Origin of the sequence: Cellulomonas massiliensis JC225 (assembly GCF_000312005.1) — a bacterium.
Taxonomy (GTDB): domain Bacteria; phylum Actinomycetota; class Actinomycetes; order Actinomycetales; family Cellulomonadaceae; genus Cellulomonas; species Cellulomonas massiliensis.
On sequence record NZ_HE978588.1, the window covers coordinates 307,483 to 348,551 of the forward strand.

The window sequence follows — 41,069 nt, forward strand, 5'->3', positions numbered from 1 at the left end:
CTCGGGACGGCGTCCGCCGCGGGCGGGGTCGCGGGCTCGTCCGTGGTCGCCGGGTCCGCGCCCCGCGCGGGCCACACCGGCGCGAACGAGCCGGTCGGGGCCTCGACGACCTGGATGAGGCCGGTCGCCGCGACGTCGGACAGCCGGACCGGGTCCGTCGCCAGCTCCACCGCGACGCTCGCGTGGACGTCGGCGGCCGGGGCGCCGCCGTCGGCGGCGGGCGCCGGCGCGGGCAGCGGCTCGGCCTCGTCGTCGTCCACCGCCGCCGGCAGGCCGAGCACGACCGGGCCGGTGCGCGGTGCGGCCGGTGCGGGGACCCGCGCGTGCACGGCTCGACGGATGCGGTCGACCTCCGCCTGGGGGTCGAGGAAGGCCGCGGCGGACCACACGCGCAGGACGGACCAGCCGAGCCGCTCGAGGCGGTCGGCGACGAGCCGGTCGCGCACCCGGACGCTGGGCTCGGCGACGTAGCGGTCGTCGTCGGTGAGCACCGCGACGAGCGTCTGGTCGGGCGCGTCGGGGTGCCCGACGACCATCGGGATCCGGATGCCGCCGGGCAGCCCGTGCTGCACCTCGACGACGAACCCGATGCGCCACAGGCGCTCCGCGAGGTCGAGCAGCAGCCGGTCCGGCTCGTCGTCGTCCTGGTCGTGGCCGCCGTCGGGCTCCGGCGCAGCGGCACCCTCCGGCGCGTCGTCGGCGGCCGCCGGCTCCGAGCCCTCGGCCTGCGGCGGGACGACGAGCCGGACGAGCTCCGCCTCCGCCGCGTCGTCGCCGCGCGCGGCGGCGAAGGCGAGCAGGTCGCGCAGGAGGCGCGGGCCGTCGCCGCGCACGCGCTCCGGGTCGAGGTCGTCGGCGCCGAAGCAGGACACGACGGTGAGCCGGTGCCGCGTGGACCCGAGCGCGTCGAGCAGCAGCGCGTCTCCGCCCGGCGCGCTGACGGCGCCGAACGTGTGCAGCACCCGCCGGTGCGGCGTGCGGCCGAGGCCCAGCGAGAGGATCACGGCCTCGCGGCGCAGCCCGGACGCGTTGGCCAGCTCGGTGACGACGAACGGCTCGGCACGGCCGACGTCGAAGAACGCGGCCAGCGCGGGGTTGGTGCGCACCTCGGAGAGGACGGCCTCGCGGATGGCGTCGGCGTGCGTCGCGGTGACCGTGACGACGGCGAGCGACTCGTGCGGGCGGGACAGGACGTGCTCCAGCACGAGCTCGAGGACGTGCGCCACCTCGGCGGCGGTCGACTCGACGGTCCCGCTGGTGCGGTCGGGCATGCCGGTGCCGTCGACGACGTCGAGGCGCACGAGCGGCCGGTGCTCGGGCAGCGGCGTGGGGCGCAGGACGCCCTGGTACCCGTGCCCGGCGAGGAACGCCGTCAGCCAGGGGTCGCGGCGCGAGGACTCGGCGGGCACCGCCACCGAGGGCAGCACCTCGGCGAGGGACCCGACGGCCGTGCCGGAGGCGCACCGCGCGTCCCCGACGACGACGACCTGCCGCCCGCGCGCGACGGCGGCGAGGGCCACCTCGAGCGGCAGGTGGGCGGCGGAGTCCAGCACCACGAGGTCGACGGTGCGCGTCGCGGGGAGCACCTGCGGCACGAGCATGGGGCTGGCCATGACGACCGGCCGCAGGCGGCGCGCCACCTCGGAGTACCGGCCGAACGTGTCGCGCAGCGACGTCACCCGCTCCTCGACGAGCACGGCGAACAGCTCCTCCGCCTGCTCGCGGTACTGCCGCACGGCGGTGGCGGTGTGGGCGGCGACGGCCGCGAGCACCGGGCCGGCGAGGCCGGCGACGTGCGCGCGGTCGAGGTCGGCGTACGCGCCGGACATGCGGCCGAGCGTCTCGCCGTCGAACGCGGCGATCGCCGGCTCGGCGACGAGGATCTGCTCGAAGACGGTGCTCCACCACGCGAGGTCGAGCTCCGCGCCGGCGAGGGCGGGGTCGACCCGGCGCGAGGCGAGGTCGTCGACGAGGGGGCCGAGGCCCGCACCGCGCAGGCGGTGCAGCAGACCGGTGCGCTCGGGCAGCCGCTCGAGGGCGTCGGTGTCGGAGCGGAGGCGCTCGAGCCGCTCGGCGAGCTCGTCCAGCGGCAGGCGCGACAGGCCCGCGCCGCCCGGCGTCGTCGCCAGCACCTCGTCGAGCGCGTCGACGTCGACCCGCAGGGCGCGGTACGCGTCCTCGATCTCCTCCAGGCCGTCCGGCAGCCGCGGCCACCCGCCGGACGGGCAGTGCGCCTGCCACACCTCGCGCTGGGCCTGGACCTCGAGCAGCGCCGCGTGCAGGTCGGCCACGGGACGGCCCGGGCGCAGCATGTCCTTGGCCTGCTTGCGCAGGCGACGACGCACCCAGTAGCCCATCTCGACGCCGCGCGCGGAGCGCCACTCGGCGGTGGCCGTCGCGGCGACGAGGTCGGCGGCAGTCCGCTCGAAGACGATCGGCAGGAACACGTCGAGCGCGCCCCGGACACCGTCCAGCATCGCCAGCTGCTCGCCCCACGCCTCGACGGAGGCGGGGGCGACGAGCCCGGTGTCCGCGACGACCTGCTCCATGCGCGCGCGCAGGGCGGGCAGCGACTGCTCGAGCCGCTCGAGCCGGCGCAGCGCGACGTCCGCGTCGGCGCGCGTCCGCAGGTCGGCCCCGTACCAGGGCGTGTCGGACGGGCGCAGCTCGAACCCGCCGAGCTCGCCGTAGCGCTGCAGGTCCTGCGCGAGCTCGGCGCGGCGCCCGGCGTCGAGCGCACGTGCCTCGTCGGCGCCGAGCCGCACGGTCGTGCGCGGCGTCGGGCGCGCGGAGGTGAGCCGGGCGAGCTGCTGCAGCGCGTCGTACGCCGACGCCCTCCAGGGCTCGCGCACCTGGTGCAGCACGTCGACGTACGAGCGCAGCCGCTCGCGGTGGCGCACGAGGTCGGTGCGCAGGGCGTGCAGGTGGTCGGTGTCCACGCCCGGCGCCTCGAGCGTCATGGCGCCGAGCAGGCGGCGGGCCGCGGCGCTGCGCCACCCGGCCTCGGGCGCGACGTCGAGCACCAGGTCGCCCAGGCCGAGGGCGGTGAGACGCTCGGCGAGGGACGCCGCGGCCCGCCGGTGGCCGGGCACGTACAGCACGGTGCGCCCGGACGCGGCCGCGTCCGCGACGAGCGCCGCCAGCGTGCCCGTCACGTCGGCACCCGCGGGCGCGTCGACGAACACGTGCGCGCCCGTCGCGACGACGTCGAGCACGTGCTGCTGCTCGGGCGACAGGTCGCCGACGCCGCGCTCCTGGTCGGGGTCGCGGTCGCCCGCCACCGGGGCGGGCAGCGGCACCGCGAGCCGCGCGCGCGCCTGCTCGACGCCCGCGAGCGCGGCGACGACCTCGTGCCGCTCGAGCGAGCCCGCGAGGTTGTCGAGGTCGTCGACGAGCACCTGGCCCGGGTGGACGAACGAGCCGACGATGACCCGGTCGGTGAGCTCGAAGTCGTCGAGGACGGCCTCGCCCAGCGACGCGAGCCGGCGCAGCGCCGCACGCGGGTCGAAGCCCTCGGGCGTGAACGCGCCGCGCGCGACGGCGGCGGGGTCGAGCAGCGCGCCGCGCGAGCGCAGCGCCCGCGCCAGCACGGGGTTCACCTCGAGCGAGGGCTCCAGGGCGAGCTCGTAGTCGCTCTCGCCCGTGCCGCGGGCGCGCAGCGTCACGGGGCGCAGCAGCACCGGCGCGCGCACGGTGCGCGGGGCGACGGGCTCGTCCTCGGAGGGACGCGCCGCGGCCGACGCGCGCGTGACGCTGGCGAGCGCCGCGACGTCGTCCTGGCCCGACGCGGGCCCGGTGCTCTCGGTCCAGGTGGCGACCCCGATGGCGAGGGACGTCGGCGCGATGCCGTAGCGCTGGGCGTACACCTGCGCCCGGGCGCCGACGGCGCGGGCCCGGCGGCGGGCGGACGAGAGGGCCGCGCCCTCGCGCACGAGGTTCGACAGGCGCGTCTCGCGGCCGGCGAACAGCTGCGCCATCCCCGAGGGGTGCGCGGCGGACAGGTCGAGCGCCGCGTCGCCGAGCAGGTCGACGTCGACGAGGGTCGAGCCGCCGGCGGCCTCGACGAGAGCGGCGCGCCACGTGGCGACGGCGCCCTCGACGAGCTCGGCCGCCGAGGGCGGCTCGACGAGCACGACGCCCGCGCCGCCGGCCGGGGCCGCGGCCTCGTCGCCGGCGTCGGGGGTCGTCGGCTCTGCCTCGGTGCCGGGCGCCTCCACGGGCCCCGTGCCGGTCGCGCGCGCGGGGAAGATCACGACGCGACGGTAACCGCGGCGCCTGCCGGGCTCGTCGTGCCACGCCGGGCGGCGCGAGATCGCGCGGATCTCGCCCGTGCTCGTCGTCGTGACCACGGCGGCCAGGCCCGGGAACGACGAACGGGACGGGTGGGCACCCGTCCCGTCGGGACCGCGCCGGCCGCTCCTCGACCGCTCAGGAGCCCGGGCATGAAGAACGGTGCGCACCGCGCAGGGGGCAGGCGATGCGCACCGTCAGAAGTGAGTGTGGGGCACGAGCAGGCTGCTGGTCAAACGTCCAGAGGCGCCGATCTGGTCCGTTGTCCGGGTGATTCTTCCGGGCCTCCGGGGGCAACCCGGACGGGTGGTCACGAACCGGTCAGGACGCGGGTGCGACGGTCCACGTCAGCGTGGTCACGGTCGTGGAGACGAACGCGGCCCGGCTGGGCGCCGGCACGGTCCCGACGGCGAGCAGACCGACGAGGACGGCGGCCCCGACACCGGCCCGGCGGGCGCGTCCGGACCGCGTCGACCACCAGGAGGGACCGCGCGCGGGGCGCTCGTCGCCGCGCGGGTCGGCGAGCGCGCGCAGCGCACGGCCCGCGGGGGTGGGGGGCTGCGTGGGCCGCACCGCGCCGACGGCCAGCAGCGCCACGGCGGCCACCGTGAGCCCGAGGGGCAGGACCGCTCCGCTGCGCGCCCACAGCAGGGGGTAGCCGACGAGGGGCACCCGCAGGCGTGCGAGGTGGACGGGGCCGTCGACGACCCGAGTCGAGTCGACGACCCGGTTCGCGTCGCCCTTCGTCACCAGGCCCTCGGGCGTCACCTCGTGCACGCGGTGCGTGAGCTGGACTCCCTCGTGCCCGGGCATCGGGACCGTGACGACCTGCCCCGCGCGCACGTCCTCGAAGGGGATGGGCGAGCCGACGACGACGTCCCCGACGGCGATCCGCGGCGCCATCGAGCCGGATGCGATCGCCGCGTCGTTCCAGCCGAGGGCGGCGCCGACGAGCGGCCAGAGGAGCAGCGTCGCGAGGAAGGCGAGCACCGCACGGCAGGCCAGCTGCCGGGCGTAGCTCCAGCCGCCGACCGGGTCGTCCCGCTCGGCCTCGTCGGGCTGCGCCTGCGCGCGCGCCGGAGCGATCGCGCTCACGGGAGCCGGGACTGCGCCTCCCACACGAGCGCCAGCTCGGCGGTCTCGCCCTGCAGGGCGTTGTCGGCGTCGGCCGGGAGCTCCCACGTGACGCGGTAGGTCAGCTCGTCGCCCTGCGCGACGTCGTCCCACGCGCCGAGGCCGCCGTCGCCGGCGCCGGACGAGGTCTCCGCGAACCCGACGTGGTCGCCGAGCTCGGCGAGCGTGCCGTCGAAGACCGTGGTCGTGGTCGGGTCGGCGGCGGTCCCGGACGTGATCGTCACCTGCAGCGCGTCCGCGAGCGCGGCGGACCCGCTCTCGTCCGAGGTGTAGAGGCGGACGTCGGCGGACGCGGTGCCGTCGTACGTCACCGTCACGTCGCCGTGGCCCGGCACTCCGGGCTGGATCGCGCCGGGCGAGAACGCGACCTGGTCCTCCTGGTCGTTGGTGATCTCGACCGTCGCGGCCGTGAACGTGTTCGGCGCGGTGGAGGTCTGGGCGGTGAACGCGGCGCTCGACGCGTGCGCGACGAGCAGCGCGGCCCCGAGCATGCCCGCGGTGATCGCGGCTGCCGGGCCGTACCGGCGGACGGCGGTGTTCATGGCGTGGTCCTCCTCCTGGCCGCACGGGCCTGCAGCCGTGCCTGCCTCCGCATCGGCACGTCCGGTGCTCGACCTGAGGGACTTTGCCCGAGTTCGTGCACCCGGCCGACCCCACCGACCGTACCCGGCGCCGCCGCCCGGACGGCGCACCCCGCGGCGAGCGCGACAATGGACGCGATGAGCACCCCCTCCCCCACCCGCAGCACGCGCACCGCGTGGGTGGTGTGGACCGCGACGGTCGTCGTCTACTTCGTCGGCGTCACGCACCGCACGGCGCTCGGCGTCGCGGGCGTCGAGGCGCTGGACCGGTTCGGGATGCAGGCCACCGGGCTGGCGCTGTTCTCGGTCGTCCAGCTGACCGCGTACGCGGCGATGCAGATCCCCGCCGGCCAGCTCATCGACCGCCTCGGCCCCCGCGCGATGCTGACCGCCGGCGCGGCCGTCATGGCCACCGGCCAGCTCACGCTCGCGCTGGCGCACGACGTGCCGGTCGCGCTGCTCGCGCGCGTCCTCATCGGTGCCGGGGACGCCCCGATCTTCATCGGCGCGTGCCGGCTCGTCGCCGAGTGGTTCCCCGCCCGGCGGGTCCCGGTGATGGTGCAGGTGACCGGGCTCATCGGCCAGAGCGGGCAGCTCGCCTCGGCGATCCCCGTCGCGTGGCTCCTGCACAGCCGCGGCTGGACGGCGACGTTCGGGACCCTCGCCGCGGTCGGCGCGGTGACCGCCGTGGTCGCGTTCGTCTTCGTCTCGGCGCCGCGCCGGCCGGCCCCCACGGCGCGCGAGCCGTTCTGGGAGGACGTGCGCCGCGCCACCGCGCCGCACGGCACGCGGCTGGGGTTCTGGAGCCACTTCGTGACGCCGTTCTCGGCCAACCTCATCGCGATGCTGTGGGGCGTGCCGTTCTTCGTCACGGCGCAGGGGCTCACGCCGGCGCAGGCGAGCCTGCTGCTGACCGCGCTGACGCTGACCGCGATGAGCGCCGGGCCGGTGATCGGGCACCTGACGGCCCGGCACCCGCTGCGGCGGTCGTCCATCGTGCTCGGGTCGGCGTGCGCGACGCTGCTGGCCTGGGCGAGCGTGCTGGCGTTCGACACGCCCCGGCCGATGTGGCAGCTCGTGCTGTTCGTCGTCGTGCTCGGCGCCGGCGGCCCGGTGTCGCTCGTCGGCATGGACTTCGCGCGGACGTTCTCGCCGCCCGACCGGCTCGGGACGGCCAGCGGGTTCGTCAACATCGGCGGGTTCGTCTCGACGATCGCGAGCGTGCTCGCCGTCGGGCTCGTGCTGCAGCTCGTCTCCCCGCCCGGCACCACCCGCTACTCCCTGGACGCGTACCGGCTGGCGTTCAGCGTCGTGCTCGTCCCGTGGGTGGTCGGGGTGACCGGCGTGCTCGTCCAGCGCCGCCGCGCGCGGGCCGAGCTCGCGGCGGCCGGCGTCGTCGTGACCCCGCTCCGCACGGCCCTCGTCGCACGGGCGCGCGACCGACGCCCCCGTGCGGAGGGCTAGCGTGACGGCGGTGGACCCCCAGCAGCTGCCCGTGCTCCCCGACGACCTGCGGCTCGTCGCCGTCGACATGGACGGCACGCTGCTCGACCCCGACCACCGCGTCCCGGAGCAGACGTGGGCGCTGCTCGACGGCCTCGCCGCGCGGGGCGTCGTCGTCGCCCCGGCCAGCGGGCGGCAGTACGCGACCCTCGCGCGCCTGTTCGGCGAGCACGGCGAGCCGATGGTGTTCGTCGCGGAGAACGGCGCGTACGTCGTGCGCGCCGGCGCCGAGGTCGCCTCCACGACGATCCCCCGCGACGCCGTCGTCGCGACGACGCGGCTCGTGCGCGACCTCGTCGCCGGCGGGCGGGACGTCGGGCTCGTGGCCTGCGGGAAGGCGTCGGCGTACGTCGAGCGGTCCGACGACCCGTTCCTCGACGAGTGCCGGCGGTACTACGCGCGGCTGAAGGTCCTCGACGACCTCCTGGCGGCCGACGACGAGTGGCTCAAGCTCGCCGTCTTCGACTTCGGGCCCGTCGCGGAGCGCACGGCCCCCGCGCTGGAGGAGGTGCTGCCGGACCTCGCGGTCGTGGTCTCCGGCGAGCACTGGGTGGACGCCATGCACCCGACGACGAACAAGGGCGCCGCCCTGCGCCGGGTGCAGGAGGTGCTCGGCGTGACGCGCGCGCAGACCGCTGCGTTCGGCGACTACCACAACGACCTGGAGCTCCTCGCGGACGCAGACTGGTCGTTCGCCGTGGCGAACGCGCACCCCGACGTGCGGGCCGCGGCGCGCTTCGTCGTCCCCTCCAACGCCGACCACGGCGTCCAGCAGGTCCTCGCCGCCTGGCTCGCCACGCACTGACACGCTCCGCTCGGCCGCGGTATCTTGATATCGAGAGATCGGAGCGGCATGGCGCACACCTGGGACCCCGACCGCTACCTCGCGTTCGCCGACGAGCGCGCGCGGCCGTTCATGGACCTGCTGGCGCGGGTCGGTGCCGAGGAGCCGCGGCGCGTCGTCGACCTCGGCTGCGGGCCGGGGAACCTCACCGCGCTGCTGGCCGAGCGGTGGCCGTCGGCCGACGTCCTCGGGCTCGACTCCAGCCCGGAGATGGTCGGGCGGGCGGGCGAGCGCTCCGGCCCTCGGCTCCGGTTCGACGTCGCGGACCTGCGGGCGTGGGCGCCCGACGAGCCGGTCGACGTCCTCGTCTCGAACGCGACCCTCCAGTGGGTGCCCGACCACCTCGCGCTGCTGCCGTCGCTCGTGGCGCACGTCGCGCCGGGCGGGTGGTGCGCGTTCCAGGTGCCGGGCAACTTCGGCGAGCCGAGCCACGTGCTGCTGCACGGGCTGGCCGCCCGTCCGCCGTACGCGGCGCACCTCGAGGGCGTCGCACGGCCGTCGAGCCACGACCCGGCCGTGTACCTCGACGCGCTCGCCCGCCTCGGCTGCACCGTCGACGCGTGGGAGACGACGTACCTGCACGTGCTCGACCCGGCCGACCCGGACCCCGTCTTCACGTGGATCTCCGGCACGGGCGCGCGTCCGGTGCTGCAGGCGCTCCCCGACGACCTGCGGGCCCGGTTCGGGGACGAGTACCGCGCGGCGCTGCGCGCCGCCTACCCGGTCGGGCCCGCCGGCGTGGTGCTCGGGTACCGGCGCGTGTTCGTCGTCGCGCGCGTGCCGTGACGTCGGAGGCGCTCGCTACCGTGCCCCGGTGAGCACCTGGGAGCTGGACCTGCCCGTGGAAACCGAGCGGCTGCTGCTGCGCGCGCACCGGGAGGACGACCTCGACGACCTCGTCGTCTTCCACGGCGACCCGGCGATCACGCGGTACATCCCGTGGCCGGTGCGCGACCGTGAGCAGACCCGCGAGGCGCTGGCCAGGAAGCTCGACGGCACGCGCGCCGCAGCCCCCGGCGAGTGGATCACGCTGGCCGTCGAGGAGCGCGCGACCGGGACCGCCATCGGCGAGGTGCTCGTCAAGCGCGAGGAGGAGGGGCACGCCGAGGTCGGGTACGTGATCCGCACCGACCGCCAGGGCCAGGGGCTCGCCACCGAGGCCGTCACCGCGCTGCTCGACGCCGTCACGGCCCGGTTCGGCGTCCGGGTCGTCGACGCGATCGTCGTCGACGGCAACGACGCGTCCGCCCGGCTGCTCGAGCGGCTGGGGTTCGTCCCCGTCGCGCACGACCTGGTCACCCCCGAGGGCGAGCCGATGACGAGGTTCCGGCGGACTCAGTGACCGATCGTCGTCCGGACCGCCGTGACCGACGGCCGGCCCGGGACCGACGAGAAGCCGACGTGGAGCGGTAGCACCTCGTCGAGGAGGTCGCCGCACGGGCGGTCCTCCCAGGTGACGTGGGCGTCGACGACCCGGTGCTGGCCGCGAGCGCCGTACCACTCGCGCCGGCCGCCGCCGGCCGAGCCGCGCGTGCGGACGCCGGGCAGCACGACGCGGGCCACCGGGTCGGCGAGCGTCGCGAACGTCCTGGACGAGCTGATCGGGCGCGGCAGCGCGGCGAGCAGGCGCCCGAGCGGCGTGGGCCCGCCGATCGTGACGCCGAGCTGCAGGGGACCTGCGTCGACGTGCCAGGTGCGCGTCGCCGCGTCGCACGTGACCCGGACCGGGTGGATCAGCACCTCGTCGAACACGTACGTCGCCGCGACCTCGTCGGCGACCGCCCGTGCCGGCGCGATCAGCGTGCGCCAGCCCTCGGCGTCCTCCGTCATGACGTCCGCGAACGGCGGGAACGGCGAGCGCAGCCAGCGCCCGACGACCACCCGCCGGCCGTCCGAGGTGGCGAGCCCGAGGATGTGGCCGTCGTAGCGGTCGAGCACCGGGCCAGTCTCGCCGCGTGGCGGCGGTCCCGCCTGGTGGGCCCCGTGGGGATCGAACCCACAACCCGCGGATTAAAAGTCCGCTGCTCTGCCAGTTGAGCTAGAGGCCCGGTGGATGGGGACCACCCCGGGGGAAGAACGCCGGGGCACCGGCTCCCGTGTCGTTCGTTCCCTGCCCGGCGACCCGATCGCGGTGTCGAGGCTACGGCAACGACGCGCGCCTCGGCTCGGAGCGCCGGGCGCGACTCGGCCGTGCCACACCCCGCCACCGCGGGCACCACCGGTGCACGCCTGCGGCCCACCACCCGTAGCCGGCGGGCCGTCAAGGGCCTCACCGACGTCGACGAGCGTCAGCCGATCCGCACGAGCGGCGCGAGCTGGATGTGCGAGTGCCCCCCGTTGCCGGGGACGCCCGGGTCGGGCGCGAAGACCAGCGACCCGTCGTCCTGGAGCTCCCACGTCGTCTCGGTGACGAAGCCGCCCAGCTCCGGGCCCCACGCCCAGCGCACCCGGTCGCCGTCGACGGCGTATGTCGCGCCCCCGTGCGTCGGCCCGGGGACCTCGCCGTCGGCGTGCTGCGCCCACGTGTACCTGCCGCCGTCGAGGACGAACGTGTACGTCCCGACGTTGTGGGCGATGTCGTGCTCCGGCCAGCCGCCGGCCCGCAGGACGTCGGCGTCGACCGTCACCCGGTACGTGCCGTCCGGGATTCCGCCCGGTCGTGCCGGGACGTCCTCCCAGGCGGCCTGCTGCGCGTCGCCGCAGGTGGCGGGTGTCGCCTCGGACCGGCCCGCCGCCGCGCGGACGGCCGCGACGAGCTCCGCGGTGGCACCGTCGAGCTCGGCGGCGGCGACGAGGCTCGCGAACGTGTCCCGCACGGCGGCGCCGTCGGCGCCGGCCGCCAGCACGTGCACGCCCGCGTCGCAGGCGTCGTCGACGAACTCCGCCGCGTGGGGCCGCTCGGCGAGCGTGGCCTCGAGCGCCGTCGCGGCCGCCGCGGTGAGCGCGTCTCGGACGGGAGCATCCAGCCGGGACCAGGCGTCCGACGACGCGGCGAGCACCTGGAACTTGTAGTACAGCGGCAGGTCGGCGGTGAATCCCCACGGCGCTCCGGGCAGGCCGGGGACGAGCGAGAGCTGGCTCTCGACAGCCTGGACCTGGTCGGCCCCGGGTCCGGGATCGAAGGTCGTCAGGTCGACGGGCGTCCCCCCGAGCGCCTCGAGAGTCGCCCACACGGTCGGCGCCATCGGGGCGCGGACGCGGAGGCCGTCGAGCGTCGAGTCGGTCAGCGGCTCGTCGGCGTCGAGGACCGCGACGCCCCGCAGGCTCTCCGGGTAGAGCCCGAGCCCGGTCGCGCCCGCGGCGGAGAGGCCGTCGAGGAGCTGCGCGACGAGCGCGTCGTCCTGAGCGACGGCGTCGGCCTGCTCGTCCGACTCGACGAGCGTCGGCAGCTGGAGCGCGTCGAGGCTCGCGACGTCGCGGCTGCGCCAGGCGCGGGCCGGCACGAGAGCGAGCTCGTAGCCGTCGGAGAGAGCGTCGATGGCGCTCTGGTCCCAGGCCGGCTCGTCACCACCGATGCTCGGGGTCACCTCGATCCTCACGGGTGCGCCCGACGCCTCGACGGCGGCGACGAACCGGTCGACGATCGCGGTGCCCGGTCGGTCCGGCTCCTCCGCCGTCGCGAGGTGGAGCACGACCTCGTGATCACCACCGGACCGGTCCGAGGCGCCGACGTCCTGCGTGCACCCCGCAGCGACGGCGAGCACGCCGAGCACGGCGACGGCGGCGGCTCCCAGATGGCGTGACATGGCGACTCCGATCCTCGTCCTTCGCTGCTGATGGATCGAGAGTCCCGGCGGGCACGGGGCCGTGCCCAGGTGGGTGTCGCGGAGTCGTCCACGGGGCAGGCCCGGGCCCGGCGTCCGGGCTGGCACGGACCCGCGGCGAAAGGACACGGTGCCACGATGGGTCCGTGGTCGGCTCGCAGGCGGCTGACATCGTCACCGGCGCGGTCCTCCTGGCGGCAGGCGCCGGGACGCTGCGCGCGCGCCCGCGCGACCCGGTGGGCTGGTTGCTCGTGGGCGCCGCCGGGAGCTGGTTCCTCGGGTTCGCCGTGACGTCGGAGCCGGTGCTCGTGAGCGAGGTCGCGGCCGGCCTGCTGTTCCTGCACCGCGGCCTCCTGCTGCACGCCGTCGTCGCGACGGCGGTCAGGGCCGGGCCCGGCGTCGCAGGTGGTGTGGGTGGCGGCGCGTGGTCGAGCGTGCGCCGGCTCGGGACCGCCGGGCTCGTCGTCGCCGGCTACGTGTCGGCGGTGCGGCCGTGGGCGACGACGTGGCTCGTGCTGGTGGTCGGTGCGGCGGCGGCCGCCGTCGCGGGGCGCGCGCTCGTCCGGGCGCGAGCGCGGCGGGCACGCGTGGCGTGGACGCTCGTGGTCGCCGGGACGGCGGTGTGGGTGCTCGCGGCCACGGCGCTGCGCGACCTCCCGACCGAGCAGCTCGCATGGCGGCTCGCGCCCTACGACGTGGGGATCGCAGCATCCGCCGTCGGCGTGGCGCTCGCGCGGCTGGGGGCGCGACGGGTCGCCGACCGGGCACTCCGGACGGTGGAGATCGAGGGCCCGGCCTCGCTCGAGCGGGCGCTCGCCGCGGTGCTCGGGGACGACGACCTCCGGCTCCGACTCCCCGGGGTCGAGCCCCGCGAGGCCGTGGGCCCGACCGCCGGTGCAGCGGCGAGCCGACTCGACCTCGGCCCGCGCGGGGAGGCGGTGCTGCTCCACCGGCGAGGGCTGCTGGACGACCGCCCGCTGCGACGCGACGTCGAGGCGGTGGTGCGCGTCGTGGTCGACGAGGAGGACCTCACCGAGCGCGTCGCGGCGGCGACGCGCGAGGTCCAGGCATCGCACGATCGGCTCGTCGCCGCCGAGGAGCGCGCCGCGCACGAGCTCGCCTGCGCGGTCGAGCAGCGCGTGGGGCCGCGCCTGGAGGAGATCCGCGCTGCCCTCGCGGCCCTCGACGAGCCGGTACCCCGGGCCGAGGCGCTGCTCGAAGAGATCGAGACCGAGCTGGCCGAGGTGGCGCAGGGTCGGCGTCGCGACGCCGACCTCGATGCAGCGCTCGCGTCGGTGGCCGCGACGTCGACCGTCCCCGCGCGCCTGACACTCGCCGGCGGCACCGGCACGCTCCGCGCCGACCGAGCCCGAGCGCTCGTGTTCGTCGCCGCGGAGGCGGTCGCGAACGCCACGAAGCACTCCCGGGCCGAGCGGGTCGAGGTACGGCTCGACGGCGATCCCGCCGCCGTGGAGCTGCGGGTGCACGACGACGGCCGGGGCGGGGCCGTCGAGCTGCCCTCGGGCGGGCTGACCGGGCTGCGCACCCGTGTCGAGGCCGTGGACGGCACGCTGACCGTCTCCTCGGATGCGCACGGGACGACCGTCGTCGCGCGGGTCCCGCGATGAGCACGCCTCATGGGGAGGCGCGGGCCGCGCGTCGCGGTGCGGTCGCAGGGCTGCTGGCCGCCGGAGTGACCGCGCTGGTGGTGGTCCTCTGGTCCCGGTCCGCGCCCGCGCCCTCGGCCGCGCTCGTCGTGTTCGCCGGCGCAGCGCTCGCGTGTGCGGCCCTCGTCGGCCTGACGGCCGCCGTCTCGGCGCGGGGCGAGGCGCGCCCTCAGCCGCTGAACGGGTGGGCGCTCGCGGTGCTCACGGCCGCGATGGTCGTGACGATGCCCGCGCCGGGATGGGTGCGCGTGGCCGGACCCGCCGCGAGCGCGCTCGTCGTACCGCTCGTCGTGCTGCAGGCGGTGCGCGACCGCAGGCCTCGGCGGGACGGTGCGGCGCCCTGGGACGCCGTGGCGTGCGCGGCGGGGCTGCTCGTGGCCGTGTCGACGGTGCTCCTGGTCGACCCGTTCCGGGAGCTCGCCTGCGCCGTGACGTGCGCCGCCAACGACCTGGCCGTGGGGCACGCGCCCGTCGCGGTCGCCTCCGCGCAGCTGGTGCTCGCGATCGCGGCTCTGGCGTGGGGCGCGCTGCGGTTCCGGCGGGTCGCCGAACGGCCGGCGGCGATCGCGGTCGCCACGGTCGGCGCCGTGTGGGCCGTCATGGGCCTGCGGGTACCCGTGCTGAGCCCGGACGGGACGGTGCTGGGCGTCGCGCTCGGCGTCCAGCTCGCGGCCCTCACGCTCGTGCTGCTCCCCGAGGTCGTGGCCTGGTGGGGTCTGGTACGACAGCGGCGCGTCCTGTCGCGCGTCGCGGGTGAGCTCGCCGGCTCGGGACCCGTCGACGTCGCCGGGCGACTGCGCAAGGCGACTCGCGACCCGTCGCTGGAGGTGCTCGGCCCGGCCGCCGTCGTCCCTCCCGAGCGCGCGTCCACCGCCGTGACGCGTGCGGGCCTCCCCGTGGCTCTCGTCGTCCACGACCCCGCGGCCGCCGCACGGGTCGCCCGCGCGCTCAACCCGCTCGTCGTCGCGATCGTCGCGAACGCCGCACGCCGCCGGGACGAAGCCGAGCGGTACGAGCGGCTCGTGCTCGCGCGGCAGGAGATCGTGCGTCGGTCCGACACGGCCCGTACGTCGCTCGAGCGCGACCTGCACGACGGCGCTCAGCAACGCCTCCTCCTGCTGGGCATGGTGCTGGCGCCGCCGCCGCACGAGGGGGTGAGCGCTCACGACGCCGCGCTCCGGGCCGGCGCGGTCCGGTCCAGCGCGGAGGCGCTGCACGAGGTGCGTCGGCTCAGCCACGGTGCGGTGCCGCCGATGCTCGCGCAGATGGGGCTCGTCGAGGCCCTGCGATCGTGTGCCGAGGCCGCGGAGCTGCCGTGCGCCGTGCACGTCGACGGCCCGCTCCCCTCAGTGCCGTCGGACGTGCAGCGCGCGGTCCACCGGGTCGTCGCGACGCAGCTCGGCGATGCCGCGCGGTGCGGCGCCCGGAGCGCCGCGGTGCGGGTCGGGCCGGGGGGCGCGGGAGTCCTGCGCGTCGTCGTCGAGCAGGACGCCTGGTCGACCGACGAGGACGAGGACCTGGCTGACCGGGTCGGCGCGGTGCGCGGTCGCTGGGAGCGGTCGGTCCGCGGGCCGCGATCGGCCGGTGTCCTGGAGGTCCCGTGCGCGTGATCGTGGTCGACGACATGCTGCTGCTGCGCGAAGGACTGGTCGCCGCGCTGCGACGGCACGACGTCGACGTCGTGGGCGAGGCCGCGTCGGCCGACGGGCTGCTCGCGGCGGTGGACCGGTTGGAGCCGGACGTCGTCGTGCTCGACATCCGCATGCCCCCGACGTTCACCGACGAGGGGCTCGTCGCGGCGGCGGCGCTCCGTCGTGCCAGGCCCGGCGTCGGGGTCCTCGTCCTGTCGCAGTACCTCGAGACGGTGTACGCGCACCGGCTGCTCGAGACGGCGCCGGGGCGGGTCGGGTACCTGCTCAAGGACCGGGTGGTCGACATCGCGGTCGTCGTCGACGCGTTGCGCCGGATCGTCGAGGGCGAGACCGTCGTGGACCCGACGATCGTCTCGCGGCTGCTCGGTCGCGGTCGGCAGGGCGGCTCGCTCGGACAGCTCACGACCCGGGAGCTCGAGGTGCTCGCGGCGGTCGCCGAAGGGCTCTCGAACCAGGCGGTCGCGCAGCGGCTGCACATCGGCGACCGGACGGTCGAGGCGCACACGGCCGCGATCTTCGCGAAGCTCGGGCTCGGGGAGTCCGTCGGGACCCATCGGCGGGTGCTCGCCGTGCTGACCTACCTGCGGGCGACGGGCTGACCGGAGCGCGAGCCGCACCCCGTCGTGCCGCCACGCGTCAGCTGCCGAGCAGGACGACCGCTCCGGCGACGAGCCCGGCGACGGCTGCGGGGACGACCACCCACCGCCAGCGGCGGTAGAACGCGCGTGACGTCGGGTCGGTGGGGTGCGACGCGTGCCCGCTCAGCAGCGACCAGGCGGAGAACACGGTGACCACGGCGACCGCAGCGAGGAGGACCATCCCGGCCGGCGACTGCACGACCCCACGGTCGCAGGTCGGTGGGACGGCGCCAAGGGGACGCCGATGGGCCGCCCGCCGAGGACGATGCCGTGCGCCCTCGCCGGCCGGCTCAGCCCCGCGCGCGGAACGGCGCCAGCGTCTCGTGGACGACCTGCGCAGCACCCCAGTCGTCGTCGAACTGGGCGATCACGGCCAGGTGCTGGCGCAGCTGCAGGATCGGCATGCGGTCGCGCCAGCCCTCGTCGAGTCCGGTCAGGTCCGCGTACAGGCCGAAGAACGCCTCCGCCTCGGGCGGTGGCACGGTGGTCCACAGGTGCGCGAGGTCGACCTCCGCCCACGTGTACGAGACCGCGGGGTCGATCAGGGCCGGGCGGCCGTCCGGGGTGGCCATGACGTTCGCCATCCAGAGGTCGCCGTGCGTGAGGCACGCCGGCCGCTGCGGCAGCAGCTCGGGGAGGCGGTCGCACAGGCGCTCGAGCGCGGCGCGGTCCTCCGGGGACAGCGCGGCGTCGACGCGCGGCTCGCCGAGCCAGCGCAGCAGGCGGTGCCGGGCGAAGAACGTGAAGCCGTCGTCCTCCCAGTCGTTGACCTGACGGCGGCGGCCGAGCCAGTTGTCCCGGTGCCAGCCGAACCGGTCGTGCGACGTCCCGAGGTGCAGCCCCGCGACGGCGTGCGCGAGCTCCGCCCAGAACGCCGCCTCGGCGGGCCGCGGCTCCAGCACCGACAGCACCAGCAGGTCGCGGTCCGCGTACAGCACGTCGGGGGTCGCGACGCCGCCGAGCTCGCGCAGCGCCCGCAGCCCTGCGGCCTCCGCCTCGAACGCGTCCCCGACCTCCTCGTCGACGAACGCCTTGACGAACAGCAGCGAGCCGTCGGCCCGCCGCGCGAGCGCCGCGTCCGCCGCGAGACCGCCCGTCGCGGGCTCGATCGACCGGACGTCACCGAGGCCGACCGCGCGCAGGCGGTCCAGCATCGTGGACATCGGGCCCGCGGCCTCGTCCGCGCCGCTCACCGTGCCCGTGGCGCCTGAGCTCGATCCCATGCGGGCAGCCTGCCACCACCTCGTCGACGACCGCTGACGGGACACTCTCGGGCGCGAGCACAGCCGCGCCCGGCGCGGTCGGGACCTTGGTCCCGGATTCGGTAGGTTGCAGGCCGGACGTGGTGAGGAGGGTCCCGTGGGCGTCGATGCGCAGATGGGTGGGCGGCCGGGCGGCGCGACGTCCCAGCTCCTGGCCGCGATCCTGGAGATGGCCGGCGACCTCGACCTGCCGAGCCTGCTGGAGCGCTTCGTGCACGCCAGCACCAGCCTGACGGGAGCCCGGTACGGGGCCATCAACATCGTCGACGAGGACGGGGCGTCGCTCACGTTCGTGCAGAGCGGTGTCGACGAGGGCACGGTGGCGGCGCTCGGGCACCCGCCGCACGCGTGGGGCGTGCTCGGGCAGATCCCGGACCACGGCGTGCTGCGCCTCGAGGACCTGACCCAGCACCCGGCCTTCCGCGGCCTGCCGCCCGGGCACCCGCCGATGGGGTCCTTCCTCGGCGCCGCGGTGCGGGTTCACGGCGAGCGCTACGGCACCCTCTACCTGTCGGAGAAGCCCGGCGGCTTCGACGACGCCGACGAGGAGGTCACCCTCTCGCTCGCGGCGGCCGTCGCCGTCGCGGTCGAGAACGCGCAGCTGTACGCGCAGGAGCTGCGCCGCCAGCGCTGGCTCTCGGCGGCGCAGCGGATCTCGACGATGCTCCTGGAGGGCGCCGACGCCGAGGACGTGCTGGAGGCGGTCGCCCAGGCGGCCGCCGACAGCGGCGAGGCGGACGTCGCGGCCCTCGTCCTGCCGGGCAACGCCGCGAGCGAGCTCATCGTCGAGATCGTCACCGACGGCGGGCGGGAGCTGCTCGGCCTCGACGTGTCGGACGAGCCGCGCGTGCGCCGCGCGTTCGACGACCCCGACGCGGGGCTGCTCGTCGTGGACGTCTCCGCGAACGCGCAGCCCGCGCTGGCGGGGTTCGGGCCGGCGCTGCTCGCGCCGCTGCACGCGCACGGCGAGGGTCTCGGGGTGCTCGTGCTGCTGCGCCGGGCCGGTGCGGAGGCGTTCACGGAGCAGGACCTCACGCTCGCGGAGTCGTTCGCCCGGCAGGCCGCGCTCGCGTTCGTCCTCGCCGAGGCCCAGCGGCTGCGAGGGCACGAGGCGCTGCGCGGCGAGCGCACCCGGATCGCCCGGGACCTGCACGACCTCGCGATCCAGCAGCTGTTCGCCGCCGGCCTGCAGGTCGAGTCGTTGCGGTCCGACCCGTCCGAGGAGGTCTCGGAGCGGGTCGCGCGCGTGCTGGACCAGGTCGTGACGCACGTCGACTCCGGCATCCGCCAGATCCGGGTCATCGTCCGCACGCTCGACGACCCGGGCGCGACGGTCCCCCTCGTGCAGCGCGTCGTCTCCGAGGTCGAGCTCGCGCAGGCGTCGCTCGGCTTCGCGCCGACGCTGGATGTCGACCTCGACGGCGCACCGGTGGACCTGGGCGACGGCGGCCGCGACCGGCAGGAGGCGCTCGACGCGCTCGTGGCGCCGGGCCGGGCGAACACCGTGGTGGCCGTCGTCCGGGAAGGGCTCTCGAACGTCGCCCGGCACGCCCGCTCGCGCCAGGTGTCCGTGCGCGTGCTGGTCACCTCCGGTCCGGACGGTCGGGTCGTCGTCGAGGTGGAGGACGACGGCGTGGGCGTCCCCGCCGCTCCTACGCGCTCGTCGGGCACGCGGAACCTCGCGCAGCGCGCCGAGGAGGTCGGCGGGTCGTTCGCGCTCCTGCTGCCGCCGTCGGGTCGGGGCGCGCTGCTGCGCTGGGCGGCCCCGCTGGACTGACGGGCCGCACCGCCCACGCCGCACCCTTGCCCGCGCCCTCGCTCGTGCACCAGCATGCGGAGCAGCGCCGTCACGAGTCTGGGGAGCTCGGATGCAGGCACTGGACACGAGCACGCTGCCGGTCCGCGACCGGGCCGACGCCATCGTCACGCACCTGCGCGAGATCGCGCTGGCCTCGAAGGTTGTTCTGCACGACCCGCCGCGCGCGTTCATGTCGACGCAGGTGTACGGGCTCGGGCCCGTCCAGCTCGTCCACCTGCACCGGTCGCCCCTGTTCATCGAGGTCAGCCGCGAGCGCGACGACTGCGCGCCGGTGGTCGCGATGATGCTGGGCTCGCGGGCGCAGGCGTCGCGCGAGCAGTTCGGGCACCGGATCGACCAGCGCGCGGGCGCCGTCGACATGATCGAGCTCAACCACCCGCACAAGACGTGGAACCACAGCAGCCGGGACGGCTGGTGCCTCAAGGTCGACGTCGACGCGCTGAGGCTCCCGCCGGCGACGATCCGCCTGGCCCGCCCCGCCCTCGGCTCCACCCCGCTGCAGCCGGTGTACGCGAGCCACCTGGGGATGCTGGCCGCGTCGGCCGCGGCGCTCGCCGCCGACGACGCCGCGGCGGAGCTCGGCGCGGCGACCGTGGCCCTGACGCGCGCCGTCCTCAGCTCGGCGGCGGGGGACGCCGGCCGCGCCCGCGACGCGCTGCACGACGCGCTGCTGCCGCGGATCCAGGCGTTCGTCCGCGCGCACCTGCGTGACCCGGAGCTCAGCCCGCAGACGATCGCCGCGGCGCACCACATCTCCGTGCGGCTGCTCTACCGGGTCACGGCGGGCGCCGGCGTGCACCTGGAGCAGTGGATCATCGACGAGCGCCTCGAGGGCGCCCGGCGGGAGCTGGCGTCGGCGGCGGGGCGCGAGCGCAGCATCACGGCGGTCGCGCACCGGTGGGCGTTCGCGACGCCCGCCCACTTCAGCCGGCGCTTCCGCGACCGGTACGGCGTGACGCCCCGGGAGTGGCAGCGCGCGCAGCGCTGAGCCGGGCACGCACAGGCAAGCACCCGTGCACGGAGGGAGAAGTCGCACGACGAGCGCCTGCGACGGTGGGCGCACGGCACGGACCACCACGAGCAGGAGGACCGCACATGCCCTACGTCACCGCCGCCGACGGCGCGCAGATCTTCTACCAGGACCTCGGGACCGACGGCTCGCCCGTCGTCCTCAGCCACGGGTGGCCGCTCAACTCCGACGCCTGGGAGGCGGCGGCCCTCTTCCTGGCCGAGCACGGCCACCGCGCCATCGCCCACGACCGGCGCGGGCACGGCCGCTCCAGCCGGACGTGGCACGGCAACGAGATGGACACCTACGCCGACGACCTGGCCACCCTCCTCGAGGAGCTCGACCTGCACGACGTCACCCTCGTCGGTCACTCGACCGGCGGCGGTGAGATCGTCCACTACGTCGGGCGGCACGGCACCGCGCGCGTCGCCCGGCTCGTGCTCGTCAGCGCCGTGCCCCCGCTCATGCTCCGCACGGACGACAACCCCGACGGGCTGCCGGTCGAGGTGTTCGACGGCATCCGCGCGGGCGAGCGGGCGAACCGGTCACAGCTCTACCGCGACCTCGCCGACGGGCCGTTCTTCGGCCACAACCGCCGCGGCGACGTCGCGCAGGGCTTCCGCGACGCGTTCTGGCTGCAGAGCATGGCGTGCGGCCACCGCGCGGCCTACGAGTGCATCGCCGCGTTCTCGGCCACCGACTTCCGGCCCGACCTGGAGAAGGTCGACGTCCCCACGCTCGTCATCCACGGCGACGACGACCAGATCGTGCCCTTCGACGTCGGGGGGAAGCGCTCCGCCGAGCTGGTCGAGGACGCCGTCCTGCACGTCTACGAGGGCGGCGCGCACGCGCTGCCCGACACCGAGCGTGACCGGCTGCACGCCGACCTGCTCGCCTTCATCGACGCCTGACCGCACAGGAGAGGACCACCATGTCCGAGCGACCCGACACGATCGTCCTGGTCCACGGCCTGTGGATGACGCCCCGCAGCTGGGAGGGCTGGGTGGCGCACTACGAGGCGCAGGGCTACACCGTGCTCGCCCCGGCCTACCCCGGCTTCGAGATCGAGGTCGAGGCGCTGCGGGAGAACCCCGACGTGATCGCGCGGCTCACCGTGCAGGAGACGGTCGACCACCTCGCGTCGGTCGTCGAGTCCGTCGCGGCGCCGCCGATCATCATCGGCCACTCCTTCGGCGGCACCCTCACGCAGCTCCTGCTCGCCCGCGGGCTCGGCTCCGCCGGCGTCGTCGTCGACTCCGCCCCCACCGAGGGCGTCCACGTCACGCCGCTGTCGCAGGCGCGCTCGCTGTTCGCCGCGCTGCACAACCCGGCCAACCGGCACCGCGCGGTCGGCTTCACGCCGGAGGAGTTCCACTACGCCTTCACCAACACCCTCACCGAGGAGGAGTCGCTGCAGGTGTGGGAGCGGTACGCGATCCCCGCGCCCGGCTACTGGGTCTTCGAGTACGGGCTGTTCGCGAACCTCAAGCCCGGCCACCAGGACACGTGGGTCGACTACCGGGCGGACCGCGCGCCGCTGCTGTTCGTCGCGGGCGAGAAGGACCACATCATGCCGCCGTCGGTGAACCGCTCGAACGCCAAGCACTACGAGCACTCCCCGGCGCTCACCGAGTACCGGGAGCTCGAGGGCCGCGACCACTGGACCTGCGGCGCCCCGGGGTGGGAGGCGGTCGCGGACCTGGCGCTCGACTGGGCCCTCGAGCACGCGCGCACCGACCGGCCGTGGGCTGTCGTCTGACCCACGTCGGCGGGCCGACCGTCCTCGTCGAGCTCGACGGGTGGCGGGTCCTCACCGACCCGACCTTCGACCCGCCGGGCCGGCGCTACGGGTTCGGGCTGGGAACCTCGTCGACCAAGACGAGGGGCCCGGCGCTGGCCGCCGAGGACGTCGGGCCGCTCGACGTGGTGCTGCTGAGCCACGACCACCACGCCGACAACCTCGACGACCGGGGGCGCGAGCTGCTGGCGGCCGCCGGCACGGTCGTGACGACGGCCGCGGGGGCGCGACGGCTCGCCGCCGCGAACGCCGTCGGGCTGCGGACGGGCGACCTCCTGGCCCTCGACGCGCCCGGACGGCCGCCGCTCACCGTCCGGGCGACGCCGTGCCGTCACGGGCCGCCGGGGAGCCGGCCGCTCGTGGGCCCGGTCGTGGGCTTCGCGCTCAGCCTCGGCCACTCGTCGGGGGTGTCGGTCTGGATGACGGGCGACACGGTGCTGCACCGGCGGCTGCGCCGCGCCGCCCGCCGCATGCAGGTCGACGTGCTGCTGCTGCACCTGGGCGGCGTGCGGTTCCCCCGGACCGGGCCGCTGCGGTACTCGATGACGAGCACCGACGCGGTGCGGCTGCTCGACGACGCCCGTCCGCGGGTGGCCGTCCCCGTGCACGACGAGGGGTGGTCGCACTTCGCGGAGCCCGAGGACGAGGCGCGCGCCGTGCTGCGGGACCTCACGTGGCTCGTCCCCGGGCAGCCCACGGAGGTCGGACCGCCGGGCGCGTGAGTACCCGTGCGGCGCGGACGTGCGTCAGGATGGCTCGGCCGACCCACCCGAGGAGCTCCCGTGCCCGACCGCCCCCGCGTCCTGTTCGTCTGCGTGCACAACGCCGGCCGCTCGCAGATGGCCGCCGGCTTCCTCACCGCTCTCTCGGGCGGCGCCGTGGACGTCCGCTCGGCGGGGTCGATGCCCGCCGAGCAGGTCAACCCCGTCGCCGTCGCGGCCATGGCCGAGGTCGGCGTCGACATCGCCGCCGAGCAGCCGAAGGTCCTCACCGCCGAGGCGGTCCAGGCCTCCGACGTCGTCGTCACCATGGGCTGCGGCGACGCCTGCCCCTTCTACCCCGGCAAGCGGTACGAGGACTGGGTGCTCGACGACCCGGCGGGGCAGGGCATCGAGGCCGTCCGGCCGATCCGCGACGAGATCCGCGCGCGCGTCGTGGCCCTGCTCGACGAGCTCGGCGTCCCGGTGGCCGAGGCCTGACCGGGACGCCGCTCGACGCGGCCCGCCGGGTGCTCAGGCCTCGGGCTTGCGCGCGCGGACGACCGCGGCGTGCATGCCGTCCGCGACCGGGTGGGTGAAGACGACGTCGGTGTCGACGAACCCGGCGGAGGCGAGGCCGTCGAGGTACTCCTGCCGCGACAGCGCGCCGGCGATGCAGCCGACGTAGGAGCCGCGCTCGGCGCGCTCGTCGGGCGTCAGGTGGTCCTCCGCGACGACGTCGGAGATGCCGACGCGGCCGCCCGGCACGAGCACGCGGAAGACCTCGGCCAGGACGGCCGGCTTGTCGGTGGAGAGGTTCACGACGCAGTTCGAGATGACGACGTCGACGCTCGCGTCGCCGAGGGGCAGGTCCTCGATCGTCCCGCGGTGGAACGCGACGTTCGTCGCCCCCGCCTTCGCCGCGTTGGCGCGCGCCAGGTCGAGCATCTCGTCGGTCATGTCGACGCCGTGCGCGAAGCCCGTCGGGCCCACCCGCTTGGCCGACAGCAGCACGTCGATGCCGCCGCCCGACCCGAGGTCGAGCACGCGCTCGCCCTCGCGGAGGTCCGCCACGGCGAGCGGGTTGCCGCACCCGAGCGAGACGAGCTGCGCCTCGAGCGGCACGTCCACCAGGTCGCTCGCGTCGTACAGCGCTGCGCCGAACGTGTCGGCGGCGCTGGTCGCCCCGCAGCTGCCGCCACAGCAGCCGGCGTCACCGCTCACCTGGATCGCCGCCAGGGCGTACCGCTGTCGGACCTGCTCACGGATCTCGGACATCGGCTCCTCGATTCATCGATTCTGATCAATGTCAGCATCGTGGACCGCTCCATCGATGTTCGTCAATATCGACAACGATGAATCTCTGACGCATCATGGGCGCATGGCCCTCGACCTGCTCCCCGTCGTGGACGCGACCCCCGCCGCCGCGTGCTGCACGCCCCGGACCGCACCGGCGATCAGCGAGGACGACGCGCAGCAGCTCGCCCGCACGCTCAAGGCCCTCGCCGACCCCACGCGCCTGCGGCTCCTGTCGCTCATCGCGGCGCACGAGGGCGGCGAGGCGTGCGTCTGCGACCTCACCGAACCCGTCGGGCTGAGCCAGCCGACGGTGTCGCACCACCTCAAGCAGCTCACGGAGGCGGGTCTCGTCACGCGGGAGAAGCGCGGGGTCTGGGCGTACTTCACGATCGTGCCCGGCGCGCTCGACGCCGTGACGGGGCACCTGCAGGCGCACCTGCGGGTCGCGGACCCGGCGGCCTGACCGTCAGGGGTCGATCGGCAGCGACCCGACCCACGAGCTCCACGCGAACGTCGGCACCGGCGCCGTGTAGGCCCGGCCGCCCTCGACCGGCACCCGGACCGTCGCGAGCGCGCCCGCGAACAGCGCGGCGACCCAGCGGGCGACGCGACGCCCGTTCGTCGTGAGGCGCGCCCGGCCGCCGAGGAGCGCCTCGACGAGCGCCACGGTGTCCGCCCGTGGGACCTCGAAGTCGACGACGTCCTCGACGAGCACCACGTCCGGGCCCGCGACCGCGAGCCGCACGGTGATGGACGGCGCGCCGGCGAAGACCACGACGGCGGCGGTCGCGGACGGCTCGGGGTACGGGTCGCCCTCGTCCCACGGGTCGACCTCCGGCGTGGGCTCGGGCGGCCGGCCGTGACGGTCGCCGGCCTCCCACAGCCGGCGCACGGTCGCGGCGACGGCCTCGCGGGGCATCACGCGCCCCGGGACGAACGGTCGGCGCGCGCGGGGCCCATGCGGGCAGTGTCCCGCGGCGACGCGGCCGACGACAGCCCGTCGGCCCCCGGGCGGGCGGCCCTCCTCCCGGAGGAGGAGGGCGAGCGGCGCCGCGGTTCCGCCGCGGGCAGGTGCCGGCGGGCCGGGCCGCCTTCGTAGCGTCGACGACGGTCGCCCCACCGGGCGTCCACGACGACAGGAGACGTGATGATCGAGGTGGAGGCGCTGACGAAGCGCTACGGCCGGACGACGGCGGTGGACGGGCTGACGTTCGCCGCGCGGCCCGGCACCGTCACCGGGTTCCTCGGGCCCAACGGCGCGGGGAAGTCGACGACGATGCGGGTCGTCGTCGGGCTGGAGCGGCCGACCTCCGGACGCGCGACCGTCGACGGGCTTCCCTACGCCGAGCTCGCGGCGCCCCTGCACGCCGTCGGCGTCATGCTCGACGCCCGCTCCGTGCACCCCGGTCGCTCGGCGTACCGGCACCTGCGGGCACTCGCCCAGACGCACGGGATCGGCAGGGCCCGCGTGCGGGAGGTCCTCGAGCTGACCGGGCTGGAGTCGGCGGCCGGCCGCCGCGCGGGCACGTTCTCGCTCGGCATGGGCCAGCGCCTCGGCATCGCCGGCGCGCTGCTCGGCGACCCCGGCACGCTGATCCTCGACGAGCCCGTGAACGGCCTCGACCCCGACGGCGTGCTGTGGATCCGCCGGCTCGTGCGCGAGCTCGCCGCCGAGGGCCGGACCGTGCTGCTGTCCTCGCACCTCATGCACGAGCTCGCGCTGTGCGCGGACCGCGTCGTGATCATCGGTCGCGGTCGGCTGCTCGCCGACGCGTCGGTGGCGGAGATCGTGGCGCGCTCCGAGCGGGCGGGCACCGTGCGCGTCCGGACGAGCGAGCCCGAGCCGCTGCTGCGCGCGCTGCTCGAGCGGGGGGCGCACGTGACACCGCAGGAGCCCGGGGTCCTGCAGGTGCGCGGCGCCACGGTCGGCGACGTCGGGGCCGCCGCGCGCCGGTGCGGGGTGACCGTGCTCGAGCTCTCCACGGAGGCCGGCTCGCTGGAGGACGCCTACCTGCGGCTCACCGCCGACGCGGTCGAGTACCGCACGTCCGACGCCGCCGGTGCGCCCGCGGGCGGTGCCCGATGAGCGCCGCCGTCGTCACCGGGGTCCGGCCCGTCGGCACGCCCCGCCGCGGCGTCACGGCCGGCGGCGTGGTCGCGGCGGAGTGGACCAAGCTGACGAGCCTGCGCTCCCCCTGGTGGACGGCCGTCGTCACCGTGCTGGTCGCCGGCGTGATCACGTGGCTCAGCGCGAACGCCTCGTCGGTCGACCCGGGCTTCGTGCCGGCGGACTCCATCAGCACCGGGCTGCTGCTGGCCCAGCTCGGGCCGCTCGTGCTGGGCGTGCTCGTCGGGGCGGGCGAGTTCCGGACGGGCGGGTTCCGCTCGACCTTCACCGTCGTCCCGCGGCGCTGGCCCGTGCTCGCCGCCCAGGCGGTCGTGACGGCCGCCTTCGGCCTGGGCCTCGCGGTGGTCACCGTGGCCGCGTGCGTCGCCGGCGTCCTGCCCGCCGCCGCCTCGCGCGGCATGACGCTCGACCTCGCCGCCGACGGCACGCCCGGGGTGCTCGTCGGGATGGTCCTGCTCCTCGTCGGCCTGGCCCTGCTCGGGCTGGCGGTCGGCGCGCTGCTGCGCCGGACCGTGCCGGCGCTCGTCACCGCGATCGTGCTCGTCTTCCTGCTGCCGGTGGTGCTCATGCTCGCGTCGGACCCCCTGATCGGCGGCGCCGCCTCCGAGGGCTCGGGCCTGACGGTGACGGGCACGGTGGGCGTGCTGCTGCCGGGCACGGCCGGGCAGCTCATGACGCTCCCCGCGGGCAGCACCGGGATGGACGGCGCGCCCGCCCTCGGTCCGGTGGGCGGCGGGCTCGTCCTGGCGGCCTGGGTGCTCGTCCTGCTCGGCCTCGCCGCCGTCCGCCTGCGGACGAGGGACGTCACGTGAGCGCGGTGACGGCCGCGGCGCCGCGGGCGGTGCGCGGCGCCCCCGCGCGCCGGGGCGTCACGCTCGCCCGGGTCCTCGCGGCCGAGTGGACGAAGCTCACGAGCCTGCGCTCGACCGCGTGGCTCGCGTTCGGCACCGTCGCGGCCACGGCCGCGACGGCCTACGGGCTGGGTCTGTTCGTCCGCGCCGAGGACGGCCGCTCCGGCACCGGGGTGGTGACGTCCGGCTCGGTGCTGGCGCAGGTCGGGTTCCTCGTGCTCGGCGTGCTCGTCGGGACGGCGGAGCACTCGACGGGCACCGCCCGCACCACGTTCACGGCGGTCCCCCGCCGGCTGCCGGTGCTCGCCGGCCAGGCCCTCGTGACGGCCGCGGCGGCGCTGGGCACGGCGGGCGCGGCGCTGGGAGCGTCCGTCCTGGCCACGTCGGGCGTCCGGTCGTCGGTGCCGCTCGCCCTCGACCTCCACGACCCCGGCACCGTCCGGGCGCTCGCCGGGTTCCTGCTGCTGCACACGGGGGTGGCCCTGCTCGGCGTCGGGCTCGGGTCGCTGCTGCGGCGGCCCGCGGACGCCCTCGTCACGGGGATGCTCCTCGTCGTCGTCCTCGACCCGCTGCTCGCCACGAACCCGGGCCGCGTCACCGACACCCTGCGCGCGCTGCTGCCCGGGGCGGGCGGCCGGCTCGTCCAGGACGACGCGGCCCTCGCCGCGCTCGACGCCGCGACCCACGGGCCGCAGCTCGGCACCTGGGGCGGCGGGGTGGTGCTCGCCGGGTGGGTGGTCGTGGCGCTCGCCGCCGCGGCGTACCGGCTCCGGCGCCATGACCTCTGACCCGGACGGCGCGGCGCCCCGCCCGGGTGCGGGATGGGACAGTGGGGCCGTGGTGATCCGGAGCGGGCCAGGCGACGCCGTCGTCCCGGGGCCCCGTCCGGACGATGCCGCCCTCCTGACCGAGGCCCAGGTGCGCGGCGGCGGCCCGGTCGCCCGGCTCGTCGCGGCACGGCCCTGGATCATGGACCTGGTCGTGGCGGGGTCGATGGCCGTCCTCGGCGTCGTCGGGGCGGCCTTCGCGTTCGAGACCGCCGCCGGCGCGCGGGCGCTGGGGCTGTACGCGCAGGACGACGTGACGGACGTCGTCACCGGCACGTGGCTCGTCGGCGCGGCGGTCGCGCCGGCGCTGCTGCTGGCCCGCCGGGCGCGGCCGCTGCTCGTCACGGCGCTCCTGCTGGTCACCGCCGTCGCGTCGCTGCTCGTCGCGGGGGTGGTCGGCGTCGCCGTGGCGTGCCTGGCCTGCGCCCTCTACAGCGTCGCCGCGTCGCACAGCCCCCGGACCACGTGGATGACGTTCGGCGCGGTGCTCGTGGTCCTCACCGTGGCGCTCTGGCGCTGGCAGGACCTCGGGCTCCTCGAGACGCTCTCGTGGTCGGGCGCGGGGACCGGCCAGCAGTGGGACCCGACGACGTACTTCGACGAGCCGCCCTTCTCCCCCGGCCGCCGCTCCGGCGACGTCCTGCTGCTGCTCGCGCTGCTGCTGCTCGGCGTGACCACCGGCTCGGCGACGCGCGCACGCCGGCTGCACACCGTCGAGCTGGTGGAGCGCTACCGGGCGATGGCGCGCGAGCGCGACCAGAGCGCCGAGCTGGCCCGCGCGTCCGAGCGGGCGCACATCGCACGCGAGATGCACGACGTCGTCGCGCACAGCCTCTCGGTGATGGTGGCGCTCTCCGACGGCGCCGACGCGGCCTTCGAGCGGGCGCCGGAGCGGTCCCGCGAGGCGCTGCGCGAGGCCGGGCGCACCGGGCGCGCCGCGCTCGCGGACATGCAGCGGGTGCTCGGCGCGCTCGGTCCGGTGGCCCACGACCGGCGCGCCGAGCCCACCGAGGTGGACCTCGCGACGCTCGTCGCCCGGTTCGGCGCCGTGGGGCTGCCGGTGACGGCCAGCGGGACGGACGTCGCGCTGCCGGCCGACACCTCGGTGCGGCTGGCGGTCCTGCGCGTCGTCGGCGAGGCCCTCACGAACGTGCTGCGGCACGCGCCGGGCACGGCGTCGGTGCACGTCGCGCTGCGGCGCACCCCCTCGGCGGTCGAGGTGGACGTCGTCGACAGCGGCGGCACGCGACCCGCCGAGGCGCACGGCACGGGGCGCGGCGTCGTGGGCATGCAGGAGCGCGCGGCGCTGCTCGGCGGGCACGTCGAGGCCGGCCCGCGGCCGGGCGGCGGCTGGCGCGTGCACGCGGTGATCCCGTGCGCCGACGAGGACGGAGGACGCGCGTGACGACGGTGCTGCTCGTGGACGACCAGGCGCTGCTGCGCGTCGGGTTCCGGCTCGTCATCGAGTCCGAGCCGGACCTCGAGGTCGTCGGCGAGGCGGCCGACGGACGGGTCGCGCTCGAGCAGGTCGCCGCGCTCGCGCCCGACGTCGTCGTCATGGACATCCGCATGCCCGGGATGGACGGCATCGAGGCGACCCGGCGCGTCGTCGCCGACCACCCGACGTCCCGCGTGCTCGTCCTCACCACGTTCGACGTCGACGACCTCGCGTTCGCCGCGCTACGGGCCGGGGCGAGCGGGTTCCTGCTGAAGTCGGCGCGCCCGGACGAGCTCGTCGACGCGATCCGGACCGTCGCGGCGGGCACCGCCGTCGTCGCGCCGCGCGTGCTGCAGCGCATGCTCGACCTGTTCGCCCCGCACCTGCCGGCCGGCGGCGACCCGGCGCGCGACCGCCCCGGCCTCGACCCACGGCTCGACGCGCTCACGCCGCGCGAGCTCGACGTGCTGCGCCTCGTCGCGCAGGGCATGTCGAACGGGGAGGTCGCGGCGACGCTCGTGCTCTCGACGACCACGGTCAAGACCCACGTCGGCAACGTGCTCGCCAAGCTCGGTGCCCGCGACCGCGTGCAGGCGGTGATCCTCGCCTACGAGTGCGGGCTCGTCGCCCGCGGCACGGGACCCTCCTGAGGTCCCTCGGGCGGACCCCGACGACGTGCCGCCCCACCGTGCGGACCCGCGCGGACGTGCTGATACTCGGGCGGTGACCGACACCACCGACACGAGCACCGAGCGCGAGGCGGGCACCCGCCTGCGCCGCGCGGTGACCGCACCCCTGCTGTTCCTGTTCATCCTCGGCGACGTCCTCGGCGCCGGCGTCTACGCGCTGGTCGGCGTGCTCGCCGACGAGGCCGGCGGCATGATCTGGCTGCCGCTGCTGGTCGCGCTCGTCATGGCGCTGCTCACCGCCGCGTCGTACGCCGAGCTCGTCACCAAGTACCCGCAGGCGGGCGGCTCGGCGGTCTATGCCCAGCGCGCGTTCGGCCGGCCGTGGCTGTCGTTCCTCGTCGGGTTCAGCATGCTCGCCGCGGGGGTGACCTCCGCCGCGGGCCTGTCGCTCGCGTTCGCCGGCGACTACCTGGGCGTCTTCCTCGACGTGCCGCCCGTGCCGACCGCCATCGTCTTCCTCGCTCTCGTCGCAGCCCTCAACGCGCGGGGCATCCGCGAGTCGCTGCGGGCGAACCTCGGCATGACCGTCATCGAGCTGGGCGGGCTGCTCACCGTCGTCGTCCTCGGCGTGATCGTGCTGGCGCGCGGCGACGGCGACGTCGGGCGCATCGGCGAGCTCCCCGACGGCACCGGCGTCGCCGCCGCGACGCTCGGCGGGGCGCTCATCGCGTTCTACTCGTTCGTCGGCTTCGAGACCTCCGCCAACCTGGCGGAGGAGGTCCGCGACGTGCGCCGGGTGTACCCGAAGGCGCTGTTCGGGGCGCTGCTCACGGCCGGCGTCGTCTACCTGCTCGTCGGCATCGTCGCGCCCGCCGTCGTGGCGCCCGCCGACCTGGCCGGGTCCAGCGGCCCGCTGCTGGAGGTCGTCGAGGCCGCGGGCGGGGTGCCCCGCGAGGTGTTCTCCGTGATCGCGCTCGTCGCCGTGGCCAACGGCGCCCTGCTGACGATGATCATGGCGAGCCGGCTCGCCTACGGGATGGCGGAGGAGCGCCTGCTGCCGAGCGTCTTCGGCCGCGTGCTGCCCGGCCGCCGCACGCCGATCGTCGCGATCCTCGTGACGACGGCGGTGGCGATGGTGCTCACCACGACCGGCTCGCTCGAGGACCTCGCGTCGACGGTCGTGCTGCTCCTGCTGCTCGTGTTCCTCAGCACCAACGTGGCGGTGCTCGTGCTGCGCAAGGACCGGGTCGGGCACGACCACTTCCGCGCCTGGACCCCGCTGCCCGTGCTCGCCGTCGGCACCTGCCTCGGCCTGCTGACGCAGCAGGAGCTGCGGCACTGGGTGCTGGCCGCGGTCCTGCTCGCCGTCGGCGTCGTCCTGCACCTCGTCGCGCGGCGCCGCACGTCGCACGCGTAGGCGGTGCGCCGGCCCGCCGCGCGTGCGGCGGGCCGGACGCCACCGTCAGTCCCGGCGGCGGAACGCCGAGAGCGCGAGCGCCGCGAGTGCGAGCACGGCGACGACGAGCAGCGCGAGCCGGGACCACACCAGGCCGGGGTCGGTGAAGCCCGCGAGCGCGTCGCGTGCCACCACCACCGCCCAGTCGAACGGGTTGAACCGGGCCGCGGTCGCGATCCACGACGGCGCCAGCGCGGTATCCATCACGGCGGACGAGAGGAACATCAGCGGCAGGATCAGCAGCTGCGAGACGCCGATGAGCGCCTCCTGCTGCCGCGTCACCAGCGCGACCGCGCCGGAGAACGCGGCGACCAGGCACGAGAGCAGCGCGGTCGCGACGAGCGTGACGAGCACGCCGCCCCACCCGCCCGGGAACCGCGCGCCGCACAGCCACGCGACCCCGACCACGACGAGCGCCTGCACGCTGCCGAGCACCGCGTACCAGGCCATGGTCGACGAGAGCAGCGCGCCGCGGCTCGTCGGCGCGGCCAGGAACCGGTCCATCACCCCGCGGTCGGAGTCCTGGATGAAGGTCGTCCCCGCCCACGCGGCCCCGCCCATCGCCGTCATCATCACGACGCCCGGGGTGAGGAACTCCAGGTAGGAGACGTCGCTGCCGCCGGCGAAGCCGGGGATCTCGACGACCGTGCGGAACAGCTGGCCGAACAGCAGCAGCCAGATCATCGGCTGCACGAGGTTCATCACCATGAAGACGGGGATGCGCATCCCCTGCCGGGCCTGCCGCGCCGTGAGGAGCGCGGTCTGGGTCAGCGCGCTCATGCCGCCACCCCCGCCGCCCGGGCCGCATCGGACTCCGCCGCGTCGAGGCTGCGCCCCGTGTGCCGCAGGTACACGTCGTCCAGGCTCGGACGCGACAGGCCCGCGGTCCGGACCTCGACGGCCGCCGCGTCCAGCGCCGCGAGCAGCGCCGGCAGCGTGCCCGCCCCGGACGCCGCGCGCGCCCGCAGGACCCGCCCGTCGGGCCGCACCTCGACGACGCCCGGTACCCGCCGCGCGGCCTCGACCGCGCGGGCCAGGGCCGCCTCGTCGGCGACCTCGACCGTCAGCCCGTCGCCGTGCAGCGCGTCCTTGAGCTCGTCGGGCGTGCCCGTGACGACGGAGCGGCCGCGGTCGACGATGACGACCCGGTCGGCGAGCCGGTCGGCCTCGTCGAGGTAGTGGGTCGTCAGCAGGACGGTCATGCGCTCGACGGACGCGAGGCGCGCGATCTCGGCCCACAGCGCCGCGCGGGAGTCCGGGTCGAGGCCCGTCGTGGGCTCGTCGAGGAACAGCACCTGCGGTCGGTGCACGAGGCCCATGGCCACGTCGAGCTTGCGTGCCATGCCCCCGGACCACGTCCGGACGAGCCGGTGGGCGGCGTCGGCGACGCCGAACCGCTCGAGCAGCTCGTCCGCGCGCGCTGCAGCCGCGCGGGCCCCGAGGCCCTGGAGCCGGGCGGCCAGGACGAGGTTCTCCCGCCCGGTCCCCATCGGGTCGGTGACGGGGCGCTGGGCGACGTACCCGATCGCGCGCCGGACGGCGGCGGGCTCCCGGCTGACGTCGTGCCCCGCGACGACGGCGGTGCCGCTGTCGGGGCGGGTCAGCGTGGCGAGCACCCGCACGGTCGTGGACTTGCCGGCGCCGTTGGGCCCGAGGAGGCCGAGGACGGTGCCGGCGCCGACCCGCAGGTCGAGCCCGTCGAGCGCGCGGACGGCCGGGGCCCCTCGGCTCCCGCGGTAGGTCTTGGTCAGGCCGGCGACGTCGATCGCGACGCCCCCGCCCGACCGGTCGGTCGTGACGGACATGTCTCCTCCTGGGTCGGAGGGTCCGGCGCACGCCCCTACTCTGGGTGTGCGTCTCGCGGTTCGTGCACCGGACCCGAGCCACCGGTCCCGGGCGATGGCAGTCGCCCGGGACCGTCCTGTCAGCGGTCGGACGGACCGCTGCTGCCCTGCCCGAACAGCATCCGGGCGAGGACGAGCATCATGACGGCGAAGCCGCCGACGAGCGCGAGCCAGGACCACGCCCAGCTCACGGCGAACCCCAGCACGACGAACGCGACGAACGCGACGAGCCACGTCACGGCCGTGTAGATCCCGAACCGCGCCGCCGCCGCCGGGTCCTGCTCGAACCGGTTCTCGGCGGTGAGCTCGCGCTCGGCCTGGCGCGCCCAGGCCTTGGTCCGGTTGGTCTGCGTGGCGCCGAGCGCGGCGAGCGCGGCGGTCCCGACGACCACCAGCAGGCCGGCGAGCACGTACCACGCGGCGGGCAGCGACAGGGGCGCGACGACGCCCGCGAGCCCGCCGCCCAGGACGACGAGGGCAGCCCCGGCCCCGTAGCCGGCCGCGCGGCCGGCCGGCAGCGGGTGGTGCGTCGTGGTCTCCTGCGCGAGCGACGAGCCGGTCACCCACCCGACGGCGAGAGCCGTCACGGCGACGGCGGCGAGCACGGCGGGCGTCGACGGGTCGAGCACCCCCGCGGCACCGAGCACTCCCGCAGCGAGCGCCGCGAGGCCCACGAGCGACACGACGACGGCGCCGGCGACGAAGCCGGGCCGCGGGCGGACCCGGTGCACGAGCGCGCCGGAGGCGTAGCGGCGCGCCGACCCGGGAGCGGCTGCGGCGGCGTCGCCCGCGGCGTCGGCGACGAGGGCGCGCACGTCGCCGAGCTCGTCGAACGCCTGCCGGGCCGCGGCGTCGTCGCTGGCGCCGCCCGCGACGAGCTCGAGGGCCCGCGCCTCGAGGTTCGCGCGGATCTCCTCCTTGAGGTCCTGGACCTCGGGCGTGAGGTCGACGCCGTCGAACGCGTCGTCGAGCAGGCGGTGCACGCTGGTCATCGGTCGGAGCCCTTCGTGGCGGGGGTCGTGAGGGGGCCGGCCTGCTCGAGGAGCGCGTCGATGACGTCGCGCGTGGCGACCCAGGCGGCGACGTTGCGGCGGAAGACCGCCCGGCCGGCGTCGGTGATCCGGTAGTACTTGCGACGACCGCCCTGCGACTCGTCGCCCCAGTACGCCTCGACCAGGCCGTCCTGCGTGAGGCGCCGGTACGTCGCGTAGAGGGTCGCCTCCTTGATCTCGTGGGCGCCGCCGGTCGCGTCGCGGATCGCCTTGTAGATCTCGAAGCCGTACCGGTCCCCGCGCCGCAGCGTGGCGAGCACGATCGTGTCGGTGTGGCCGCGCAGGAGGTCCGCCGAGAACGCGTCGTCGGCCGGCGGCGGGACGGAGTGCTGCATCACGCCGATTACTGTATCTGATCAACTACTGGATGACAACGAAGCCCACGAGTCCGACCCCGTCAGAGCGGACGGACCGGCTGACGGAGCAGGGTGCGGAGCCGCTCCGGCGCCGTCCGTCGCGCGTCGCTGAGGTACACCTCGTGGTGCCGCCCGGTCATCCTCAGGCCGTGCTCGGGGACGAACCGCTCGTGCAGCTCCGCGAGCACGGGCCCCTCGTCGTCGTACGGGCCGACGTGCAGGGTCTGCGCGCACAGGCCCTCGTCCAGCGCCTCGAGGCGGACCGCGTCGAGCAGCGGCGCCCCGCCCTTGCGGGCCACCGTGGACCGCGCGGCCTCGACGTGCTCCGCGGCCAGCCAGTCGGGCACGAGCACGAGGAGGGTCCACGCCCACCGGCCCTTGTCGCGCGCACCGGTGAACACCGCCATGTCGTCGGCCCACCACAGGCCCTCCAGCGGCGGCACCGTGTAGTCCCGCCCGAGCTCGCGCCTGCTGAGGAACTTCAGGGCGTAGGCGAGCGGGTACAGCGACGCGAGCGCGTCCTGGTACCCGGGTGCGGTGTTGGGGTCCCCGTGACCGTCGACCGCGAGGTACTGCAGCGGCGGCACGGTGACGAGCTCGAGCACGCCCCGGCGCGCGGAGTACGAGGCGATCTCCTTCCTGAGGTCCGCCTTCACGAGCCGGTCGACGCGCGCCCGGGGCGGGGGTACAGCGCCGGCAGCTCGGGGGCGTCCTCGCCGACGAGGCCGTCGATCGCCTCCCGGTAGAGGTCCGCGTGCCCGACGTGCCGGGCGTACTCCTCGACGAGGTCGACGAGGATCCGCCGCAGCGTCGGCAGCTCGCCCGTGTACCCGGGCGGCGCCCACACCGAGCGACGGTCGAGCCCGCCGTCGGCGAGCGCGACCGCGACGTCCTGCCGGGCACGCACCACCGACCGGCGCCACAGCGCGTAGATCTCGTCGGGCTCGTCCTGCGCCGCCGAGGTCCACGGCCACCGGGGCTCGGCGTCCCAGTCGACCTCGTCCCACGGCGCGCCCGGCGGGCGGCCCAGCAGCCGGGTGCCGAACCACAGCTCCTCGGCGAACGCGAGGTGCTTGACGATCCCGCCCAGCGTCATGCTCGACGCGGCGACCGTGCGGCGCAGCGCGGCGGCGTCCAGGCCGCCGACCTTCCACGCGAAGGTCGCCCGCTGCCGCTCCAGCGAGCCGAGCAGCGTCGCGACCTCGTCGCCCGCGACGGGCGGCTCCACCAGCTCGTCCTCGGCCATCGGCTCCCCCTCGACTCCCGCTCGACGCGCGCCCGACCTCTCGCGCCGCACGCTAGGCCCGGCCACCGACACGGGGCGGACGCCTCAGCCGGGGCGCGACGCGTGACCCGGACGGCCGTGCGTGCGGGTGCGCTCCTTGAGCTGCGACTCGTACACGTGCCGGCGCCCGCCGACGAGCCGGTCGCGCAGGCGGGCCTCCGCGTCCGCGAACGTCCGGTAGTAGCCGTCGTCGAACTCCTCGACGACCTGGAACGTCCAGCGCCCGTCGAGCACGTTGCGGCCGACGACCTCGGAGCGCAGCTCGTCGGCCAGCTGCGCCTCCCCCGCCTCCTCCAGCCGGTCCAGCGCCTCGGCGAGCTCGAGGTCGGCCCGGCCCACGAGGCGGTGGAAGGCGTAGAGCATGCCGCGGGCCTGCTCGACCACCTCGAACGCGGCGGTCACCCCGCCGACGGCCTCGACGACGGCGTCGCTCACGCCGTCCGGGGGGAGGTGCTCCGCGTCGGGCCGGTCGTCCGTCATGAGCCCATGGTGGGCGGACCGGGGTCCCCGCGCGCGCCGAGCGGGGCGTCGAGGACGACACCGCGCCGCGCGGCCGGTCGGTCCGCGCGGAGGACACCCGTCCAGGTGGAAGGCCTGCCGGGCCCCGGTTACGGTCGGCCGCATGGCGGTGGACACGGAGGACGCGCGGCTGGTCGCGCTGCAGCGGCTGGGCATGCTCGACACCCCGCCGGAGGAGCGCTTCGACCGCGTCGTCCGGCTGGCGCAGCAGCTGTTCGACGTCCCGACCGCGTTCGTCTCGCTCGTCGACCGTGACCGGCTCTTCTACAAGGCCAAGGTCGGCCTGGAGCAGGACGAGGCGCCGCGCGACACGTCCTTCTGCCGCCTGACGATCGAGCAGCCGGAGACGTTCGTCGTCGAGGACGCCACCGCCGACCCCCGGTTCGAGGACAACCCGTGGGTCGTCGACGACCCGCACCTGCGGTTCTACGCGGGGCACCCGCTCGTCGCCCCCGGCGGCCACCGGGTGGGCACCCTCTGCCTCATGGACGTGCGGCCCCGCGCGTTCGGCGCGCAGGACGCGGTGCTGCTGCGCGACCTCGCGTCCTGGGTGGAGCAGGAGCTCGTCGTCGACGACGAGCTGCAACGGGCGGCGCAGGTGCAGGCCCGGCTGCTGCCCCGGTCCGTGCCGGACGTCCCGGGCTACGGCGTCGCCGGCGCGTGCCTGCCCGCGCGCGGGGTGGGCGGCGACTTCTTCGACTGGGCGCTCGCCCCCGACGGGCTGACGTTCACGCTCGCCGACGTCATGGGCAAGGGCGGCGCCGCGGCCATCATCGCCGCGACGGTCCGCGCGGTCCTGCGGGCGGCGTCGCGGCGCGGCTCGGTGGCCGACGCCGTCGCGACGGCGGAGGAGAGCCTCGCGCTCGACCTGTCCGGCACCTCGATGTTCGCGACGGCCTTCCACGCCCACCTCGACCCCGCCTCGGGTGCGGTCGACTACGTCGACGCGGGGCACGGCCTGGCGCTCGTCGTCCACCCCGACGGGCGCACCACCCGGCTGGAGGCCGGGGGGCCGCCGCTGGGCTTCGCCGCCGCGCTCGACCCCGAGGCCCCGCCGCCGCCGCGCGACGCCGCGCGCGTCGTGCTCGGGCCCGGGGACCTGCTCGTCACGTTCAGCGACGGCGTCCTCGACGTGCTCGACGGCACGGTCGCCTCGGTGGACGAGGTCGCCCGCGGCCTCGCCGGCGCGCGCAGCGCCGCCGACGCCGTCGACCGCGTGCTCGCCGTGGCCCGCGGCGCCGCGGACCGCCCCGACGACCTCACCGTCGTCGCCGTCCACCGCGAGGCCCCGTGAGCCGCCTGCTGCTCCTGCGCGTCGTCGCCACGCTGACGATCGTGCTCGGGGTGAACTACGTCGTCTGGCGCTGGCTGGAGTCGGTGAACTGGTCCGCCTGGTGGATCGCGGTGCCCCTCGTGCTCGCGGAGACGTACAGCGTCGTCGACGTCACGCTCTTCGGGCTCACGATGTGGCGCGCGCGCACCCGGCCGGCGCCGCCCGCCCCCGGGCCGGGGCTCACGGTCGACGTCTTCGTCACGACGTACGACGAGCCGGTCGACCTCGTCCTGCGCACCGCCGAGGCGGCACGCGACCTCCGGTACCCGCACCGCACCTGGGTGCTGGACGACGGCGCGCGCCCGGAGCTGGCGGCCGCCGCCGCGGACGCCGGCGTGGGCTACCTCGTCCGGACGGCCGACTGGGAGGGCCGCAACCGGCACGCCAAGGCCGGCAACCTCAACAACGCCCTGTTCCAGACGGACGGGGAGTTCCTGGTGGTGCTCGACGCGGACCAGATCCCGGACCCCGAGCTCCTCCACCGCACCCTCGGCTACTTCTCCGACCCGCAGGTCGCGCTGGTCCAGACTCCCCAGTACTTCACCAACGTGCCCGAGGCCGACCCCCTCGGCAGCCAGGCGCCGCTCTTCTACGGTCCGATCCAGCAGGGCAAGGACGGCTGGAACGCGGCCTTCTTCTGCGGCTCCAACGCCGTGCTGCGGCGCGAGGCGCTCATGCAGCTCGGCCTCGTCGGGTACGTCCGGGCCACCGACCAGGCGGTGCGCGAGGCGCTGCGTGCGTCCCGCACGGTGCTCGCCCGCGCCCGGCGCCGGGCCGACGACCCGCGGGTCGCGGCGGCCGTCGACGAGGTGAGCTCGGCGGCGCGCTCGTCGCTCGCGCTGCTCGACGCGGGCGAGCCGCTGGCCGACGTGACCTACGCCTTCCAGCGCCGGGTCGACGAGGTGTCCGCGGCGGTCGTCGGGACCGACGTGGCGGCCATGCGCGCGGACCTCGAGGCGATCGGCGCGTGGCCCGTCGAGACCGACAGCGAGCTCGGCGCACCGGTCGTGGACGAGGAGGCGCTCGCCCGGCTCACCGACCGCGAGTGGTCCCCGCTCGGCGCGCTCGCGTCCGTGCAGGCGCTCGTGCGGGCCGTCGACGTCGACCGTGCCGACGAGGCGCAGCCCGTCATGCCCGTCGCGACGCTGTCCGTCACCGAGGACATGGCGACCGCGATGCGGCTGCACGCGCTGGGGTGGCGGACCGTGTACCACCACGAGCGCCTCGCGCACGGGCTCGCGCCGGAGGACCTCGGGACGATGATCACCCAGCGCCTGCGCTGGGCGCAGGGGACCATGCAGGTGTTCCTGCAGGAGAACCCGCTGCGCGTGCCCGGCCTGCGGTTCGGGCAGCGCCTCATGTACCTCGCCACGATGTGGAGCTACCTGTCGGGCTTCGCGGCCGTGGTCTACCTGGCGGCGCCGATCATCTTCCTGTGCTTCGGCGTGCTGCCGGTGACGGCGTGGACGTGGGACTTCTTCGCGCGGTTCCTGCCGTTCCAGCTCGCGAGCCAGGTGCTCTTCCTGGTCGCGGCGCGCGGGATCCGGACGTGGCGCGGGCAGCAGTACAGCCTCGCGCTGTTCCCGGTCTGGATCCGGGCGACGTGGACCGCGGCGGCGAACGTCTGGTTCGGGCGACCGCTCGGCTTCGCCGTGACGCCCAAGGTCCGTCAGGACGGGCGCGGGTCGTGGCGGCTCGTCCTCCCCCAGCTGGTCGCCATGGGCGCCCTCGTCGTCGCCGCCGTGGTCGGGATCGCGCGCTGGGGGCTCGGCTACGCGCCGTGGGTGGGCACGTGGGTGAACCTGCTGTGGGTCGCCTACGACCTGGTCGTGCTCAGCGTGATCGTGCAGGCGCTCCGGTACCGCGGGTACACGGGCGCGGAGAGGATGGGCTGATGGAGATCGAGACCGACCTGCGAGCGGACGCCGCCGTCCTGCGCCCGGCGGGCCGCCTGACGATGGTGACGGCCGGCGAGCTGCGCGCGCGCATCGACGAGACGGTCGCCGGCGGGCACCGCGTCGTGGTGCTCGACCTGGCCGACACCACGTTCATGGACTCCTCGGGCCTCGGAGCGCTCGTCGGCGGGCTCCGGGCGACCCGCGTGGCCGGCGGCGACCTGCGCCTCGCGTGCGCGGGGGCGCAGGTCCGCACGGTCCTGCAGCTCACGACGATGGACCGGGTGCTGCGCCCCTACGACACGGTCGAGGACGCGCTGCGTGCCTCCTGAGGGGCACGTCGAGGTCGACCTCGACGGCGACGACGAGGCGGTGCTGGACCGCGTGCACGACGCGCTCGCCCGGCTCTGGCGGTCGGCCTCCGACGTCGACGAGACGGACCGGATCGCGCTGGAGACGGCGGTCGTCGAGGTGGCCGGGAACGTCGTCCGGCACGGTGCGGCCGGCCCCGGCCGCCACCTCGCGCTGACGGCCGACGCCCGCAGGCTCGTCGCGGAGGTGACCCAACCGGGACCGCCGCCCCCGCTGGACCTCGCCGCCGCGATGCCCGGCTCCGACCAGGAGTCGGGCCGCGGCCTCGCGCTCACGCGCCTGCTCGTCGACCTCACCTGCGCCGAGCGGGCGGGCGCGACGGTCTGGACGCTGGCGCGCCCACGCTCCTGACGGGACCTGCGGCGCACGGCGCGCCCCACCCCGGCTGCGAGACTCGAGGTCCCACGACGAAGGAGGAGCCGGTGGAGCTCGACCTCGAGGCCGCGCTGGCCGACGGCCGCACCGAGTACGAGAAGATGGTCGCCGGCGACTGGTACCGCTACCGGCACGGGCCGGAGCTGGCGGACCTCACGACGAGCACGCAGCGCACCTGCCGTCGGATCACCGCGCTGTACGACGAGGACCGGGACGCCGCCGCCGCGCTGTTCCGCGAGCTGCTCGGCAGCGTGGGCGAGGGGGTCGACTTCCGGCCGCCGTTCTACCTGGACTACGGGCACCGCCTGCACCTGGGCGACCGGACCTTCGTCAACGCGGACTTCCTCACGCTCGGCGGCGGGGAGATCCGGATCGGCGCGGACGTGCTCATCGGCCCCAGCGTGCGCCTGTACACCCCCACGCACGTGCTCGACCCGGACCTGCGCCCCCAGGGCTGGGAGCGGGTCTCGTCGATCACGATCGAGGACGGCGTGTGGCTCGGCGGCAGCGTCGTGGTGTGCCCGGGCGTGACGATCGGCGCGCGGTCGGTGGTCGGCGCGGGGTCCGTCGTCACGAAGGACGTGCCCCCGGACGTCGTGGTCGCCGGCAACCCCGCGCGCGTCGTGCGCCCGCTGCGTCCCGACGCCTGAGGCGCGGGCTCGGAGGCGACGGACCCCTCGCGCGACGGGTCGTCCCGGGTCCAGACTCGGAGCACGACGTCGCCGAGGAGGTCGATGATGGACCGCGCCAG

The 41,069-nt window shown here is 76.1% G+C and carries 41 protein-coding genes and 1 tRNA gene; 25 read left to right on the forward strand and 17 right to left on the reverse strand.

Going from position 1 to position 41,069, the window contains the following annotated elements:
• From HGCM_RS19565 to HGCM_RS19570, 3 genes are all read right to left on the reverse strand, one after another.
• Nucleotides 1-4,253: PDDEXK-like endonuclease domain-containing protein (locus HGCM_RS19565; RefSeq protein ID WP_081596424.1), on the reverse strand; the 4,253-nt coding region annotated here is incomplete at its 3' end.
• 358 nt (nucleotides 4,254-4,611) lie between these two features.
• Complete coding sequence (locus HGCM_RS01410; RefSeq protein ID WP_019135109.1) at nucleotides 4,612-5,385, reverse strand: signal peptidase I; 774 nt, start codon at nucleotides 5,383-5,385, stop codon at nucleotides 4,612-4,614.
• On the reverse strand, nucleotides 5,382-5,966 hold the full coding sequence (locus tag HGCM_RS19570; RefSeq protein ID WP_019135110.1) for a hypothetical protein: 585 nt from the start codon (nucleotides 5,964-5,966) through the stop codon (nucleotides 5,382-5,384). Before HGCM_RS19570 ends, HGCM_RS01410 begins: the two co-directional genes overlap by 4 nt.
• Before the next feature lie 177 nt (nucleotides 5,967-6,143).
• On the opposite strand from HGCM_RS19570, the gene HGCM_RS01420 reads away from it, so the two are divergent.
• From HGCM_RS01420 to HGCM_RS16375, 4 genes are read left to right on the forward strand one after another with little or no spacing between them, the layout of a single operon-like run.
• Nucleotides 6,144-7,469 carry an MFS transporter gene (locus HGCM_RS01420; RefSeq protein ID WP_019135111.1) on the forward strand — a complete coding sequence of 442 codons (1,326 nt, stop codon included), beginning with the start codon at nucleotides 6,144-6,146 and terminating at the stop codon, nucleotides 7,467-7,469.
• 10 nt (nucleotides 7,470-7,479) lie between these two features.
• Nucleotides 7,480-8,313: an HAD family hydrolase gene (locus HGCM_RS01425; protein ID WP_019135112.1), complete on the forward strand. Its 834-nt coding sequence runs from the start codon at nucleotides 7,480-7,482 to the stop codon at nucleotides 8,311-8,313.
• Between the two features lie 48 nt (nucleotides 8,314-8,361).
• The gene (locus HGCM_RS01430; RefSeq protein WP_019135113.1) at nucleotides 8,362-9,138 is read left to right on the forward strand and encodes a trans-aconitate 2-methyltransferase; all 777 of its coding nucleotides are present in this window, start codon (nucleotides 8,362-8,364) and stop codon (nucleotides 9,136-9,138) included.
• Between the two features lie 28 nt (nucleotides 9,139-9,166).
• Complete coding sequence (locus HGCM_RS16375; protein ID WP_019135114.1) at nucleotides 9,167-9,694, forward strand: GNAT family N-acetyltransferase; 528 nt, start codon at nucleotides 9,167-9,169, stop codon at nucleotides 9,692-9,694.
• Here HGCM_RS16375 and HGCM_RS01440 read toward each other — a convergent pair.
• From HGCM_RS01440 to HGCM_RS01450, 3 genes are all read right to left on the reverse strand, one after another.
• Entirely contained in the window at nucleotides 9,688-10,290 is a 603-nt protein-coding gene (locus HGCM_RS01440; RefSeq protein ID WP_019135115.1) for a hypothetical protein, read from the reverse strand. The genes HGCM_RS16375 and HGCM_RS01440 overlap by 7 nt on opposite strands.
• Before the next feature lie 34 nt (nucleotides 10,291-10,324).
• Nucleotides 10,325-10,400, reverse strand: a tRNA-Lys gene (locus HGCM_RS01445).
• Nucleotides 10,401-10,640: 240 nt separating this feature from the next.
• Nucleotides 10,641-12,098: a type 2 periplasmic-binding domain-containing protein gene (locus HGCM_RS01450; RefSeq protein WP_019135116.1), complete on the reverse strand. Its 1,458-nt coding sequence runs from the start codon at nucleotides 12,096-12,098 to the stop codon at nucleotides 10,641-10,643.
• Nucleotides 12,099-12,262: 164 nt separating this feature from the next.
• Between HGCM_RS01450 and HGCM_RS18650 the strand changes: the two genes are divergently transcribed.
• From HGCM_RS18650 to HGCM_RS01465, 3 genes are read left to right on the forward strand one after another with little or no spacing between them, the layout of a single operon-like run.
• Complete coding sequence (locus tag HGCM_RS18650) at nucleotides 12,263-13,744, forward strand: sensor histidine kinase (protein ID WP_019135117.1); 1,482 nt, start codon at nucleotides 12,263-12,265, stop codon at nucleotides 13,742-13,744.
• Nucleotides 13,741-15,393: a sensor histidine kinase gene (locus HGCM_RS19200; protein ID WP_147572561.1), complete on the forward strand. Its 1,653-nt coding sequence runs from the start codon at nucleotides 13,741-13,743 to the stop codon at nucleotides 15,391-15,393. Before HGCM_RS18650 ends, HGCM_RS19200 begins: the two co-directional genes overlap by 4 nt.
• Nucleotides 15,384-16,034, forward strand: coding sequence for a response regulator transcription factor (locus HGCM_RS01465; protein ID WP_019135119.1), 651 nt, complete (start codon nucleotides 15,384-15,386; stop codon nucleotides 16,032-16,034). The genes HGCM_RS19200 and HGCM_RS01465 overlap by 10 nt, the downstream gene beginning before the upstream one ends.
• 37 nt (nucleotides 16,035-16,071) lie before the next feature.
• On the opposite strand, the gene HGCM_RS01470 is transcribed toward HGCM_RS01465, so the two are convergent.
• Both HGCM_RS01470 and HGCM_RS01475 read right to left on the reverse strand, forming a co-directional pair.
• Nucleotides 16,072-16,272 (reverse strand): hypothetical protein, encoded by a 201-nt coding sequence (locus HGCM_RS01470; RefSeq protein ID WP_019135120.1) that lies wholly within the window; start codon nucleotides 16,270-16,272, stop codon nucleotides 16,072-16,074.
• A gap of 91 nt (nucleotides 16,273-16,363) precedes the next feature.
• A complete protein-coding gene (locus tag HGCM_RS01475) occupies nucleotides 16,364-17,296 on the reverse strand; it encodes a fructosamine kinase family protein (protein ID WP_019135121.1) in 933 nt (310 codons plus the stop codon).
• Nucleotides 17,297-17,432: 136 nt separating this feature from the next.
• Between HGCM_RS01475 and HGCM_RS01480 the strand changes: the two genes are divergently transcribed.
• The 6 genes from HGCM_RS01480 to HGCM_RS01505 all read left to right on the forward strand — a co-directional run bounded on the left by HGCM_RS01480 (nucleotide 17,433) and on the right by HGCM_RS01505 (nucleotide 23,160).
• Nucleotides 17,433-19,112: a sensor histidine kinase gene (locus HGCM_RS01480; RefSeq protein ID WP_019135122.1), complete on the forward strand. Its 1,680-nt coding sequence runs from the start codon at nucleotides 17,433-17,435 to the stop codon at nucleotides 19,110-19,112.
• A 91-nt stretch (nucleotides 19,113-19,203) separates the two neighbouring features.
• Nucleotides 19,204-20,142: a helix-turn-helix domain-containing protein gene (locus tag HGCM_RS01485; RefSeq protein WP_019135123.1), complete on the forward strand. Its 939-nt coding sequence runs from the start codon at nucleotides 19,204-19,206 to the stop codon at nucleotides 20,140-20,142.
• Nucleotides 20,143-20,249: 107 nt separating this feature from the next.
• A complete protein-coding gene (locus HGCM_RS01490) occupies nucleotides 20,250-21,074 on the forward strand; it encodes an alpha/beta fold hydrolase (protein ID WP_019135124.1) in 825 nt (274 codons plus the stop codon).
• A 20-nt stretch (nucleotides 21,075-21,094) separates the two neighbouring features.
• Nucleotides 21,095-21,922: an alpha/beta hydrolase gene (locus HGCM_RS01495; RefSeq protein ID WP_019135125.1), complete on the forward strand. Its 828-nt coding sequence runs from the start codon at nucleotides 21,095-21,097 to the stop codon at nucleotides 21,920-21,922.
• Entirely contained in the window at nucleotides 21,907-22,683 is a 777-nt protein-coding gene (locus tag HGCM_RS01500; RefSeq protein WP_019135126.1) for an MBL fold metallo-hydrolase, read from the forward strand. The genes HGCM_RS01495 and HGCM_RS01500 overlap by 16 nt, the downstream gene beginning before the upstream one ends.
• 60 nt (nucleotides 22,684-22,743) lie before the next feature.
• The gene (locus HGCM_RS01505; RefSeq protein WP_019135127.1) at nucleotides 22,744-23,160 is read left to right on the forward strand and encodes an arsenate reductase ArsC; all 417 of its coding nucleotides are present in this window, start codon (nucleotides 22,744-22,746) and stop codon (nucleotides 23,158-23,160) included.
• 33 nt (nucleotides 23,161-23,193) lie between these two features.
• On the opposite strand, the gene arsM is transcribed toward HGCM_RS01505, so the two are convergent.
• Nucleotides 23,194-23,937: an arsenite methyltransferase gene (gene arsM / locus HGCM_RS01510; protein ID WP_019135128.1), complete on the reverse strand. Its 744-nt coding sequence runs from the start codon at nucleotides 23,935-23,937 to the stop codon at nucleotides 23,194-23,196.
• Between the two features lie 103 nt (nucleotides 23,938-24,040).
• On the opposite strand from arsM, the gene HGCM_RS01515 reads away from it, so the two are divergent.
• The gene (locus HGCM_RS01515; RefSeq protein ID WP_019135129.1) at nucleotides 24,041-24,421 is read left to right on the forward strand and encodes an ArsR/SmtB family transcription factor; all 381 of its coding nucleotides are present in this window, start codon (nucleotides 24,041-24,043) and stop codon (nucleotides 24,419-24,421) included.
• A 3-nt stretch (nucleotides 24,422-24,424) separates the two neighbouring features.
• Here the strand turns inward: HGCM_RS01515 and HGCM_RS01520 are convergent, their stop codons facing one another.
• A complete protein-coding gene (locus HGCM_RS01520; protein ID WP_147572563.1) occupies nucleotides 24,425-24,877 on the reverse strand; it encodes a hypothetical protein in 453 nt (150 codons plus the stop codon).
• A gap of 228 nt (nucleotides 24,878-25,105) precedes the next feature.
• On the opposite strand from HGCM_RS01520, the gene HGCM_RS01525 reads away from it, so the two are divergent.
• The 6 genes from HGCM_RS01525 (at nucleotide 25,106) to HGCM_RS01550 (ending at nucleotide 31,248) form a co-directional block, all read left to right on the forward strand.
• On the forward strand, nucleotides 25,106-26,044 hold the full coding sequence (locus HGCM_RS01525) for an ABC transporter ATP-binding protein (RefSeq protein ID WP_040399259.1): 939 nt from the start codon (nucleotides 25,106-25,108) through the stop codon (nucleotides 26,042-26,044).
• On the forward strand, nucleotides 26,041-26,898 hold the full coding sequence (locus tag HGCM_RS01530) for an ABC transporter permease (protein ID WP_019135132.1): 858 nt from the start codon (nucleotides 26,041-26,043) through the stop codon (nucleotides 26,896-26,898). Before HGCM_RS01525 ends, HGCM_RS01530 begins: the two co-directional genes overlap by 4 nt.
• Entirely contained in the window at nucleotides 26,895-27,725 is an 831-nt protein-coding gene (locus tag HGCM_RS01535) for an ABC transporter permease (RefSeq protein ID WP_019135133.1), read from the forward strand. The genes HGCM_RS01530 and HGCM_RS01535 overlap by 4 nt, the downstream gene beginning before the upstream one ends.
• A gap of 49 nt (nucleotides 27,726-27,774) precedes the next feature.
• Complete coding sequence (locus HGCM_RS01540; protein ID WP_019135134.1) at nucleotides 27,775-29,169, forward strand: sensor histidine kinase; 1,395 nt, start codon at nucleotides 27,775-27,777, stop codon at nucleotides 29,167-29,169.
• On the forward strand, nucleotides 29,166-29,852 hold the full coding sequence (locus HGCM_RS01545; RefSeq protein WP_019135135.1) for a response regulator: 687 nt from the start codon (nucleotides 29,166-29,168) through the stop codon (nucleotides 29,850-29,852). Before HGCM_RS01540 ends, HGCM_RS01545 begins: the two co-directional genes overlap by 4 nt.
• Nucleotides 29,853-29,925: 73 nt before the next feature.
• Nucleotides 29,926-31,248 (forward strand): APC family permease, encoded by a 1,323-nt coding sequence (locus HGCM_RS01550; RefSeq protein WP_019135136.1) that lies wholly within the window; start codon nucleotides 29,926-29,928, stop codon nucleotides 31,246-31,248.
• Nucleotides 31,249-31,293: 45 nt separating this feature from the next.
• Here the strand turns inward: HGCM_RS01550 and HGCM_RS01555 are convergent, their stop codons facing one another.
• The 7 genes from HGCM_RS01555 to HGCM_RS01585 form a co-directional block, all read right to left on the reverse strand.
• The gene (locus HGCM_RS01555; RefSeq protein WP_019135137.1) at nucleotides 31,294-32,067 is read right to left on the reverse strand and encodes an ABC transporter permease; all 774 of its coding nucleotides are present in this window, start codon (nucleotides 32,065-32,067) and stop codon (nucleotides 31,294-31,296) included.
• A complete protein-coding gene (locus HGCM_RS01560; protein ID WP_019135138.1) occupies nucleotides 32,064-33,092 on the reverse strand; it encodes an ABC transporter ATP-binding protein in 1,029 nt (342 codons plus the stop codon). The genes HGCM_RS01555 and HGCM_RS01560 overlap by 4 nt, the downstream gene beginning before the upstream one ends.
• Nucleotides 33,093-33,211: 119 nt before the next feature.
• Nucleotides 33,212-34,123, reverse strand: a complete 912-nt coding sequence (locus tag HGCM_RS01565; RefSeq protein ID WP_019135139.1) for a permease prefix domain 1-containing protein — start codon at nucleotides 34,121-34,123, stop codon at nucleotides 33,212-33,214.
• Nucleotides 34,120-34,518, reverse strand: coding sequence for a PadR family transcriptional regulator (locus tag HGCM_RS01570; protein WP_040399263.1), 399 nt, complete (start codon nucleotides 34,516-34,518; stop codon nucleotides 34,120-34,122). Before HGCM_RS01570 ends, HGCM_RS01565 begins: the two co-directional genes overlap by 4 nt.
• Before the next feature lie 62 nt (nucleotides 34,519-34,580).
• On the reverse strand, nucleotides 34,581-35,195 hold the full coding sequence (locus HGCM_RS01575) for a GyrI-like domain-containing protein (protein ID WP_019135141.1): 615 nt from the start codon (nucleotides 35,193-35,195) through the stop codon (nucleotides 34,581-34,583).
• The gene (locus HGCM_RS01580) at nucleotides 35,192-35,785 is read right to left on the reverse strand and encodes a DinB family protein (protein ID WP_019135142.1); all 594 of its coding nucleotides are present in this window, start codon (nucleotides 35,783-35,785) and stop codon (nucleotides 35,192-35,194) included. Before HGCM_RS01580 ends, HGCM_RS01575 begins: the two co-directional genes overlap by 4 nt.
• Nucleotides 35,786-35,869: 84 nt before the next feature.
• Nucleotides 35,870-36,304, reverse strand: coding sequence for a hypothetical protein (locus HGCM_RS01585; RefSeq protein WP_019135143.1), 435 nt, complete (start codon nucleotides 36,302-36,304; stop codon nucleotides 35,870-35,872).
• A 142-nt stretch (nucleotides 36,305-36,446) separates the two neighbouring features.
• Here HGCM_RS01585 and HGCM_RS01590 point away from each other — a divergent pair, with 142 nt between their 5' ends.
• The 5 genes from HGCM_RS01590 to HGCM_RS01610 all read left to right on the forward strand — a co-directional run bounded on the left by HGCM_RS01590 (nucleotide 36,447) and on the right by HGCM_RS01610 (nucleotide 40,968).
• Nucleotides 36,447-37,637, forward strand: a complete 1,191-nt coding sequence (locus tag HGCM_RS01590; protein WP_019135144.1) for a PP2C family protein-serine/threonine phosphatase — start codon at nucleotides 36,447-36,449, stop codon at nucleotides 37,635-37,637.
• Entirely contained in the window at nucleotides 37,634-39,571 is a 1,938-nt protein-coding gene (locus HGCM_RS01595) for a glycosyltransferase (RefSeq protein ID WP_019135145.1), read from the forward strand. Before HGCM_RS01590 ends, HGCM_RS01595 begins: the two co-directional genes overlap by 4 nt.
• On the forward strand, nucleotides 39,571-39,903 hold the full coding sequence (locus HGCM_RS01600) for an STAS domain-containing protein (RefSeq protein ID WP_019135146.1): 333 nt from the start codon (nucleotides 39,571-39,573) through the stop codon (nucleotides 39,901-39,903). Before HGCM_RS01595 ends, HGCM_RS01600 begins: the two co-directional genes overlap by 1 nt.
• Nucleotides 39,893-40,294 carry an ATP-binding protein gene (locus HGCM_RS01605; RefSeq protein ID WP_019135147.1) on the forward strand — a complete coding sequence of 134 codons (402 nt, stop codon included), beginning with the start codon at nucleotides 39,893-39,895 and terminating at the stop codon, nucleotides 40,292-40,294. The genes HGCM_RS01600 and HGCM_RS01605 overlap by 11 nt, the downstream gene beginning before the upstream one ends.
• A gap of 71 nt (nucleotides 40,295-40,365) precedes the next feature.
• Nucleotides 40,366-40,968, forward strand: a complete 603-nt coding sequence (locus HGCM_RS01610) for a sugar O-acetyltransferase (RefSeq protein ID WP_019135148.1) — start codon at nucleotides 40,366-40,368, stop codon at nucleotides 40,966-40,968.
• Nucleotides 40,969-41,069: the final 101 nt, after the last annotated feature.

Bases quoted from the DNA above. Each gene is read 5' to 3' on its own strand.
- HGCM_RS19570 (WP_019135110.1), bottom strand. From the start codon at position 5,966: ATGAACACCGCCGTCCGCCGGTACGGCCCGGCAGCCGCGATCACCGCG.
- HGCM_RS01420 (WP_019135111.1), top strand. From the start codon at position 6,144: ATGAGCACCCCCTCCCCCACCCGCAGCACGCGCACCGCGTGGGTGGTG.
- HGCM_RS01430 (WP_019135113.1), top strand. From the start codon at position 8,362: ATGGCGCACACCTGGGACCCCGACCGCTACCTCGCGTTCGCCGACGAG.
- HGCM_RS01450 (WP_019135116.1), bottom strand. From the start codon at position 12,098: ATGTCACGCCATCTGGGAGCCGCCGCCGTCGCCGTGCTCGGCGTGCTC.
- HGCM_RS19200 (WP_147572561.1), top strand. From the start codon at position 13,741: ATGAGCACGCCTCATGGGGAGGCGCGGGCCGCGCGTCGCGGTGCGGTC.
- HGCM_RS01475 (WP_019135121.1), bottom strand. From the start codon at position 17,296: ATGGGATCGAGCTCAGGCGCCACGGGCACGGTGAGCGGCGCGGACGAG.
- HGCM_RS01485 (WP_019135123.1), top strand. From the start codon at position 19,204: ATGCAGGCACTGGACACGAGCACGCTGCCGGTCCGCGACCGGGCCGAC.
- HGCM_RS01490 (WP_019135124.1), top strand. From the start codon at position 20,250: ATGCCCTACGTCACCGCCGCCGACGGCGCGCAGATCTTCTACCAGGAC.
- HGCM_RS01495 (WP_019135125.1), top strand. From the start codon at position 21,095: ATGTCCGAGCGACCCGACACGATCGTCCTGGTCCACGGCCTGTGGATG.
- arsM (WP_019135128.1), bottom strand. From the start codon at position 23,937: ATGTCCGAGATCCGTGAGCAGGTCCGACAGCGGTACGCCCTGGCGGCG.
- HGCM_RS01515 (WP_019135129.1), top strand. From the start codon at position 24,041: ATGGCCCTCGACCTGCTCCCCGTCGTGGACGCGACCCCCGCCGCCGCG.
- HGCM_RS01520 (WP_147572563.1), bottom strand. From the start codon at position 24,877: ATGCCCCGCGAGGCCGTCGCCGCGACCGTGCGCCGGCTGTGGGAGGCC.
- HGCM_RS01525 (WP_040399259.1), top strand. From the start codon at position 25,106: ATGATCGAGGTGGAGGCGCTGACGAAGCGCTACGGCCGGACGACGGCG.
- HGCM_RS01530 (WP_019135132.1), top strand. From the start codon at position 26,041: ATGAGCGCCGCCGTCGTCACCGGGGTCCGGCCCGTCGGCACGCCCCGC.
- HGCM_RS01555 (WP_019135137.1), bottom strand. From the start codon at position 32,067: ATGAGCGCGCTGACCCAGACCGCGCTCCTCACGGCGCGGCAGGCCCGG.
- HGCM_RS01560 (WP_019135138.1), bottom strand. From the start codon at position 33,092: ATGTCCGTCACGACCGACCGGTCGGGCGGGGGCGTCGCGATCGACGTC.
- HGCM_RS01565 (WP_019135139.1), bottom strand. From the start codon at position 34,123: ATGACCAGCGTGCACCGCCTGCTCGACGACGCGTTCGACGGCGTCGAC.
- HGCM_RS01570 (WP_040399263.1), bottom strand. From the start codon at position 34,518: ATGCAGCACTCCGTCCCGCCGCCGGCCGACGACGCGTTCTCGGCGGAC.
- HGCM_RS01580 (WP_019135142.1), bottom strand. From the start codon at position 35,785: ATGGCCGAGGACGAGCTGGTGGAGCCGCCCGTCGCGGGCGACGAGGTC.
- HGCM_RS01585 (WP_019135143.1), bottom strand. From the start codon at position 36,304: ATGACGGACGACCGGCCCGACGCGGAGCACCTCCCCCCGGACGGCGTG.
- HGCM_RS01590 (WP_019135144.1), top strand. From the start codon at position 36,447: ATGGCGGTGGACACGGAGGACGCGCGGCTGGTCGCGCTGCAGCGGCTG.
- HGCM_RS01600 (WP_019135146.1), top strand. From the start codon at position 39,571: ATGGAGATCGAGACCGACCTGCGAGCGGACGCCGCCGTCCTGCGCCCG.